Origin of the sequence: Rahnella aquatilis CIP 78.65 = ATCC 33071, assembly GCF_000241955.1 — a bacterium.
In the GTDB taxonomy this organism is placed as follows: domain Bacteria; phylum Pseudomonadota; class Gammaproteobacteria; order Enterobacterales; family Enterobacteriaceae; genus Rahnella; species Rahnella aquatilis.
In genome coordinates this window covers 346,029-403,699 of sequence record NC_016835.1, presented here as the reverse complement: position 1 = coordinate 403,699, position 57,671 = coordinate 346,029, and the positions used below count along the sequence as shown (strand labels likewise).

At 52.4% G+C, this 57,671-nt stretch carries 49 protein-coding genes and 1 pseudogene (2 of these 50 cut by a window edge); 27 read left to right on the top strand and 23 right to left on the bottom strand.

Annotated features, from left to right (window positions below; all coding sequences use genetic code 11):
* On the bottom strand, positions 1-609 hold the 5' portion of the coding sequence (gene phoC / locus RAHAQ2_RS23800; RefSeq protein ID WP_014341941.1) for an acid phosphatase PhoC. It extends 129 nt beyond the left edge of the window; 609 of the gene's 738 nt are visible here — the first part of the coding sequence; it begins with the start codon at positions 607-609; its stop codon lies beyond the left edge, outside the window.
* Between the two features lie 295 nt (positions 610-904).
* On the opposite strand from phoC, the gene RAHAQ2_RS23795 reads away from it, so the two are divergent.
* From RAHAQ2_RS23795 to treF, 7 genes are all read left to right on the top strand, one after another.
* A complete protein-coding gene (locus tag RAHAQ2_RS23795; protein WP_014341940.1) occupies positions 905-1,885 on the top strand; it encodes a VirK/YbjX family protein in 981 nt (326 codons plus the stop codon).
* Positions 1,886-2,273: 388 nt separating this feature from the next.
* The gene (locus RAHAQ2_RS23790) at positions 2,274-3,839 is read left to right on the top strand and encodes an MFS transporter (protein ID WP_014341939.1); all 1,566 of its coding nucleotides are present in this window, start codon (positions 2,274-2,276) and stop codon (positions 3,837-3,839) included.
* An 86-nt stretch (positions 3,840-3,925) separates the two neighbouring features.
* Positions 3,926-6,094, top strand: a complete 2,169-nt coding sequence (locus RAHAQ2_RS23785) for a right-handed parallel beta-helix repeat-containing protein (protein ID WP_014341938.1) — start codon at positions 3,926-3,928, stop codon at positions 6,092-6,094.
* 68 nt (positions 6,095-6,162) lie between these two features.
* Entirely contained in the window at positions 6,163-6,843 is a 681-nt protein-coding gene (locus RAHAQ2_RS23780; protein WP_014341937.1) for an oligogalacturonate-specific porin KdgM family protein, read from the top strand.
* 212 nt (positions 6,844-7,055) lie between these two features.
* Positions 7,056-7,850 (top strand): trehalose-phosphatase, encoded by a 795-nt coding sequence (otsB, locus tag RAHAQ2_RS23775; RefSeq protein ID WP_014341936.1) that lies wholly within the window; start codon positions 7,056-7,058, stop codon positions 7,848-7,850.
* Complete coding sequence (gene otsA, locus RAHAQ2_RS23770) at positions 7,847-9,253, top strand: alpha,alpha-trehalose-phosphate synthase (RefSeq protein ID WP_014341935.1); 1,407 nt, start codon at positions 7,847-7,849, stop codon at positions 9,251-9,253. Before otsB ends, otsA begins: the two co-directional genes overlap by 4 nt.
* 64 nt (positions 9,254-9,317) lie before the next feature.
* On the top strand, positions 9,318-10,952 hold the full coding sequence (treF, locus tag RAHAQ2_RS23765) for an alpha,alpha-trehalase TreF (protein WP_086935311.1): 1,635 nt from the start codon (positions 9,318-9,320) through the stop codon (positions 10,950-10,952).
* Here treF and RAHAQ2_RS23760 read toward each other — a convergent pair.
* On the bottom strand, positions 10,943-11,833 hold the full coding sequence (locus RAHAQ2_RS23760) for a LysR substrate-binding domain-containing protein (RefSeq protein WP_014341933.1): 891 nt from the start codon (positions 11,831-11,833) through the stop codon (positions 10,943-10,945). The two genes, treF and RAHAQ2_RS23760, sit on opposite strands and share 10 nt — an antisense overlap.
* A 107-nt stretch (positions 11,834-11,940) precedes the next feature.
* Here RAHAQ2_RS23760 and RAHAQ2_RS23755 point away from each other — a divergent pair, with 107 nt between their 5' ends.
* Both RAHAQ2_RS23755 and RAHAQ2_RS23750 read left to right on the top strand, forming a co-directional pair.
* Positions 11,941-12,666, top strand: coding sequence for a sulfite exporter TauE/SafE family protein (locus tag RAHAQ2_RS23755; RefSeq protein ID WP_014341932.1), 726 nt, complete (start codon positions 11,941-11,943; stop codon positions 12,664-12,666).
* Between the two features lie 3 nt (positions 12,667-12,669).
* On the top strand, positions 12,670-13,068 hold the full coding sequence (locus RAHAQ2_RS23750) for a YybH family protein (protein WP_014341931.1): 399 nt from the start codon (positions 12,670-12,672) through the stop codon (positions 13,066-13,068).
* 12 nt (positions 13,069-13,080) lie between these two features.
* On the opposite strand, the gene RAHAQ2_RS23745 is transcribed toward RAHAQ2_RS23750, so the two are convergent.
* Both RAHAQ2_RS23745 and RAHAQ2_RS26075 read right to left on the bottom strand, forming a co-directional pair.
* The gene (locus RAHAQ2_RS23745; protein WP_014341930.1) at positions 13,081-13,770 is read right to left on the bottom strand and encodes a B3/B4 domain-containing protein; all 690 of its coding nucleotides are present in this window, start codon (positions 13,768-13,770) and stop codon (positions 13,081-13,083) included.
* A 60-nt stretch (positions 13,771-13,830) separates the two neighbouring features.
* Positions 13,831-13,961: pseudogene (locus RAHAQ2_RS26075) on the bottom strand (acyltransferase); the annotation flags it as partial.
* 132 nt (positions 13,962-14,093) lie between these two features.
* Here RAHAQ2_RS26075 and RAHAQ2_RS23735 point away from each other — a divergent pair.
* A complete protein-coding gene (locus tag RAHAQ2_RS23735; protein WP_014341929.1) occupies positions 14,094-14,480 on the top strand; it encodes a YebG family protein in 387 nt (128 codons plus the stop codon).
* A gap of 56 nt (positions 14,481-14,536) precedes the next feature.
* Here RAHAQ2_RS23735 and RAHAQ2_RS23730 read toward each other — a convergent pair whose 3' ends face one another.
* Together RAHAQ2_RS23730 and RAHAQ2_RS23725 are read right to left on the bottom strand one after the other, a co-directional pair.
* Positions 14,537-15,175 carry a helix-turn-helix domain-containing protein gene (locus RAHAQ2_RS23730; RefSeq protein WP_231572434.1) on the bottom strand — a complete coding sequence of 213 codons (639 nt, stop codon included), beginning with the start codon at positions 15,173-15,175 and terminating at the stop codon, positions 14,537-14,539.
* Positions 15,176-15,414: 239 nt separating this feature from the next.
* Positions 15,415-15,750 (bottom strand): hypothetical protein, encoded by a 336-nt coding sequence (locus tag RAHAQ2_RS23725; RefSeq protein WP_014341927.1) that lies wholly within the window; start codon positions 15,748-15,750, stop codon positions 15,415-15,417.
* A gap of 253 nt (positions 15,751-16,003) precedes the next feature.
* On the opposite strand from RAHAQ2_RS23725, the gene RAHAQ2_RS23720 reads away from it, so the two are divergent.
* Entirely contained in the window at positions 16,004-16,591 is a 588-nt protein-coding gene (locus tag RAHAQ2_RS23720) for a GNAT family protein (RefSeq protein ID WP_014341926.1), read from the top strand.
* A 67-nt stretch (positions 16,592-16,658) separates the two neighbouring features.
* Here the strand turns inward: RAHAQ2_RS23720 and RAHAQ2_RS23715 are convergent, their stop codons facing one another.
* Positions 16,659-17,990 carry a glycoside hydrolase family 10-like protein gene (locus RAHAQ2_RS23715; RefSeq protein WP_420802832.1) on the bottom strand — a complete coding sequence of 444 codons (1,332 nt, stop codon included), beginning with the start codon at positions 17,988-17,990 and terminating at the stop codon, positions 16,659-16,661.
* 324 nt (positions 17,991-18,314) lie between these two features.
* Here RAHAQ2_RS23715 and RAHAQ2_RS23710 point away from each other — a divergent pair, with 324 nt between their 5' ends.
* From RAHAQ2_RS23710 to arsC, 3 genes are read left to right on the top strand one after another with little or no spacing between them, the layout of a single operon-like run.
* Positions 18,315-18,635 carry a metalloregulator ArsR/SmtB family transcription factor gene (locus RAHAQ2_RS23710; protein WP_014341923.1) on the top strand — a complete coding sequence of 107 codons (321 nt, stop codon included), beginning with the start codon at positions 18,315-18,317 and terminating at the stop codon, positions 18,633-18,635.
* A gap of 44 nt (positions 18,636-18,679) precedes the next feature.
* Positions 18,680-19,969: an arsenic transporter gene (locus RAHAQ2_RS23705; RefSeq protein ID WP_014341922.1), complete on the top strand. Its 1,290-nt coding sequence runs from the start codon at positions 18,680-18,682 to the stop codon at positions 19,967-19,969.
* Between the two features lie 51 nt (positions 19,970-20,020).
* Positions 20,021-20,452, top strand: a complete 432-nt coding sequence (gene arsC / locus RAHAQ2_RS23700) for a glutaredoxin-dependent arsenate reductase (protein ID WP_014341921.1) — start codon at positions 20,021-20,023, stop codon at positions 20,450-20,452.
* Positions 20,453-20,521: 69 nt separating this feature from the next.
* Here the strand turns inward: arsC and RAHAQ2_RS23695 are convergent, their stop codons facing one another.
* The 3 genes from RAHAQ2_RS23695 to RAHAQ2_RS23685 form a co-directional block, all read right to left on the bottom strand.
* On the bottom strand, positions 20,522-22,075 hold the full coding sequence (locus RAHAQ2_RS23695; RefSeq protein ID WP_014341920.1) for a peptide MFS transporter: 1,554 nt from the start codon (positions 22,073-22,075) through the stop codon (positions 20,522-20,524).
* A 264-nt stretch (positions 22,076-22,339) separates the two neighbouring features.
* On the bottom strand, positions 22,340-23,437 hold the full coding sequence (locus RAHAQ2_RS23690; protein WP_037040932.1) for an ABC transporter substrate-binding protein: 1,098 nt from the start codon (positions 23,435-23,437) through the stop codon (positions 22,340-22,342).
* 46 nt (positions 23,438-23,483) lie between these two features.
* Positions 23,484-25,613 carry a TonB-dependent siderophore receptor gene (locus RAHAQ2_RS23685; protein ID WP_037040930.1) on the bottom strand — a complete coding sequence of 710 codons (2,130 nt, stop codon included), beginning with the start codon at positions 25,611-25,613 and terminating at the stop codon, positions 23,484-23,486.
* A 341-nt stretch (positions 25,614-25,954) separates the two neighbouring features.
* Between RAHAQ2_RS23685 and RAHAQ2_RS23680 the strand changes: the two genes are divergently transcribed.
* Entirely contained in the window at positions 25,955-26,866 is a 912-nt protein-coding gene (locus RAHAQ2_RS23680; protein ID WP_014341917.1) for a MurR/RpiR family transcriptional regulator, read from the top strand.
* Between the two features lie 71 nt (positions 26,867-26,937).
* Here the strand turns inward: RAHAQ2_RS23680 and RAHAQ2_RS26070 are convergent, their stop codons facing one another.
* The 5 genes from RAHAQ2_RS26070 to RAHAQ2_RS23655 form a co-directional block, all read right to left on the bottom strand.
* Entirely contained in the window at positions 26,938-27,303 is a 366-nt protein-coding gene (locus tag RAHAQ2_RS26070) for a hypothetical protein (protein WP_238532102.1), read from the bottom strand.
* Positions 27,304-27,426: 123 nt separating this feature from the next.
* Positions 27,427-28,731, bottom strand: coding sequence for a PQQ-dependent sugar dehydrogenase (locus tag RAHAQ2_RS23670; protein ID WP_014341915.1), 1,305 nt, complete (start codon positions 28,729-28,731; stop codon positions 27,427-27,429).
* 12 nt (positions 28,732-28,743) lie between these two features.
* Positions 28,744-29,169, bottom strand: a complete 426-nt coding sequence (locus RAHAQ2_RS23665) for a DUF2231 domain-containing protein (protein ID WP_014341914.1) — start codon at positions 29,167-29,169, stop codon at positions 28,744-28,746.
* Positions 29,170-29,383: 214 nt separating this feature from the next.
* Positions 29,384-30,289: an SDR family oxidoreductase gene (locus tag RAHAQ2_RS23660; RefSeq protein ID WP_014341913.1), complete on the bottom strand. Its 906-nt coding sequence runs from the start codon at positions 30,287-30,289 to the stop codon at positions 29,384-29,386.
* A gap of 105 nt (positions 30,290-30,394) precedes the next feature.
* Positions 30,395-32,803 (bottom strand): membrane-bound PQQ-dependent dehydrogenase, glucose/quinate/shikimate family, encoded by a 2,409-nt coding sequence (locus RAHAQ2_RS23655; protein ID WP_014341912.1) that lies wholly within the window; start codon positions 32,801-32,803, stop codon positions 30,395-30,397.
* A 366-nt stretch (positions 32,804-33,169) separates the two neighbouring features.
* Here RAHAQ2_RS23655 and RAHAQ2_RS23650 point away from each other — a divergent pair, with 366 nt between their 5' ends.
* The 3 genes from RAHAQ2_RS23650 (at position 33,170) to dcuR (ending at position 36,063) form a co-directional block, all read left to right on the top strand.
* Positions 33,170-33,487: an RcnB family protein gene (locus RAHAQ2_RS23650; protein WP_013578291.1), complete on the top strand. Its 318-nt coding sequence runs from the start codon at positions 33,170-33,172 to the stop codon at positions 33,485-33,487.
* Positions 33,488-33,727: 240 nt separating this feature from the next.
* On the top strand, positions 33,728-35,347 hold the full coding sequence (locus RAHAQ2_RS23645) for a sensor histidine kinase (protein ID WP_014341911.1): 1,620 nt from the start codon (positions 33,728-33,730) through the stop codon (positions 35,345-35,347).
* Entirely contained in the window at positions 35,344-36,063 is a 720-nt protein-coding gene (dcuR, locus tag RAHAQ2_RS23640; protein WP_014341910.1) for a two-component system response regulator DcuR, read from the top strand. Before RAHAQ2_RS23645 ends, dcuR begins: the two co-directional genes overlap by 4 nt.
* Positions 36,064-36,073: 10 nt before the next feature.
* Here dcuR and RAHAQ2_RS23635 read toward each other — a convergent pair whose 3' ends face one another.
* Positions 36,074-37,036 (bottom strand): FAD:protein FMN transferase, encoded by a 963-nt coding sequence (locus tag RAHAQ2_RS23635; RefSeq protein ID WP_014341909.1) that lies wholly within the window; start codon positions 37,034-37,036, stop codon positions 36,074-36,076.
* 24 nt (positions 37,037-37,060) lie between these two features.
* Complete coding sequence (locus RAHAQ2_RS23630; protein WP_014341908.1) at positions 37,061-39,838, bottom strand: flavocytochrome c; 2,778 nt, start codon at positions 39,836-39,838, stop codon at positions 37,061-37,063.
* A 738-nt stretch (positions 39,839-40,576) separates the two neighbouring features.
* Between RAHAQ2_RS23630 and RAHAQ2_RS23625 the strand changes: the two genes are divergently transcribed.
* Complete coding sequence (locus RAHAQ2_RS23625; protein WP_037040907.1) at positions 40,577-42,088, top strand: anion permease; 1,512 nt, start codon at positions 40,577-40,579, stop codon at positions 42,086-42,088.
* A 190-nt stretch (positions 42,089-42,278) separates the two neighbouring features.
* Positions 42,279-43,925, top strand: coding sequence for a class I fumarate hydratase FumA (gene fumA / locus RAHAQ2_RS23620; RefSeq protein WP_014341906.1), 1,647 nt, complete (start codon positions 42,279-42,281; stop codon positions 43,923-43,925).
* Between the two features lie 163 nt (positions 43,926-44,088).
* Here fumA and RAHAQ2_RS23615 read toward each other — a convergent pair whose 3' ends face one another.
* Positions 44,089-44,862 (bottom strand): DUF3750 domain-containing protein, encoded by a 774-nt coding sequence (locus RAHAQ2_RS23615; RefSeq protein WP_014341905.1) that lies wholly within the window; start codon positions 44,860-44,862, stop codon positions 44,089-44,091.
* Positions 44,863-45,197: 335 nt separating this feature from the next.
* Between RAHAQ2_RS23615 and RAHAQ2_RS23610 the strand changes: the two genes are divergently transcribed.
* The 7 genes from RAHAQ2_RS23610 to mtr all read left to right on the top strand — a co-directional run bounded on the left by RAHAQ2_RS23610 (position 45,198) and on the right by mtr (position 53,972).
* The gene (locus RAHAQ2_RS23610; protein ID WP_014341904.1) at positions 45,198-45,875 is read left to right on the top strand and encodes an SDR family oxidoreductase; all 678 of its coding nucleotides are present in this window, start codon (positions 45,198-45,200) and stop codon (positions 45,873-45,875) included.
* 87 nt (positions 45,876-45,962) lie between these two features.
* Positions 45,963-46,565, top strand: a complete 603-nt coding sequence (locus RAHAQ2_RS23605; protein ID WP_014341903.1) for a TetR/AcrR family transcriptional regulator — start codon at positions 45,963-45,965, stop codon at positions 46,563-46,565.
* 74 nt (positions 46,566-46,639) lie between these two features.
* On the top strand, positions 46,640-47,563 hold the full coding sequence (locus RAHAQ2_RS23600) for an alpha/beta fold hydrolase (RefSeq protein WP_014341902.1): 924 nt from the start codon (positions 46,640-46,642) through the stop codon (positions 47,561-47,563).
* Positions 47,564-47,700: 137 nt separating this feature from the next.
* A complete protein-coding gene (locus RAHAQ2_RS23595) occupies positions 47,701-48,939 on the top strand; it encodes an MFS transporter (RefSeq protein WP_014341901.1) in 1,239 nt (412 codons plus the stop codon).
* Between the two features lie 288 nt (positions 48,940-49,227).
* Positions 49,228-50,961 carry an ABC-F family ATP-binding cassette domain-containing protein gene (locus RAHAQ2_RS23590; RefSeq protein WP_014341900.1) on the top strand — a complete coding sequence of 578 codons (1,734 nt, stop codon included), beginning with the start codon at positions 49,228-49,230 and terminating at the stop codon, positions 50,959-50,961.
* Positions 50,962-51,031: 70 nt separating this feature from the next.
* Complete coding sequence (locus RAHAQ2_RS23585) at positions 51,032-51,766, top strand: pirin family protein (RefSeq protein WP_014341899.1); 735 nt, start codon at positions 51,032-51,034, stop codon at positions 51,764-51,766.
* 961 nt (positions 51,767-52,727) lie between these two features.
* Positions 52,728-53,972 carry a tryptophan permease gene (mtr, locus tag RAHAQ2_RS23580; protein WP_014341897.1) on the top strand — a complete coding sequence of 415 codons (1,245 nt, stop codon included), beginning with the start codon at positions 52,728-52,730 and terminating at the stop codon, positions 53,970-53,972.
* 179 nt (positions 53,973-54,151) lie between these two features.
* Here mtr and RAHAQ2_RS23575 read toward each other — a convergent pair whose 3' ends face one another.
* The 5 genes from RAHAQ2_RS23575 to RAHAQ2_RS23555 all read right to left on the bottom strand — a co-directional run.
* Positions 54,152-54,331, bottom strand: a complete 180-nt coding sequence (locus RAHAQ2_RS23575; protein ID WP_014341896.1) for a hypothetical protein — start codon at positions 54,329-54,331, stop codon at positions 54,152-54,154.
* A 139-nt stretch (positions 54,332-54,470) separates the two neighbouring features.
* Positions 54,471-55,325 carry a metal ABC transporter permease gene (locus RAHAQ2_RS23570; protein ID WP_014341895.1) on the bottom strand — a complete coding sequence of 285 codons (855 nt, stop codon included), beginning with the start codon at positions 55,323-55,325 and terminating at the stop codon, positions 54,471-54,473.
* Positions 55,322-56,176, bottom strand: coding sequence for a metal ABC transporter permease (locus RAHAQ2_RS23565; RefSeq protein ID WP_014341894.1), 855 nt, complete (start codon positions 56,174-56,176; stop codon positions 55,322-55,324). The genes RAHAQ2_RS23570 and RAHAQ2_RS23565 overlap by 4 nt, the downstream gene beginning before the upstream one ends.
* Positions 56,173-56,952, bottom strand: a complete 780-nt coding sequence (locus RAHAQ2_RS23560) for an ATP-binding cassette domain-containing protein (RefSeq protein ID WP_014341893.1) — start codon at positions 56,950-56,952, stop codon at positions 56,173-56,175. The genes RAHAQ2_RS23565 and RAHAQ2_RS23560 overlap by 4 nt, the downstream gene beginning before the upstream one ends.
* On the bottom strand, positions 56,949-57,671 hold the 3' portion of the coding sequence (locus tag RAHAQ2_RS23555) for a metal ABC transporter substrate-binding protein (RefSeq protein ID WP_014341892.1). The gene runs 219 nt beyond the window's last position; only the last 723 of its 942 coding nucleotides appear in the window; its start codon lies off the right edge, out of view; the stop codon is at positions 56,949-56,951. The genes RAHAQ2_RS23560 and RAHAQ2_RS23555 overlap by 4 nt, the downstream gene beginning before the upstream one ends.

The following is a 57,671-nucleotide window of genomic DNA, read 5'->3' as shown; positions in this document are numbered from 1 at the left end:
GTAGCCGCAAATCACCCGGCTCTGGCCTAAATCGAAACCGCGTTGCAGGATTTGGTCCTGGCGCTGCGGGTTAATTTCGGTGAGCACCAGCGCGGTGGCCCAGCCAATTGAGGTGTGACCGGAGGGATACGAACCGTTTTTCGACAGCTTATCCTGCTCGGTGGTGTTACAGGTCGGCACACCGTAGAAGGCAAACGGACGAATGCGCATATACTTTTCTTTGGCGGAGCGTGTCGCCAGATCACCCGCATCTTCAATCATATTGGTCAGCAGTTTATGCAGTTCCGGGCTGTCTTTGGCGGTGATTGGCGAACCGAAGGCACCCGAGAAGGCGTTCGCCACGCCACCGGCACTCAGGTTGGCATCTTCTGCCGCCAGTTTTCCACGTTCAGTGGAACGCAATAAACGCCCCTGTTCATACATGGCCTGATCGTTCAGAAAAGCGATACTGCCTACCGCTGGCGGTGGAGGAAGCAGCGCCAGGCTGTTAATCGCCTGATCGTTTTTCAGGTAGTAAAGATCGGGTTTGGTGGTCGCATCGTTACCGGTCAGGGCAAACGCGTTGACAGAAAAAAGGCTGGCGAGGCAAAAAGTAGTAATAATTTTCATCAAAGTTTCCTTACAACTGCTGAATGATCATCACGAATTCATTTTCGTAACATTTCCCAACATTTCTAAGTTAACCAAATTCTGCGTAATTACGTTCGTATGATGTACTAAAACGAGAAACTCATCACGCATATCAATAGATATCAGACAGTGAGACGCTTTCAGTCAGCCAGAATAAACGGCAGCTAAACAGCCTGCACTTATTCAGATAACCTCGCTTCTCTTTAAAACAACGTTGTAAAGAGGTTTAAAAATCAGGTGATACCGTGATTATTTCTGGCAGCGGAAACAGATCATGGAACATATCCCTCTCAATGAAACCGAGTCCCTCAGCGAAGCATATCCCGTTGAACAAACCACAAAAAAAACCAGCGGATTCAGCCTGTTTGTCGATCTTCTGAGCGGAGCGTGCGTACCGGACAATCTGTGGCGCGACCGGATGTTCCGGGTCAAATATGCCGTTCGCACCTTACTGCATCCGCTCGATACCCTGAAAGTGCTGAATAAGATGGCGGCGGAAACCCTCTGGCAGGAAGCTTTCCAGGTGCAGACCAAACTACCGAGTAAAATTCACAAGCCGTATCTGTATCTCGGTCTGCATTCAGCCGGACGAGCTGACGCACTGGTTGATCACTACGCCTTCGTCAAAAGCCTGGAAAACGCCCGCCTGCGCAATACCTTTCTGAGCGCGACCGGCAATACCATCACCCGGTTCACCGGCAAAGACGGTGAAGCCTTCCGGGTGGAGCTCGGTTCCATCGGCAAATCTGAGCGCGAAGGCGAAGCCAACATGTTCCTTTATATGGAGGACACGCTGCTTGCGGCACTGACGTTTAGCATTGTGCAGCGCCCGGAAGGGAGGACACTGATTATCGGCGGATTCCAGGGCGCGCACCGTTCAACGGCACATGAAGTGATTAAACAGGCGACTAAATCCTGTTACGGCTTGTTCCCGAAACGTCTGCTGCTGGAAAGCCTGCAACGTGTCGCTGCCGGAACCGGCGTGCAGCGCATTCTTGCCGTCAGCGATACCGGTCACGTATTCCGCAGCCTGCGTTACCGTCACCGCAAGAAGAACGTGTTTGTCGCCAGTTATAACGAATTCTGGGATTCCATCAGTGCCACGCCCGCATCTTCAGCCTTATATCACGTTCCACTGGAACTGCCGCGCAAACCGATGGAAGAGATTGCCAGCAAGAAACGTTCTGAATACCGCAAGCGTTATACCTTGCTTGATGAATTGCATGAGAGCACAGCGTCTTTACTGAACGCCTGACCTCAGACCGACCCGTAAATCACCCGCTGCATCAAGGGCCAGGGAACGGCCTTTTGTTCAGTACTCCCCGACGCTTATGCCTGACCCTCAACGAAAATTCTGTTGCGTAAGCCGAATTTCAGCAACGGTTAAGTGCCGGTTTCGTAAAGTAATAGTCAGATAATCATTCAATTTAAAACTAATATGCTTCGAAGCATCTCGCCAATTGTGTGTTTTTGATGGCGAGGAATGTTACACGTATCGCAAAATCTTATCGCCAGCCGTCCCCTGCTGTTTTAAATGTGATGTTATTCACATCTATTCATTCATCCCACCTATATAAAACGTCATCTCTATAAAAACGAAACATCGGTTCATTTTATAAAAAATCTCTCTGGGCGGATAATGTATGAACGCAGAAAAACCTATTTTATTTAAACATCAGCTAGCATATGGCGGCGGAAATCTGTTGGGCAGCGGCGCACTGGCGATCGCCGGGATCTGGCTGCTGTACTTCTATACGACCTTTTGCGGCCTGACGCTGTTACAGGCGTCGGCGATCTTCTCCGTCGCCAGCATCATCGACGCCATCAGTAACCCGCTGATGGGCTATCTCTCGGATAACTTTGGTAAAACGCGACTCGGTAAACGTTTTGGTCGCCGCCGCTTCTTCATTTTGCTGGGCGTGCCGCTGATGATGTTCTACCCGCTGCTGTGGGTTGAAGGCTTCGGATTCTGGTATTACCTGTCTACTTACGTCATGTTCGAGCTGATTTATACCTCGGTCATGGTGCCGTATGAAACGCTTGCAACGGAAATGACCACCGATTTCTCCGCCCGTTCAAAACTGACCGGCTATAAGGCGATTTTCGGTAAAGTGGCTAACTTCCTCGCCGCGTTCATTCCCGGCCAGTTCATTCTGATCTACGGCAAAGACTCCGCGCAGCCGTTCTTCTTCACCGCACTGACCTATGGCGTGATCCTGTTTATCGCCATCGGCATGCTGTATCTCTCTTCCTGGGAACGCCCGGTAGAAGAGACCACGCCGGTCGATGAGAAGAAAATGACGCTTGGCAAAACCATGCTGACGCTGGTGCGCGACATGAAATCGACATTCCACCTGCGCGTGTTCCGTAAGCATCTGGGCATGTATCTGTGTGGGTTCGGAGCAGAATGGCTGTTTGCTTCCGTCTTCACCTATTTCATCATTTTCGTGCTGCAATATGACCCGACGATGGTTGCCGGTCTGAGCAGTCTGAACTCACTGCTGCAACTGTTCTCTACGGCGATCTTTATCGGTATCTGCGTCAAACACGGGTTCAGCAAGCCGTACATTCTGGCGCTGGGCATCGTGATTTTCTCGGTCATTTGCTACAGCCTGCTGCACGTCCTGCATCTGCCGCAGCAATACGCCACTGCGGCCATGCTGACTATCACAGTTATCTTCGGTATCGGTACCGGCGGTGTGTATTACATCCCGTGGACGGTTTACACCTTCCTGGCGGATATCGATGAAGCCTTTACCGGTCGTCGCCGCGAGGGGATTTACGCCGGTGCGATGACCTTCTCCGGCAAACTGATGCGCTCGGTGATTGTTTTCGTGATGGGTGCCATTCTGAGCTTCTACGGCTTCCAGTCCAAATCTCACACCCAGCCTGAAAGTGCGGTGATGGCGATTGCGCTGGTGTTCTGCATCGGTGTTATTGCACTGGCGCTGATGGCTATCGTATTCAGTAATCAGATGAAACTGAACCGCAAAACCCACCTTGTGGTGCTGGGCGAAGTGGCACGTATCAAAGCGGGCGGCCAGATAAGCGAGGTACAACCGGAAGTGCGTGCGGTGATGGAAGAACTGATTGGTTACCCGTATGAACAATGCTGGGGCAACAGTGTCGTTTGTCGCAAAATTTTCGATACCCCTGCGGTTGTGGTTACCGAGCCGAAACCGATGGTGAGCACCACGCAGCAACCCTGACACCTGATTTCTCTGTGTATTTTCCATTTTCCGACTGGCCGGGGCACCGGCCAGCGACCCCTCACGTTTTTAGGATAAGAACGATTATGTGGGCATCAAAATTTGTGATTACCGCGCTCACCCTCGGGATAAGCGCACAATGCCTGGCGGTTACCTTGCCTGATAGCGGCAAACTGGTCTGGCACAGCATGACTTTTGGCCAGTCAACCGACGTCAATTTCGCCACCAACGTTCTGCCTGAGAAAATCGGCATGAACGAAACCTTGCTGGCAGGGGGCAAAGCTGTTCCGGCGACAGGCACCGTGCTCAGTACCCCGTTCACACTTGAAAGCCGTGGCGGCAAAATCGGTAACAGCCACGACGGCTTAACCTTTTTTTATACCCGCTTACCGGCAGACGTGAATTTCCAGCTTGAAGCAGAGATCACGCTCAATCAGTTCGGGCCAGAAAATGGCGCGAAACCGGCCGGGCAGGAAGGGGCCGGATTACTGGTACGCGATATTCTGGGCAATCCGCGTGAGCCGGTGACTAAACCGGGCATTGAGGAGTTACCGGCCGCATCAAATATGGTAATGAACAGCATCATGGCCATCGGTGATAAACCGCCGGTACTGGCGCTGATTGCCCGGCAGGGCGTACAGCAACCCTGGGGAAATACCGGCATCGGCATAGTGCGTGAAAGCTATCATCCGCTGAGTACGCCGGCGCGTTTTTCGCTGCGACTGACCCGCACGGACACGGGTTTTACCGTCGCCTATGCGCCACAGGGCAGCGATCAGTGGGTAAGCAAATCCGTGCAGCATGCGGACAGCGTGACCCAACTGGACAAAACCGGGTATTACGTCGGTTTCTTCGCCTCGCGCAATGCCAAAATGACGGTTGAACACGCCAGGCTGACACTCAGCGAAGCGCATGTTCAGCCCTCCGCACCTTATGTGACACCGTCACTTAATGCGCGCATTGAGGTGATGTCATCGCCGGTCATTGCCCGCCGCGACAGCGTGTTCCAGTTACGGACTAACGGCGACGGAAAGGTGCAGATTGATCAGAATGGCAAACCGCTGTTGTCGCAAATAACGGTACGCGGCGGTGAAGTGGTCGCGGTTCCGTTTCATGCGGAACAACCGGTGACGGCGCTGAAAATAACCTACACACCGGCGGACGGTAAACCGGTAATGCAGGAATTCCAGGTGAATATGGCACTGGTCAGCAATCCTGACCACTTGTATGTTTCTCCGGCTGGCGCGGCAGGTAATGACGGCTCGGCTGAACACCCGCTGGATTTTGACAGTGCGGTTAATCTTTTAGCGCCGGGCGGTACGCTGTGGCTGGCAGAGGGCGATTACCCGGCAAGCCTGATCCCGGCAACCGCCAGCGGTACCGGCAAGAACCGGAAAACACTGCGTGCGCAGGGCGACAACGTGGTGTTTAACGGCCTGACACTCAATGCCAGCTACTGGAATATTCAGGGGATTACCGTCACACAAAAAAGTTTTCATGTTGCAGGAAGCTATAACCATATCGACCGCGTTAAGGCGCATCACGCCGACGATACCGGGATCTGGGTGGCGTCGCCGGACGGCATCGGGCGGGCATTATGGGCCAGCCACAATCTCATCAGCAATTCTGAATCCTGGGGGAATCAGGATCCGGGGCGCAAAAACGCCGACGGATTTGCCGTCAAAATGCGCGTGGGTGAGGGTAACCGGCTGGTGAACTGTTATTCCCACGACAACATTGACGACGGTTTTGACCTGTTCAACAAAATCGAAGACGGCCCGAACGGCAGTGTCACCCTTGAGAACAGCCTGTCGGTAAACAATGGCAGCAACGGTTTCAAACTGGGCGGCGAAGGATTACCGGTCGGCCATGTGGTGCGCCACAACGTCGCGGTCGGCAACGGCATGGACGGCTTTACCGACAACTTCAACCCGGGCGCGCTGGTTATCGAAGACAACCGCGCTGTCGATAACAAACGCTTCAACTTCCTGTTCCGCCCATCGCCTTACACCACGGCCGACAAGCAGGGCACGTTCAGGGACAACATTTCGCTGCGCACCACGGCAGGGAAGTATGACGATGCCGTCACCGGCAATGTGGATAACAGTAATTATTTTTACACTGACCACAAAACGGTGAATAACAGGCATCAGGAAATTAAACCGGGAGATTATATTTCTCTGCGATTACCGGATCCGATAACCCGTCTTTCTGACGGTGGATTTAATTACGCTGACTTTTTGAAAAACAAATAAAGCAGCGTCATTAACAGTAAGCCTTTAACTTAAAATTATACTACTCAATATCTCTGGGATTGATAAAAATGAAAAATAGCAGACTGATGATCTGCGGTTTACTGCTGGCCAGCGCCAGCAGTCAGGCCGTCACAATTGACCTTCGCCACGAATGGCTCGATGACAGTAAGCAACATAAAGACAGGGCGCTGGTCTCGCACCGCTTTGCCAACGGGTTCGGTTTCTCGCTGGAGGCCAAATGGAAATCCGGTGGTGATAATGAGAATAAACCCTTTAATAATCTGGTAGATAATGGTACAGAAAGCACCATCAGCTATCAGGTTAAAGTGACGCCAGAAGTGTTCGTCCAGCCGGGATTCACGCTGGAGTCCAGTTCTGACAGCAGTATCTATAAACCCTTTTTAACGGCGGGATATACTTTTGACAGCGGCATTTATTTCAACGCCCGTTATCGTTATGAATATACCCGTTATACCAAAGAAAATACCGAAGACCGTAAAACCAATCGCGGCGAAATATGGCTGGGTTATAAAATGGCTGACTGGCGGTTTGAATATAACTACATTTATAAACACAGCGATCAGATCCTGTATGACAACGACAAATGGGATTATGAGCAGAATTTAAAGGTCGCGTATAATATTAATAAACAATGGACACCTTATGCCGAGATTGGTGATGTTTCTGTCAGGAAAACCACCGACGAAAGGCAAACCCGTTTACGTTTAGGGATCCAATATAATTTCTGATGTTATCACATTACGGTGTGACGTCTGTCAGCCGGTCAGCGAATGCTGTCCGGCTATTTTCCTGCGGGAATGACCACCTGCCAGGGTCTGGATTATTCTGATAATCGCTGCAAGGCTCTCATTCAGGGTTATATTTACCTATTGATAATTCATTCAAGAGGTTTTCAACGCAATGATGCGTTGAGTTGTAACTGATTAAAAGGAGAGTCATTTTGACCGCAGAAATTCAGGAAAATACGACTGAGACACCGCTTCTCCCTGTATTGGATAGTCGCCAATACGCCTTCTTTTTCGATGTCGATGGCACACTTGCTGAAATCCGATCTGAACCCGATGCCGTCACGATCCCCGCTGAAGTTCGTGATCACCTGCAAACGCTGTTTGCGGCCTCTTCCGGTGCGCTGGCGCTGGTTTCGGGACGTCCGGTGGAACAGCTCGATCAGCTGGTCAGTCCGCTGGAACTCCCTGCGGCAGGCGTACACGGGGCAGAAATGCGCGACGGCAGCGGCACCCTGCACCGCGTAACCTTACCCGCTAATGTGGCACAAGAAGTGCAACAGACCCTTGAAGCAGGCATGGCCGCGTTGCCAGGAACTTTGCTCGAAACCAAAGGCATGGCTTTTGCCCTGCATTATCGTCAGGCGATGCTGCATCAGCAGCAGGTATTAGCGCTGGCGGAATCCGTGGTAGCAAAATTCCCTGAGCTGGTACTTCAGCCCGGTAAATGCGTTCTTGAGATCAAACCCCGTGGAAAAGACAAAGGCGCAGCGATTTATACATTTATGCAACAGACGCCATTTTCCGGACGCATTCCGGTATTCGTCGGGGATGACCTGACCGATGAAAAGGGGTTTGAAGTGGTTAACGCCATGCAGGGGATCTCGGTGAAAGTCGGCGAAGGTTCAAGTCTCGCGCAGTATCGCGTCAAAACCGTTCGCGACGTTTACCGTTGGATTGAGGCGTTACAACGTCACACATTAACATTTAAGAAGGAGTCCGAATTATGAGTCGCCTGGTTGTTGTTTCTAACCGAATTGCCATTCCTGACGGTTCCAAATCCGCTGGCGGACTGGCCGTGGGCATTCTGGATGCGCTGAAAAATACTTCAGGCCTCTGGTTTGGCTGGAATGGTGAGATAAGTGAAATATCGGGCGAAGAAGAGGATGACCTGAATCTGACTGAAGATGATGGCATTACTTACGCTTCGGTTCCGCTCAATCAAAATGATTACGATCTGTATTACTGTCAGTTTTCCAATGCCGTACTTTGGCCAGCCCTTCATTATCGTATCGATCTGGTGGATTTCCAGCGCGAAGCCTGGGACGGCTACTGCCGGGTCAATGATATGCTGGCGAAAAGATTGCAGCCGCTCATCAAAGCAGACGATATCTTGTGGATCCACGATTATCATTTACTGCCGTTTGCCGCTGCGCTGCGCAAACTCGGCGTCAAAAACCGCATTGGTTTCTTCCTGCATATTCCGTTCCCGACCCCGGAAATCTTCAATGCGGTGCCGACCCACGATGAATTACTCGAGATGATGTGTGAGTATGATTTGCTGGGCTTCCAGACCGAAGGTGACCGCCTGGCGTTTCTGGATAATCTTAAGGCGCTGACCGATATTAAAGATTGCGACGCGCATCAGCATCAGGCGTTTGGCAAAACCTTTGCCACCGGCGTATACCCGATCAGCATTGCGCCGGAAAGCATCCGGGAAATGGCCGAAGGCCCGCTGCCACCGAAAATGGCGGCGATGGAACGGGAAATTCGTGAATCGAAGAACATCATTTCCTGCGAACGTCTCGATTACACCAAAGGACTGCCGGAACGTTTTCTGGCGTTTGAGGCATTACTGGAAAAATTCCCGCAGCATCGCGGTAAAGTGCGTTATTCGCAAATCGCCCCGACATCACGCGGCGACGTGCAGGCCTATCAGGAACTCCGTCATCAGTTGGAAACCGAAGTGGGCCGCATCAACGGTAAATACGGTGGCATCAACCAGACGCCGCTGTTTTACCTCAACCAGCATTTCCAGCGCAGCCTGCTGATGAAATTATTCCGTCTGACGGATGTCGGGCTGGTCACGCCACTGCGTGATGGCATGAATCTGGTGGCGAAAGAGTATGTTGCCGCGCAGGATCCGCAAGATCCCGGCGTTCTTGTTTTGTCACAATTTGCCGGTGCGGCGAATGAACTTACGTCGGCGCTGATCGTCAACCCTTATGACCGTGATGACGTGGCGGCGGCGCTGGATAAAGCACTGACCATGCCGCTGGAAGAGCGGCTTGAGCGTTATAATGACATGATGGCGGTGTTGCGCAAAAATGACATTGCGAACTGGGGCGAAACCTATTTGCGCGATTTATACGCCGTTTCGCCACACGGTGAAAAACACCGCGCCGTCGTGTAAATTTTTATAAGCAAGAGGCTTGCAGCATATGCAAAATGCAAAATACCAGACGAACCAAAACGCAATGTTTGACAGCGAAAACGCTGATAGCGAAGAGACTCGTCTGACCGAGCTCGAGCCGATTGAACTGATCCTTGACCGGATGATGGATGCGGAACCGGAACCAGAGATGATCGAAGGTTTGCCGCCTTCGGATGCCTTAACGCCCGCTGACCGTTATCTGGAATTGTTTACCAGTGTGCAATCTTCAGGGCTTTTCGAGGACAGCAAAACCTTCCCCGACTGCCCGCCGAAGATGGATCCGCTGGACATTCTGTTGCGTTATCGCCGGATAAAAAAACATCCGGGCTTTGACCTGAAACGGTTTGTGGACGCGCATTTCTGGCTGCCTGAACACCGCGATGACGAATACGTGTCCGACCCCGGCGATTCGCTGAAAGAACACATCGATAAACTGTGGCCGGTGCTGACGCGCCAGCCGGAAGACCATGTGCCATGGTCATCACTGATGCCTTTGCCCCAGGCCTATGTGGTGCCGGGCGGGCGTTTCAGCGAGACCTATTACTGGGATTCTTACTTTTCGATGTTAGGGCTGGCGGAAAGTGGCCGTAATGATCTGTTGCGCACCATGGCAGATAATTTCGCCTGGATCATCGAGATGTACGGTCATATTCCGAACGGCAACCGCACGTATTACCTGAGCCGGTCGCAACCCCCGGTATTTGCGCTGATGGTCGAACTGTTTGAAGAAGACGGTGTACGCGGGGCGAGGCGCTATCTCGACCATCTGAAAATGGAATATGAGTTCTGGATGGATGGGGCAGAGTCTCTCGCGCCGAATCAGGCTTACCGTCATGCGGTTTGCCTGCCGGACGGCACGCTGCTTAACCGTTACTGGGATGACAGGGACACGCCGCGCGATGAGTCGTGGCGCGAAGATGTGGAAACCGCCAGGCAGTCCGGGCGGCCAGCCAACGAGGTTTATCGTGATTTACGCGCGGGGGCGGAATCCGGCTGGGATTATTCGTCGCGCTGGTTGCGTGACGGTCATCGTCTCGCCAGTATCCGTACCACGCAATTTATTCCGGTGGATCTGAACGCGTTTCTCCACAAGCTGGAAAGTGCCATCGCCAATATTTCCGGGCTTAAGGGAGATAAAATCACCGAAACGTTATTCCGCCGCAAAGCCGAAACGCGCCGCGAGGCCATCAACCGTTATCTGTGGGATGACAACGAAGGCTGTTTCCGCGATTACGACTGGCACCGTCAGCAAATGGCACTGTTTTCCGCCGCCAGCGTGGTGCCGCTGTATGTCGGGCTGGCCAGCCATTATCAGGCTGAACGCCTGTCGGAGGTCGTGCGCGCACGCTTGCTTACGCCGGGCGGCATCATGGCGACGGAATATGAAACCGGTGAACAGTGGGATAAACCTAACGGCTGGGCACCGCTGCAATGGATGGCGATTCAGGGCTTTAAGCAATACGGCAATGATGTGCTGGGCGATGAAATTGCCCGTAACTGGCTGAAAACGGTGAATCAGTATTATCAGCAACACCATAAACTGATCGAAAAATACCACATATCCGGTGGCACCCCGCGCGAAGGGGGCGGCGGGGAATATCCGCTGCAGGATGGCTTCGGCTGGACCAATGGCGTCGTGCGGCGACTTATTGGCTTATACGGTGAGAATTACGACTGATCACCGCATTCTCCCTGTGCCACCAGCCAGCGTTCAAACGCCTGGTGGAGCAGGGTTTTCTGCACGCCTGCTGGCGTCAGGGCATGGTAATGGCAGGGCGCGACAGTAATCTGCGGAAACAACAGCACCAGATTCCCGCGACGGATTTCTGCCGACAGCGTTCTGACCGGCCCCAGCCCGACGCCGATCCCTTCCAGCATGGCATGCAATGAAACGTGAAAATGGTCATAACGGCGCAAACCGCTGACCGGCGTTTTCTCCAGCCCTGCCGCCGCCAGCCACATATTCCAATGCCCTGGCCGGGTAAGGGTTTCAATGCGCGGACATTTCAGCACGTCCTCCGGTGTCTTCAGTTGAAAACGTCCGAGCAGCGCCGGCGAAGCCATCAGGCAATGGGTATCGGCCAGAAAAGGGATCGCGGAATATTCCGTGGCACCGGTTTCACGACGGATCAGCAAATCGTAATGCCCCACAATGTGTAACTGCTCGGTATTGGCCGTAGAGATTTGCAGATTAGCCTCAGGAAATTGCGTATAAAAATCATCAAGGCGGGGCAGCAGCCATTTCAGGCTCATGGTGGTGGGCACGCTGACGTTGAATACATTATTACGCCCGCCATTACCGTAACGCAGGGCGATATCCGACAGCGTATCAAACGCGCTGCCCAGCTCGCGCGCCAGCTTCAGCGCATAAGGTGTCGGTACCCGCCGCTGGCCTTCCTTACTGAATAAATTCACTCCAAACCATTTCTCCACCACCTGAATATGGCGGCTGACCGCGCCGTGCGTGATGCATAACTCCTGCGCTGCGGCGGTAAAACTGCCCGCATGACAGGCGACAAGAAAGGCGCGGAGGGCCGTTATCGGGGGAAGGGCATGCATGGTTGTTCCTTTTTAATCACGATTATGTGACTTTTTATCACGGGTTACGCCATTTTCTAAACGCTATCATCGCCCGCATTCTCTTTCAGAAAAGGATAGGTAACGTGATGTATGTGGTGATTGGCCTGACGGGCATACTGGCCGGAGTTATCAGCGGCATTGTCGGCACCGGGAGTTCCATCATGTTATTGCCGGCGCTGACGTATACTTTCGGCCCGAAAACCGCCATTCCGGTGATGGCGATTTCGGCCATTGTCGGCAACATCTCCCGCGTGATCCTCTGGCGCAAAGACATCAACATTCGGGCGTTCTTGCTGTATGCCGTGCCTGGCATTCCCGCAGCGATTCTCGGTGCCAATACCTTATGGGAGATGCCTGCCAGACTGTCGAATATATGTATCGGTACGTTCTTCTTTCTGCTCATCCCTTTACGACATTATGCCCGTTGCAGGGCTTTTACCCTCAGCAGTATGCAACTGGCACTGGCGGGCGCGCTGACAGGGTTTCTGACCGGTGTGGTATTTTCAACCGGCCCGCTGACCATCCCGGTTTTCGCCGGCTTCGGGCTGGTGAAAGGCGCGTTGCTTTCCACCGAAGCCGCTGCATCGTTCGCGATTTATTTCGCCAAAGCCTCAACGTTCAGCGCGATTGGTGCGATGCCGTGGCCGGTATTGTTTAGCGGCTTGCTGGTGGGTAGTACGCTGGCGGCAGGGATGCTTATTGGCAAAAAATTTGTTATTAAGATGTCAGAGACATACTTTAACCGCCTGATCGACATCCTGTTATTTCTGGCGGGGATCTCATTATTCTGGAATTCAGCAAAAGGAGATTAACGCATGAGTACCCACCCGATCCGCCAGGTTATCGAAGCCTGTGACAAGGCCATATCAGTCAGAGATTTTGACGCACTGATGGCGCATTATGCCGAAGATGCTGCGCTGGTGATTAAACCGGGCATGATTGCCCGAGGCAAAACCGATATCCGTAAAGCCTTTGTCGCAATCTCAGATTATTTTCAGGATCAGCTGGTGGTAGAACAGGGTGAAATGCAGGTGATTGAAGGAGCGGACGATGCGCTGGTGATCATGGAAACGGTGCTGCATTTCCCCGACGGACAGGGCGGCAAGGTGACCACGACCCGCCGCGCCACCTATGTTTTCCGCCATGAACCGGACGGTCGCTGGCTGTGTACCATCGATAATTCTTACGGCACATCGCTGCTGGATAAAGAATAAGACTCCGGCAGATCAGGGCAGCGTGATGAGTTTTACATCGGTTTGAACGCCCGGCATCATCTGCTCAAGCCCGTGAATTAACATATCTCCGGCGTCGTGCAATGCCTGCAACGGCATGGCTGGCAGGCTTTCGAGAATGAACCACATATTTTGCGCGTCGCTGTCGAGGCGGGTTCTGATGCCCTGACGCCAGTTCCAGCGCCGGCAGGTTACGCCTGCGTCATCTCGCCAGATCACTTCACCGGCGTCAGGTGACTCCATCACCGGTTCTCCTGCTTTGAGTGTGTCAAACGGCTCGCTGCCTGTGGCGAAGGTCAGCAGCGGGTGTCCAATGTAGGCTGAAATATTTTCCCCGCCGACCGGAATGGCGTATTGAATACTCACCGCATTATAGAGATCCACTACCGGATCGATGGCAGGCATGGTGCCGTCTTTGAGTACGCGTTTTCTGAGAGCATCTGCAGAGCAGGGAGTGCGTTTAGGTTTTGCGCCAAAGGCTTTAAACACTTCACCCCAGGCGCTCAGATGTTCATCTGTCCAGGAAAAATCATTCTCAAGCACAAAACGACAGGCATTTTGCAAAGTTTCCTGCGCGAGCGCAGGATTGATTATCGGCGCTGCCTGCGCCGATATACTTAATACGCGAAAGCCAGGGGCGATACGGGCAAGCGTCGGATCGAGTGACGGGTTAACGACGATCATGGAACAGTCCTGTAGTAAAGGTCAGGCATTGACTATGCCATCCGTCAGCCCGAAACGGAATTATCCTTTTTTCATACCCGGTAATTCCTCAGAAAAACGTGCCGTAATCGCATCCGTTCATGACCCTGATATTCCGTCAGAATATGATATAAATCTGGCCTGCGACCTGCCTTCCAGCGTCTGCCCGTACTTTCACCCACGCTATATTGGCCAGGGTATTATGCCGGGCCTTTGATGCGCCGCACTATAAAAAGCAGGCCGGATGATGTATCCTGCACTGATTACTGGTATGCTGTATATAATTACAGTATAAGGAGCGAATCATGGCTGTTGAAACAAAATTTGTTGTCGTCAGAAAAGGTGAAGAGAAAATGACATTTGCCAATAAGAAAGAAGCAGACGCTTACGACAAGATGCTCGACATGGCAGATGCTTTTACTGAATGGCTGTTACAAAGCAATATCGACATGGATGAAACTCTCGCGGAAAACATTGCGCTTCACCTCGCCGAACAGAAAGACACCGTCCAGCATATTTTGCGTACCAGCAAATTGCCGGAAGCAGAGTCAGCGCCGCAACCCGCCGCTGAAACATCAACACAAGCCGCAGACGTCGCAGAAAACGTGGTTATTGAAGAAACGGTTGCTGAAGAGATCGTTGCTGAAAAACCTGCCGCCGCTAAGAAAGTACGTACGGTAAAAGCCGCGTAACTGACAGAACAGCGTGCGTAACTGCACGCTTTCTTTCCCGCCCTTTGCTCCCATGCTCAGTATTTCAGCGGCAAACGGATCACTTCTTTCAGAATACCGTTATCCAGCCTCAGATATCCCCCCAGTTTTAGTTGTGAAAGCACTTTCATGATCGTGCTGCGCGAAAGGTGTGTCTTGAGCTGAATATAGTGGGCAGCGGGAATATTTTCGCGTATTTCCGGCGGTTCGTTCATGAGTTCCATAAGCTGATGGCGCAGAATTTCATAGGATGTTGGTGCCGTCAGCAGGGTGCTTTTGACATAGAGTTTGTTGGTCATCCTGAGAAGATGTTTGGTCAGAGCCTCCCACAGATCCAGGCGTTCAATCAAAGCATGCATTTCTGCCACAGTGGCACGGGCAATTTCTCCCTCATCCTGTGCCTGAATAAACATTTTGGCGTCTGCGGGAACCGCGCCGCCAATCCCGATAATCCCCGGTACAGAAATAACACCGATCAATACCGGTTCGTCGTTATGAAAGGTTTTAAACCAGCCTTTGCGAATGAAATAACAATGAAATTCCCCGTTCTCATACAGATAGAAGCGCGAGCCTGCGGGGACAGTACGGAACTGGAGATAGGGAATGAGCTCTGCCAATAGCTCAGCGGTAGCCCGACTGAGGTCTTTGCCCTTATCACTTTCGGTAACCATCGTCATTGACCTCTTCAGACAGCAACAGCAGGGAATTACCTTAAATTTAGCAGAGTTCCCTGTCCGGTGAATGCGGCCTTAAGAAACCATGTAGTGCATGATCATCTTTCTCCCGCCATGCAAAAGGACACGCAATGGATAAGTCGCAGGCGCTGGTGCGCAATTAAAAGCGTTTCCCATTAACAGCATGACCTTTCACAAGAATGCGGGAACCGATCCCGCATTCTTGTATCCCCGCACGATTTTTACCCTTCCTGATATCGCTTATGCAAGGTGTCCTGACATTGTTGTTGCGTCTTCACTTTCTCGCGGTCGGCTTTGCTGAGCGAAGTCCATGTCTGAATCACCTTATCGGCTTCATCCTCATCAAATTCTGTCTTATTGATCGACGACGGAGACTGTGATTGTGTCGAAACATCTTTGATCTGCTCACGGAAATACGCCGCAGTGCCATCAGGTTTATTGAGCGCGGAACTGCAGAGAATATTGATATAGGTCGCGGGGGTATGTTGCGCAGTAGTGTCTTCGGCGACAGCAGGGCCCGCGATCATCAGGGTAAGTAACAATGCAATACGTCTCATAGCGTCTCCTTATGTTGAACACCTTTTAAGGGTAGAAGAGTACAGAACGCGAAAGCATTTCACGCGGGGCAGAATAGTCTGAAATCAAAAAAGTGCCGCCTGCGTTTTCAGACGGCGCCTTTCTTTCTCAGTCCGTGCGCAGATAAAAAGTACATATATAATTAAGTATCCCTCCAATACTCTTTGCTTATAATTACATCCGTTTGCCGCAAATTTAATTAACTCAACGTTTATTTAAAGGAATAAAAAGTCTATGCGCTTTATAGAGAAAAATCCTCAGGGCAGAAAACCATTAACTCTCAGCCTGGACGAAGAAAAAGAAACGCCCCCAGAATATGAAAGGCATGCGATGAATTTTTCGCTATTCACGGACAATCATGAAAATGTTGCTGCGGGGCGGTGCAGTGTACAGAGTGAATCCGGAAGTAGCGATTATTTATATATCTCGGCGATATATGTTGAAGGAAATACCAACACGCCTACGAAATCTAATCCCAACAGATTTATCGGACTGGGGCAAATTTTGTTATTTTCCGCCATAAGATACGGGCTGGAACTGAATATCGAAAACGCTTCATTATTGCCGGTAGACGATAGCCAGGGATTCTATTTAAAAATGGGTTTTCACCCGAATATCGCCGGCTCAGTGAACAGGATGGATACCACCGGGGTTTCGCTCAGTTCGGGTAGCGGAAAATTAAATGCGCAGTGGGTCAATCGTTTCGCCCATGCTTCCTTCCTGAACCGGCATTTTCGTGGCTCCAACTGGACAGGTAATATTCGTAATATTCACTTAAATCTGCGACAAAAAGTTATGAATAACTGGACTATCATCGCGTGATCAGAGTAATACACCGTGTTTTCTGAAGAAACATTCTGCAGGCAACCAGCTAATAAACACCGTTATTTCAGCTTCCCCAGCGGCTTTTCAGGTAACGGACCGCGTCCTGCGTCTGCGGCTGGTTGAGGTAGTTTTCGCGGAATAAAATCGTACCGTTAATTTGTGACACGGATTCATTCATATCGAGCTGTTTTTTCAGCTCCGGCACGCCGCCGCTTACCGTCCAGTCCGGTTCATTTTTTGACGGTTCGCCCACTTTATACAACGCCACACCAATGTAGAGGCGCGTATGTGTGGGCTTGACCACATTTGCCCACCAGTTTGCCAGTACGTCATAACGCGCTGCCTTGCGGGAGAATGGCCAGTACAGTTGCGGCGCAATGTAATCGAGCAAACCCTGTTGCACCCACAGGCGGGTATCCGCATAGGCTTCATCATAAGCCGCTGCACCGGAGGTTTGTGAACCCGCCGGATCATGTGACACATTGCGCCAGACACCCGCCGGACTGACGCCAAATTCCACACCCGGTTTCAGCTGTTTTATGGTGCGCGAAACCTGCTCAATCAGTTGCTGGGTATTGTGACGCCGCCAGTCGGCTTTTGAGGCATAACCCTGACCGTATTTGCGGAACGTCAGGCTGTCATCCAGCGCGGAACCCGGTGATTCTGAATAAAAATAGTCATCAAACTGCACACCATCGACCGGATAACGCGCCACCACTTCCGCCACGATGCTGGTTATCCAGTCGCGCGCTTCAGGAATACCGGGGTCAACCACGAAACGATCGCCGGAGGTTCGGATCCAGTCACGGTGCAGCACGAACACGCTGGCCGGATGCAGCGGCAATGTCTGATTCAGTTCTGCCACTGTCGAAGATTTGGTATTCACCGACACGCGGTAAGGGTTAAACCAGGCGTGCACCTTCATGCCGCGTTTGTGCGCTTCATCGAGCATAAACTGCAGCGGATCATAGCCCGGATCCTGACCAATCTTGCCCGTAAGCATATCTGACCACGGCAAAATTTTTGATGGCCAGAATGCTGTGCCGTCAGGTTTCACCTGGAAGAACACCGTATTGATGCCCAGACTTTTAAGCTTGTCCAGTTTGGCCGTCAGTGCCTGTTGCTGCTGGCTGATGCGTAAAGACGTACTGCCGGTATTTACCGAATTAACCGGCGGCCAGTCGAGGCGGGAAACCGTGGCCAGCCAGACGCCGCGCACGGGTTCATGGCTCAGCACCGGTTGACCGGGAAGAGGGTGCTTCGTCACTGGCGGCAGCGGCGTCACCAGTGATTTTGGCGGTGTCGAGGAACAGCTTGCCAGCAACAACGCAAACGCCACAATGGCAGCAGGATATTTAACGGCAGTGATACACGAAAAATGACGGGAAGAAGCGATGATAAACTCCGGTGATGTCTGGTCGTCGCGCGAAAAGAAACATTCTCTTATTATTGAAATTAAAGTCAATCGCTCAGGCAATGGCGAAACCTTCCCCCCGGCGACTCAGTGTCAGGTGAGGCAGGATAAAGGACAGATACTCAGTGAGTGCGGGGTTTATTATCGCATTTAACATAATCATGATTATGCGCACCAAATTCTGTTCCTGGCGGTTCAAGTACGGGTAGCTGAATCATAAAAAATGCTCCTTTCTGAAAACGGTGCTTTAAAAGCCATCATATGTGAATTAACATATGTTTTGTCAATCCATTATCGGGATTCCCTATGCTACAGCCTGTCCAGCTTTTTAAACTGCTTGCTGACGAAACGCGCGCAACGATTGTGATGCTCCTCAGGGAATCAGGAGAGCTTTGCGTCTGCGATATCTGTGCCGCAACAGCGGAATCTCAGCCTAAAATCTCCCGTCACCTTGCACTGTTACGCGAAGCCGGGCTGGTCACAGACCGCCGGGAAGGTAAATGGGTGCATTACCGCCTCTCACCACAAATGCCTGCGTGGTCAGCGACCATCATCGATTCGGCATGGAACTGTGACCGCGAAAACATACGCCACAAACTGAACAATAAGTCACCGGTTTCGTGTTAAACCAATAAACACATTCACTATAACAAATATGAACGGAGTCGCTCATGTGGCTGGCAGGTACTATTTTTTTGCTCACCCTGATTCTGGTTATCTGGCAGCCCCGCGGGCTGGGCATTGGCTGGGGCGCCATGCTGGGCGCAGGTCTGGCATTACTGACAGGCGTCGTTCACCCAAGTGATATTCCTGTTGTCTGGCAAATAGTCTGGAATGCAACGGCCACTTTTATTGCCGTTATCATTATCAGCCTGCTGCTGGATGAATCGGGTTTCTTCGAGTGGGCGGCACTGCATGTTGCACGCTGGGGAAACGGACGCGGGCGTCTGTTATTTACCTGGATTATTTTGCTGGGCGCAATGGTCGCTGCGCTGTTCGCCAATGACGGTGCCGCACTGATTCTGACGCCGATTGTCATGGCGATGCTGCTGGCTCTGGGTTTCAGTCGCGGCGCGACATTAGCCTTTGTCATGGCCGCCGGTTTTATCGCGGATGTTGCCAGCCTGCCGCTGATCGTCTCAAATCTGGTGAATATCGTTTCGGCTGATTTCTTTAATCTGGGATTCACGGAATATGCAGCCGTCATGGGGCCGGTTAATCTGGCGGCCATTGCGACAACACTGGTCATGCTGCACCTGTTTTTCCGCCAAGACATTCCCCCGGTTTACGATATTTCTCTGTTAAAACGGCCTGAAGAGGCGATCCGCGATGCCGGCACCTTCAAAGCTGGCTGGCTGGTTCTGATCCTTCTGCTGGCAGGTTTCTTTGGTCTTGAACCCCTCGGCGTACCGGTCAGCCTGGTTGCCGCCATCGGCGCACTGATTCTTTACGTTATCGCCAGGAAAGGTCACGCCATTAATACCGGTAAAGTGCTGCGCGGAGCACCGTGGCAAATCGTTATCTTCTCGCTGGGTATGTATCTGGTGGTTTATGGTTTACGTAATGCGGGGCTGACGCACACCCTTTCTGCCCTGCTGAATCAGCTGGCAGAGCAGGGTTTATGGGCCTCTACGCTGGGGACCGGGTTCCTCACCGCCTTCCTCTCTTCCATCATGAACAATATGCCGACCGTTCTGATCGGCGCGTTGTCGATTGAGGGCAGCTCAGCCACGGGCGTCATCAGGGAGGCGATGATTTATGCCAACGTGATCGGCAGCGATCTGGGGCCCAAAATCACCCCGATTGGCAGCCTGGCAACACTGTTATGGTTGCATGTGTTGTCACAGAAGAATATGACGATTACCTGGGGATATTACTTCCGTGTGGGCATTGTCATGACCCTTCCGGTGCTGTTTGTCACGCTGGCAGCTTTAGCACTGCGGTTGTCTGTCGTGCTGTAACGGATGTTTAATGCATAACCTCATGCTGAGGTTGAAAAAGAGATCACCCTGATGAGCAACATCACTATTTATCACAACCCGGCCTGTGGCACATCGCGCAATACCCTTGAGCTGATCCGCAACAGCGGCGCTGAGCCTGCAATAATTTTGTATCTTGAAACACCACCGGCGCGTGAGGAACTGGTAACACTGATTGCGGATATGGGCATTACTGTGCGGGCGTTGTTACGCAAAAATGTCGGGCCGTATGAGCAATTAAAACTGGCAGACAATCATTTCAGCGACGATCAGCTGATCGACTTTATGTTGCAGTACCCGATCCTGATCAACCGGCCGGTGGTCGTTACGCCGCTGGGCACCCGTTTATGCCGCCCTTCTGAGGAGGTATTAGCGATCTTGCCTGATGAGCAACGTGGCGCGTTCACCAAGGAAGACGGTGAAGCGGTTATTGATGAAAGCGGCAAACGCATAACGAAAATCTAAAAAATAAGGCCGGTCATCAGACCGGCCTTAAGGATGCTTAGCGGTATTCGAAAAACACCTTACCGGCCATCAGGCATGCGTCACCGGTTTTTGCTCTGTCTTAGACTGGGCGTTTTCCAGCATTCTGCGCACCGGAATGATAAGGACAAACAGCACCGCAGCGCAGATCAGCAACGCAATGGAGCATCGCGCGAAGAGGTCAGGCAACATATCCAGTTGATCGGCTTTTACATGTCCGCCAATCAAACCGGCTGCCAGATTCCCCAGTGCGCTGGCACAGAACCACAGGCCCATCATCTGACCGCGCATTCTTTCCGGTGCCAGCAGCGTCATCGTCGCCAGACCAATCGGGCTCAGGCACAACTCGCCGAGCGTCAGCATCAGAATGCTTCCTACCAGCCATAATGGCGATACGCCTGCCCCGCCGCTGTTCAGCACGTTCTGGGCTGCCATCATCATGATCCCGAAACCTGCCGCTGCACACAAAATGCCGATGATGAACTTGGTGATGCTGCTCGGGCGCACATTTTTACGCGCCAGTAACGGCCATGCCCAGCTAAATACCGGTGCCAGCAGGATGATAAACAGCGCATTGATGGACTGGAACCAGACGGCAGGGATTTCGAAATCGCCGATCATGCGGTTGGTGTAATCGTTAGCAAACAGGTTGAACGAGGTCGGTTTCTGCTCAAATGCAGACCAGAAAAAGGCCGCCGAAACCAGCAGAATAAAGCACACCAGCAGCCGGGCGCGCTCTTTCCGGTTCAGTCCGGCAAACAGGAACAGATAGATAAAATAGAGCGCAACGGACGCCGCAATCACATACACCAGCACGCTGGCGACGGCAACCGGGTTAATGACGATCACGCCCTGCGAGATCAGCGCAACGATGACGGCGACCCCTGCGGCCAGCGCCAGCAGCCAGACACCCACACCATTTTTCTTCGCAACCGGACTGTTCCAGGTTGAATCCAGCCCCACTTCGCTGTCGTAACGTTTCATGGCCGGCACGGCGTACAGGCGGAAGATAATCAGCGCCACCAGCATACCGATGCCCCCGATACCAAAGCCCCAGTGCCAGCCATGCGTTTTTATCAGCCAGCCGGAAATCAGCGGCGCGATAAACGACCCCATGTTGATGCCCATATAAAACAGCGAGAAACCGCCATCGCGACGCGCGTCGCCTTTTTTATACAACGTGCCCACCATAACCGAGATGCACGTTTTGAACAGGCCGGAGCCGAGAACAATAAACATCAGGCCGATGAAGAACAGGCTGTCGCCCATGAAAGCGGAAAGCGCAATGGACAGGTGGCCGAGCGCGATGAGGATCGATCCGTACCAGACCGCCCTCTGCTGTCCGAGCCAGTTATCCGCCAGCCACCCACCCGGCAGCGCCGCCAGATACATACAACCAGCAAATATACCGACGATAGCTGATGCGTTTTCACGCGCAAGCCCCATGCCGCCGTCATAAACCGTCGCTGCCATAAACAGGATCAGTAAAGGACGGATGCCATAAAACGAGAACCGCTCCCACATTTCAGTGAAGAACAATGAGCCGAGCGGATAAGGATGGCCGAAAAAAGTCCGGCTTTCGTTTTTATTAACAGAGGAATGCATAAATTCTCCAGAGAAAGTCTGTCGTAATCGTTGTGAATACCCTTGCCCGGCGGCTGTCGTGCAGCCGCTCTTAAGCATTCAGCGTTTATGATTTAATTGCTGAATACCGGTATTGTCTGGCATTAACCGCAGAAGTTTTAGAGGAAAAGTCGACTAATGTCCACTTTTACAGATTTTATCGCGGCAAAAAACCGGACAGCGCAGGTCACTTTACGCAGTAAAAAAGCCCTCATGATGAAATATGCATCCGGTAAAACATCCCCTTCACGGACTGCCGTGGGCAAAATAGGTGCCGCTATAGGGGATTGGCAGGTAGTCGTGAAAGATCTGTTTCAATGTCTGCTCGGGTTCAATATCCGCAAACACGTCAGGATAAAGGGTTTTGGCCATAAACTCGGTCGCAGCAACATGCCACGGGCTGAGGTAAAAATTTTGCCATATCATCCCGGTGCGGCCGTTATGCAGGGCTTTCAGTTCACGCAAACCATTCTGCCTGGCTGTCAGTTCCTGCAAACTGTGTTGTGCCATTTCCAGTGTAATGGCGGGTCCCAGTTTCAAATCATTCTGATCCTCAGCAGAACCCGCACCCGTGGCGAAATACACTTCTGGTTGCGCCATGATAACCGTTTCTTCATTAAGCCGGCCAAAGACGCCCTGAACCGTTTTGCTGGCGATATTATCCCCTCCGGCAAAATTCAGCAGTTCACCCAGACTGCCTTTCACGGCGGTCACACAACATTCATTGCGACGTCCAAGATGTAACTGAAGCAGCACCGTCGGTTTGTGGCCGGAATAAGCGGCCAGACGATCATGGATAACCTGCATATGCGCATCATAAAAGTGATTAAAGGCCTGAGCCCGTGCAGTCTGGTTAAGTACTTCGCCCAGAATGTTCACACTGCGCGTGGTATTTTTCAGCAGATGCACACGAAGATCGACTTTCACTACCGGAATATGCGCAGCCTTGAGCATAGCGTTAAGACGCAAATCGGCATCGTCATAGCGCGCAAGGCTGGGCAGGATCACCAGATCCGGTTTCAGCGCCAGCACCTTTTCAGGATTCATGTCATTTGTTCCGCCCAACCCCAGCGACGGAATCGCCAGCATCTGCGGAAAACGCTGAGCAAAAATGTTCCAGGTCTGGCTGTCATACTTCTTCAGGTCGAGCGGCCAGCCGACAATCCGTTTCACCGGATCACCGGTTTCAAGAAGAGCCAGGGTATAAAGCATCCGGCTTTCGCCAAGCACGATACGTTGCGGATTATCGGGAATGTCCACATGATTACCGTCGATGTCGGTGACGGTGCGGGCCTGTACGCCGAAGCCCGTCAGTGTCAGCAACAACATAAACAGCATCGTCATCACGGCGCGTATACGCACCGGATGAGCGCCCGGCGTGAACCACAGATCAGAATTCAACACTTGCCTGCACCATAAGATTACGGGTTTCACCTTCGCGTACGCGCAGGTTACCGCCGCTGGACGTGTAATAATGTTTGTTAAACAGATTATTCAGGTTGAGTTTAAGCTGCGTCTTCTCCCCAAACAGACGGTTGTTCCATGCAACAAAGCTGTCAGCCACCGTATAATCAGGCAACGTGAAACTGTTCTCCGGATCTCCCGCACGGGTGCCCACATACCGCGCACCGCCGCCGATACGGAAATCTCCCGGCAGGCCGTTAATCACCAGATTATGACTCAGATAGAGCGCGCCCGAATGACGCGGTGCATTCTGCAGGCGGTTGCCGTTATTCGCAGCGTTTTCACCATCATCTACAATTTCGGCTTTGTCATAGCTGTAACTGGCACTGACTTCCCAGTCAGGCAGAATCTCACCATTTAACTCGAATTCCGCCCCGCTGGAGCGCGCTTTATCAATGGCGCGCGTTTCGCCGTTAATGCTCAGTGACATGTCACGCTCATCAATACGGTACAGCGCCACGCTGGCAAACATGCGTGGGGTCATCTGCCATTTACTGCCCACTTCCCAGGTGGTGCCCTGTTCAGGCTTTCCGACATTGCCGTCATCATCGACATCCGTGGACGGCGTAAAGGATTTGCTGACGCTGCTGTACAGAGAGACATCTGGTGTGACTTTATAAATCAGACCAGCCTGAGGTAAAAACTTATTCCCTTCTGAATCAAGCGTCTGAACGACCGGATCAAAGCCTTTTGACGCACGTTGCTCATAGTGCTGATAACGGCCACCCAGCACCGCAATCCAGTCTGACGTCAGTGAAATACTGTCTTTAGCGTAAACCGACCGGCTGTGGATCCGGTTCAGGTTATTGCCATTAGCCGTATTCTCAGTCGTGCTGTTGGCCACCGGGGAGAGAATGTCATATTGCGGATCAAAATAGTTAAAGCTGCTGTTGGCTTTTCCCTGGTATTGATGTGCACGATACGTCTGGTTCATCTCATAGTCTGTACCCAGCACAAGATCATGATTCATGCCCAGAATGTCCTGCGAACCCAGCAGATCCCAGGAAACGTATTTGGTCTTATGGTTAAAACCGCGGTTGGCATCCGCCCTGCGCGTCACGGCACCGGTGGTGGTGTTCACCGCCGTCACCCTGACCTCGTCATTATTGTAGCGGCGCTGGTTCCAGCCAACCGTCAGCCGGGTGCTCCAGTCATCACTGAACTGCCAGTCATAATGCGCGTTCAGCGTTTTATTATGACCCCAGGCCCGGTTTGACTTGTCATCCAGCCGGTTTTTATAACCGATATCGATCGCCTTACCGTTAATAAAAGCGGTGCCGCGATCGTAAGGAATATCGTAGCGGTAATCAGAATAGCTGATCAGGAAGCTGGCTTTTTCGCCGTACCATTGCAGCGACGGTGAAATTAATGTGTGTTTATCGCTGCCAAAATTACGCCAGTAATCCTGATCCTGTTTTTCCGCAATCATGCGCAAAGCAAAACCATTACCCAGCGGGCCGGTGACATCGACTGTCCCTGCTCCGCCGCCTTCACTGGCGTAACGTCCGCTGACTTTCGTGTGCCAGTCATATTGCGGTTTTTTACTGACCAGGTTGATGACCCCGCCGGGGTTTTGGATCCCATAGAGTAAGGAGGCAGAACCTTTCAGTACTTCAACACGTTCGGTGGTGGCATCAAAGTTGAGGCCCTGACTGCTGCGCACGCCGTCACGATAAATAGAACCATCAGAATTGGAACCAAAACCACGCCGGACAAATCCATCCTCCGTACCTGCGAGCGTATTCCCCTCACTGACACCGCTGACAAAACGCATCGCATCAGAAAGACTTGTGGCCTGATAGTCGTCCAGTTGTTGCCGGGTCACCACACTGACTGACTGTGCCTCGTTAAGGCGCGGGGTGGGTATTTTACTGGCGACAGAACTTGTGCCTGCGCTATACCCCCCATCGTCAGCCCCCTGGCCGGTGATGGTGAGCGTGTCGTTTTCCCCGGCTGAATGCCCTGAAACGGGTGTCAGCATTGCAACACCATAAATCGCAGCAAGAATGGCAGGATGGCTTTTTCTTTTAAAATCAAACAACTTGTTATTATTCATTTCAGTGAACCCGGTGTTGAAAATGACATCTATTCCCATAATGCAATTGATAATCATTCCAACATGCAAGCATGTAGTAGTAAATGATATGTTTCAGAATTTTGCTACATCAAAAAGCGTAATGCCTTATTTACCCGCCACGAAGAAATTGAATTAACTTTTTGTTTTTAAAACATTAATATAAAAAATACTGAATAGCATCAGCATAACCACGCTCATTCACATCAGAATGTGGATATTTTTACCCCCCCGAACCACTACATTGTTAATATGAGAAAACAGCGTGAATGTTCTGTGTTCACCGTTAAACCTTCAAAAATGAAAAGGATGGGAAGAATGACATGGCAACCACTCCGGTAAAAAAACGTATTGATGTGTTCGGTGAACGTTATCGTGCACGGGCGTCCACACTTTCCCCCGGGTTACAGGCCGTAGCGTCTTATATCCAGAACAATCGGGAATCGGTGCTGGAAGCCACCGCAATGGATATTGCAGCCGCGACAGACGTTTCCGATGCCACTGTAGTACGCGCCGTTCAGGCGCTCGGTTTTGCGGGTTTACGCGACATGAAACAAACGCTGGAAGCCTGGTTTGGTACCGCAGTTAACTCAGAAGAGAAGATGATCACCACGGTCAGCGAGCTGGCCAGCGATATCAATTCGGGTATCAGCTTCGTTCTCGACGGACATAAGCGTGCCTGTGATGCGCTGGCGGAGCCCGCAAACCGGCAGGCGATTTCTGAAGCTATCGCGCTGCTGATTAATGCACGCCAGGTGGCGGTGTTTGGCCTGAATGCTTCAGGCATTTTAGCGGACTACAGCACAAGGCTTTTTACCCGAATCGGCATTCCGGCGGTATCACTTAACCGCTCAGGCATTGCACTGGCAGAACAACTGATCAATCTGCAGCGCGGTGATGTCCTGATCATGATGGCGCAGAAGAGCGCACATCGTGAGGGCAGAACGGCAATACAGGAAGCAAAGCGTCTGAGTATCCCCCTCATTTTGCTGACCAACGCCAGTGACTCTTTTTTTGCGAAACAAGCTGACATTGTCATCAATGTTCCACGCGGTGGTGAGAATGGCAGAATGCCGCTCCATGGCACGGTACTGGTCTGTCTGGAAATGCTGATTTTATCCGTTGCCTCGGCCACCGCATCGCGGACGATGAAAACCATGAAGCGCATTCAGGATCTTAACCAGTCGCTGAAATCCGCGAATAAAATCAGAAAATTGCAGGACGGCGTGGCGTAACCGACCACCCGCTGTTTGTCGGTCTGATCGGGTTCAGCATGTGTATGTAAAGCAAAACGCACGCTGGCTACTCAGATATCGAAATTATACAATTTGCCAGGCCCGGCGGGGAAAGTGTCATAGGAGCCGCTGATATACATGCCCTCCCTGAAGATAACCACCTCATTCACGGGCACCGGGTGCTGACACTCGGCACAAACCAGAGAATGCACGATTTCTGCCAGGGGCGTGTTCACTGCGGCGACGAAACGATCTGACCCGCATTGCCCGCAAACAATTGTAATATCCGGCATGTGATGGGCTCTGCACAAAAATGAAAATGATTCCTTCAAATATAGCATAATTGGAATAATCTCATTGCTTATTCTTAAATTATTACCTAACAAAATATTTTCTTCAGGCAAAAAAAAGCCCGCATGCAGAGCGCGGGCAATCATACAAACACGAAGAATAAAAGCAGTGGTTATCTGTAGCGAGGTACAGATGCATTAATCATAGCCCGCTTTATCGCCTGCGCGAGCTGTCATCCGTTGCCATTTAAAAATAAGAATACTCCGTATTTATTCCGCCTTACTGACCCGCCAGATACTGTTACCGGCATCGTCGGCGATGAGTACCCCGCCCTGTTTATCCATCGCCAGTCCGACCGGCAAACCGCGAACCTGTTTCTGATCGTCAGTCAGGAATCCGGTCACCACCGGCTGCGGCAACCCGACCGGTTTACCGTTTTCAAATTTCACCCACATCACCTGATAACCGTTCAGCGGCTTGCGGTTCCAGCTACCGTGTTCACTGACAAACGCACCGCCGCGATATTGCGCCATATTATCGCCGGTATAGAACAGCAACCCGAGCGGGGCAACATGCGAACTGATGGCGTAATCCGGCTTGATGGCTTTTTCGACCAGGTCAGGACGCGGCGGTTTGACCCGCTCATCCACATGCTGCCCGAAATAACTGTAAGGCCAGCCATAGAAACCATGCTCCTGCACGGACGTCATGTAATCAGGCACCAGATCAGAGCCGATTTCGTCACGTTCATTAACCACGGCCCACAGTTTGCCGCTTTCCGGTTCCCATTGCAGGCCGGTCGGATTGCGCAATCCGCTGGCGAAAATCCGGCTGGCACCGGTTGCGGCATCCACTTCCAGAATAGCGGCACGCCGGTCTTCTGCACCGATACCGTTCTCGGTGATGTTGCTGTTGGAACCGACGCCGACATACAACTTACTGCCGTCCGGGCTCGCCAGCAGGGATTTAGTCCAGTGATGGTTGATCGGGCCGCCCGGCAGTTCGGTGACCACTTCACCTGGCGCGGTGATCTGCGTTTCACCTTCCTGATACGGGTATTTAATCAGGCTGTCTGCGCTGGCAACCCATAACCTATTGCCGGTCAGCTGAATACCGAACGGGGCATTCACGCCGGTAATAAATAGATGCTTCTCCCATTTACCGCCGGTATAGCGCAGCAGCGTAATGCTGTTGCCACCCTCGCCGCCTTTACCGGAGGATTTCTGCACCAGGCCCATAATTAACTGTTTCGGCCTGAAGATGGGCTTTTTCGCCGGACCGTTAGATTCCGCCACCAGCACATCGTTATTCGGCAACACATACACCTGACGCGGATGCTTAAGTCCATCAGCGATTTTTTCGATCTTCAGCCCGTCCGCCACTTTCGGCATTTCACCGGTTTTCCACGGTATACCTTCCGGCACTTTCATCGGCGGCATCAGAAAGTTTTGCGCTTTCGGCAGTTCAGGATCCGCGCCGGTTTGTTTGTTGGGATCGATTTGCGAACTGTCATCACAACTGCTCAGTAACGCGGCGAGTGTCAGTGCGAGTAACGCGCGTTGATAATTTTTCATCGTGTTATCTCCTTATACTGTGCGTGCGCGTAACGCGAGCTGGACATTCCCCAGCAACAGCAACACCACCACCAGCGTGGAAAGCATGACCCCCATCGGTACGACAGCATAAGCATCGCGGCTGTGAATAAAGGCATTGAAAATAGCCAGCAGCACCGCCAGCAGATTCAGCCAGAAATGGGTTTTTACCGGCGAACCGGCAGGCGTTTTTCCCCCGGTCCATACCTGCGCCAGATTGATCAGCCGGGGAATAATGGCAATGATCAGCCCGAACACAATCAGCCAACTGGCGGCATCGGTCCACATCGTGATGAAGGTCTTCATATAGAGAATGTCGAAGATCCAGGCGGCGACAAAAAAACCAAGAGGAACGGGATTTAACAGTTCGTACAGCGCCACTGCGACACCCCGGCGCGGTGAAATCGGGTGCGTTTGCATGTTCGTCTCCTTAACTTATCCATGACTGACCGCGTAAAAAAACACGATAACCCTCAGGCGTACCTGTAAAAGATTAGTAAAGATGACGGGTTATGACGAATTCATTAGCAACGTAATTATTTATGACGTGCCGATGTCGGCAAAAAACGCCGGATATCTGCCTGCATGAAAAAAGCCCGTCAATATGACGGGCTTTGGCGTTTCCGACCGGTAATCAGACCGTGCCGGTACCGCCATCAGAACACCAGACCTGCCCTGAGGCATAACTGTTTTCATTTGAGGCCAGCGTCACGTACAGCGGGGCGATTTCCGCTGGCTGTCCCGGACGTTTCAGCGGTGCCTGCTGACCAAAGGATTCGATTTTTTCCTGAGGCTGTCCGCCGGAAATTTGCAACGGCGTCCAGTACGGCCCCGGCGCAACACCGTTCACCCGAATTCCGTCCCCCGCCAGCTGTTTGGCCAGCCCTTTGGTGAAGGCCATGATCGAGGCCTTGGTGGAGGAGTAATCGAGCAAATTATCACTCGGTGAAAACGCCTGAACAGAAGTCGTATTAATGATCGCACCGCCTCGCGGAATGAATTCCAGCGCCGCTTTGGTTATCCAGAACATGGCGTACACGTTAGTTTTGAACGTGGCGTCGAAGGCTTCGGTGGTCAGATCCTTAATCGAATCACAGAACTGCTGACGACCGGCGTTATTGACGAGCAGATCCAGCCCGCCGAGTTTCTCTTCCGCTTCCTTCACCAGTTGCTGACAGAATTTCTCGTCGCGAATATCCCCCGGAATGGCAATCACTTTCCGCCCTTCGGCCCACAGCAGGTCGATCACTTCTTTGGCATCGGCCTCTTCGTCCGGCAGATAATTGATGGCGACCTGTGCACCTTCACGGGCGAAGGCAATCGCCACCGCACGGCCAATACCGGAGTCACCGCCGGTAATCAGCGCCTTACGGCCTTCCAGCCGGGCACTGCCTTTGTAGGTTTTCTCGCCGTGATCGGGTACCGGGTTCATTTTGCTGGCCAGCCCCGGGAATGGCTGTTTCTGATGCTCAAACGGCGGGGTCGGATACGCATCAACATGAGGTTCATTCAGGGATGTCGGGATTGTTTTGTTGTTCATAAACTCTCCTTATTTAAAAAAGAAGGGATCTTAAAAATAGACCATGCTGCGCCGCCTGTGGGCATCATCGGACGGTTCTGAATATCCTGCGTTTGAGTGCCAACCCTATCTGGCCGGTAATGCATACGCCACCAGCGCATCACCGGAGGTTGTGCCCAGCCCGCCGTGTCCGCCGGCGGCAATCACCACAAACTGGCGGCCATCATCGCCGGTATATGTCATCGGCGTCGCCTGCCCGCCCGCCGGAAGTCGCGCTCGCCAGAGTTCGTTACCCGTCGTTTCGTCGAATGCGCGGAAATAGTTGTCTGCCGTTGCGCCGGTGAAAATCAGGCCACTTTGGGTAATGATGTTACCGCCCATCATAAAAATCCCGGTCGGCAATGGCACGTTGGTATGCGTGCCAAAAATGTTCATATCCCGGGTCGTGCCTGCCGGTCTTTCCCAGGCGATTTTTCGGGCGGTCAGATCAACCGCAACCAGTTTTCCCCACGGCGGCGCATTACAGGGTGCCTGCAGAAAACTCAGCCACGGTTTGACGATCGCTGCCCACGGCGTGCCATATTGCGGGCCAACCGAAAACTCTTTGGGTTTTGGATAAGGCTGGTTGCTGCCCCATCCGGCCCATTTGTGCATCAGCCCTTCTTTGATCGCATCGGCTGACTTTTTCAGTTCCATCGTGAACGGGATGTAACTGGTATTGGCAATCAGCACATGGCGGATCGGATCCACCGACGCGCCGTACCAGTCCATCACGCCGTCAAAGGCCGGATAAGCAATGGATTTACCTTCCGCTGGCGGGGTGAACTGCCCCTGATAGCGGGCACTTTTGAACTGGATGCGGCAATACAACTGATCAATCGGTGTCGCGCCCCACGCGTCGGTTTCTTTCAGATCTGGCGGAGAGAGACTGGGCATGCCGACAGAATCCGGCTGCGTTGGCGACAGATGTTCGCCCGGCAAAGAGGGAGAGGTATTCACCGGTTTTTCGTTTACCTGCGCCAGCGGTTTGCCGGTACGCCGGTCGAGCAGGAAAAGCTGTCCCATTTTGGTGGTCTGCACCAGCGCAGGCACGGTTATCCCCTCCGGTGACGGCAAATCCACCAGTGTCGGTCCGATCGGCAAGTCAAAGTCCCAGACATCATGATGCACAGTCTGGAAGTGCCAGCGTTCCTCGCCGGTGTGAATATCCAGCGCGACGAGCGAACTCGAATATTTTTCGTCAAACGGACGGCGTCCGGCACCGTAATAATCCGGCGTCGCATTGCCGAGCGGAATATAAACCAGCCCCAGTTTCGGATCACCGGTATAGGTTCCCCAGCCGTTTGGCGTGCCCCGGGTATACACTTCACCCGGTTTGAGCGGCGCATTTTGCGGATCCCGGCCCATATCCCACGCCCATGCAAGCTGGCCGGTGTTCACATCGAAAGCCCGGACGACGCCGGAAGGTTCACCCGTAGACTGGTTGTCATAAATCCAGCCGCCCAGCACGATGCGGCCATCCATCACCATCGGCTGCGAGGTAATGAAGTGGAAGCCCGGCGGCACGTCGCCCATATGGTCGGTCAGGCTGACAAACCCGTTCTGACCAAAGGATGAACAGGGTTCGCCGGTCTGTGCATTCAGCGCCACCATCCGCGCCTCACTGGTGGTGGCGATGATTTTTTCCGGACACACTTTATCACCGGCTGACTGGCTGTATGCCACGCCGCGACATGCCAGATACTCATTGGCCGAGGTGTCAGATTTAGGATCGAATTTCCATCGCTGCGCGCCGGTGGTGGCGTTTAGCGCAATCACTTCGCGGTGCGGCGTACAGATAAACAGCGAGTTCCCGACTTTGACCGGTGTGACTTCGAAATTAAATTCCCGTCCGTCTTTATCCTCACCCTTTCTCATCACATCCCCGGTGTGAAATTCCCAGGCGGGTTTAAGCTGACTGACATTAGCGGGTGTAATCTGTGTCAGCGGCGAATAACGTTGTCCGGCTTCTGTCCTGCCGTAATAGCGCCAGTCGTTGCTTTCCGGCGACGTGGCCTGTACATCACCCGACTGCGCCGGAACAGGCTGACGATGGACAAAACGTGACCCTGTCACCTGCCAGCCGCTGTAAAAAATACCCACGATCGCTACCACATACACCAGCCCGGCGAACGTACCGGTGCGGTGATTGCCCCGCGTTGCCATCACCTGACGGGTGATCAACGGCAGGCTGCACCAGACGCCTAATAACGCCATCACAAACAAACGCGGCATCAGTTGCCAGCCATCCAGTCCGACTTCCCATACCGACCAGACGCAGCAAAGCAGAAATGTCAGCAGATAAAGCCAGATCCCGCTGGCATGGCGGCGCGCGATAAAAATGCCGCTGAGCAGATATCCGCTGCCAAAAAGCATATACCAGGGTGAGCCGCCGAGGGCCGCCAGCCAGACGCCCAGCACCAGATAAGCCAGCCCGATGACACCCGTGACAAGCCCGGTCATGAACGACCAGCTAAAAAACCGTTCATTGCGCATAGTGATTTCTTTTGCAGGAAAAGGTTATTAAAGGATATGTAGCATTAAACAGTTATGGCGACACCAGGCGAGGATAAAGCAGCAGGAAACCGTTAATCCTTTTATTTTCAAGGGAAAAGTGACAGCGATAATGTGTCTCAAAAGTTTACAGAACCGAGACATTGTTCAGTACAAAATCGGCGTGTTCAGATAAAACGACGCACGGTTTGCATTTCGACACAAAAAAATCTCCCAGCCTGCACTCACTTTCTCGTTATTATCCTGTCCTACAGAAAAAGCACAGGCTTCGGCTTTACTGCTCATACAACGGACTGGCGGCATATCACCGAGGCAGGCATTAAGTTGATGGTTTTAACGGGATAATCTATGCGTCATTCTAAAATTGTTATGTTATCAGCCCTGGTTGTTTCATCGTTGTTACCCCTGGCCAACACGGCGTTTGCCGCGTCAAACTCACACGAGATCAAATCGTTCTACGATGATTCCAAATTGTATTCCATCGGCGATCAGGTCCCTGCGCTGTACCGTACCAAGCCGTATGAGATCGTCGGCTGGCAGGAACGTCACCTGCCGGCACCGGATGCGGGCAGCCACTGGACTTATATCGGCGGCAGCTACGCACTGATCACTGACACCGACGGCAAGATCCTCAAAGCCGAAAACGGCGATATTTACTTCCAGTAATCTGCCATCAGGATGGCAAAGATCGGGCCTGAAGAAATTCAGGCTTTTTTTATTGGGATTCCCGCGCCGGAAATATCACTTTCGAAAGTAATAAAGAGCGGAAATATCAAGTAAATAAACATATCATTATGCGTGAACAGGGTAGGTTCACGCAGTGTTCAACGCCATATTGCCGGACGAACAACGCGAACTTTCAAAAATCATCAATGAGCATTTGGCTCTTTCTCTCCGGGGCTTCCCATGAGCGACTCGCAGCAACGCCATTCCGTGCGCAAGCACCCCATGAAACTCAGCACGTCAGTCAGCCTGATGATAAGCGCCGTGATCGCGTCCGTTTTGCTGGTTGTCCATATGCTCTATTTTGTGCAGGTGAGCGACACTACCCGTGATGGTGTCAAAGATAAGGCCCTGGCCGTCGCCAGAACCATGGCAGATTTGCCCGAAACAAAACGCGCCCTGCTGCTGCCCCCTGACAGTAATATTATTCAGCCCATCGCCAGCGCGGTGCAAAAACGCAATGACCTGCTGTTTATCGTGGTCACCAATATGGATGGCATCCGTTATTCGCATCCGAATCCGGATGTGATCAGTCATCATTTTATCGGTGATGACATTAATCCGGCGCTGCTCGGCAACGAAAATGTCTCCATCAACAAAGGTACGCTCGACAAAGCACTGCGCGTATTTACGCCGGTTTATGACGAACACCACAAACAAATTGGCGTGGTCGCCATCGGAATTTCGCTGGTCAAAGTCACTGAACAAATCAATAAAAGCCGCTGGAGCATTCTGTGGACGGTGCTCTTCGGCCTGATGGTCGGTGCGCTCGGCACTTACTGTCTGGTGAAATTGCTCAAGCGTATTTTGTTCGGACTGGAACCTTATGAAATTTCAACGCTGTTTGAGCAGCGTCAGGCGATGTTGCAGTCGATCAAAGAAGGAGTGATAGCCGTCGACGCTCAGGCGCACGTCACGCTGATCAACCAGACGGCGCGACAGACTTTCCGCGAAACCGCCATCGACGTGATGCCGGACGCGGATTCCCTGCCCCTTATCGCCAACCTTCGCGACGTACTGAATACCGGCGTGCCGCGCCGTGACGAAGAAATCAACTTCAAGGGACGTCTGCTGCTGAGCAACACCGTGCCGGTACGCAACAACGGCGTCATCATTGGTGCGATTTGTACGTTCAGGGATAAAACCGAAGTCAGCCAGTTAATGCAGCGTCTGAGCGGCATGGTAAACTATGCAGATTCGTTGCGTGAACGTTCGCATGAATTCATGAACAAACTGCATGTGATCCTCGGATTACTGCACATGAAAAGTTATGCTCAGCTTGAAGATTACATTCTTAAAACGGCCAATAACTATCAGGCGGAAATCGGTTCACTGCTGCTGAAAATAAAGTCTCCGGTGATTGCCGGTTTCCTGCTCAGCAAGATTAACCGCGCATCGGACACCCGGCATCGGTTAACGCTCAGCGATGACAGCCTGTTGCCGGATAATAATAATGAAGATCAGGTGGCGGCACTGATTACCGTGCTGGGCAATCTGATTGAAAATGCGCTGGATGCGCTTGGCGATCAGCCTGATGGTGAAGTCAGCGTCCTGCTGCATTATCAGAATGGCTCGCTGGCCTGCATCGTCAGTGATGACGGGCCGGGCATTCAGCCGGAAAATATTGACGCAATATTCGAAAAGGGTGTGTCGTCGAAAGGCGATCAGCGGGGCATGGGACTTTTTCTTGCTAAACAGCAAGTAGAAAGCCTCGGCGGTACGATTACGGTAGAATCGGAACCTGATGTTTACACTCAATTTTTTGTACAACTTCCCTGGGATGCCGAGAGGACAAGTTCTTGATCAATGTACTGATAGTTGATGATGATGCCATGGTGGCAGAGCTGAACCGATGTTATGTCGGCCAGATTGACGGCTTCGCGTGCTGCGGCACCGCGTCGACGCTGCAACAGGCGAAAGATCTGGTGTTGAATTCAGAACTGTCTATCGACCTGATTTTACTCGACGTCTATATGCAACAGGATAACGGGCTGGATTTACTGCCTGAACTGCGTAACGCCCGCCGGCCTGTCGACGTCATTGTCATTTCTTCCGCCGCAGATGCAGAAACCATCAAAAAATCGCTTAATTATGGTGTGGTGGATTATCTGATCAAACCGTTCCAGTTTTCCCGTTTCGAGGAAGCACTGACCGGCTGGCAGCAGAAGAAAACGCTGATGGATAATCAGCAGTATTACGAACAGTCTGACGTTGACCGGCTGATCCATGGCAGCAATCCTGCGGCGGCAGACAATAAAAAGCTGCCGAAAGGCTTAACGCTACAGACATTGCGCACATTGTGTCAGTGGATTGACGCCCATCCGACGATAGAATTCTCCACGGATGAACTGGCAACGTCGGTGAATATTTCGCGGGTATCCTGCCGTAAATATCTGATCTGGCTGGCGCAGATGAACATTTTGTTCACCAGCATTCATTACGGCGTCACCGGCCGGCCGGTATATCGTTACCGTCTGCAGGCAGATCATTATTCCTTGCTGAAACAGTACTGTCAGTAATAACAAGCGGTCAGTAAGCAACGATACGGTAACTGTCATCCAGCGGTGTGAAAGTAAACTGCCGCTGTGATGACAAAATAACCTGCCCGTCACGGGTGACGAAAATCGCCTCGATGTGTGGGGTTTTCGCCAGACACGCCAGGCTTTTCTTCACGCCCATCCCGTACAACAACGTCGTCCAGATATCCCCGTCTATAGAATCTTCAGAAATAATGGTCACGCTGAGCAGTTCGTTATCCAATGGATAACCGGTTTTCGGGTCGAGAATATGATGATAACAGTGGCCGTCCAGTTCGAAATAACGCTCGTAAACGCCGGACGTCACCACCGATTTGCCGATGACATTGATCACGCCAATCAGGGCTTCCGGGTCGGAAAATGGTTTTTTCAGCCCAATCGCCCACGCCCCTTCCGCACCGGAACCCAAAGTCTGGACGTTACCCCCCAGATTAATTAATGCGCTCTCAACCTGTTGTTCACGCAGGTAATCCCGCACGACATCGGCGATATACCCTTTAGCCATTGCGCCGAGGTCGATTTCCATTCCGGCTTGTTGCAGAAAGACTGAGCGGGTTTGTTCATCGAGGATCACATCCTGAGGATCGGTCAGCGCCAGCAGTGTCCGGAGATCGTGCGCAGCCGGGATGCTGTGACCGCTGAAACCGATTTTCCAGCGCTTCACCAGCGGGCCGATAGTGAAGTTGAAACTGCTGTCCGGCAGACAACTGATGGCTTTAGCGCGGCGGATTAACGCAAAAACGGGCGCGCTGACCGTGACAGGGTCACGTCCTGCGGCATGGTTAATCGCCATAATATCGGAGTGCGGACGGTTCACCGTGAAGATGTTTTCCTGCTGTTTGATCAGCCTGAAAACGCCAGACGCCAGACTCTCGTTATGTTCAAACAGCTTGAGAAGAATGGGCGAACCCATCAAAACAGCGGAATAAGCATAAACACGATCGTCTGGCGTCATTGTAATACCCTGCGTGATAAACGGTTACCGCATCGCGAATTTCGCGGCGTTTTGCCCTGCAAGAATACCGAAGATAATGATATCTGCAACGGCATTACCGCCGATACGGTTGCCGCCATGGATACCGCCGACCACTTCACCCGCCGCAAATGCGCCGCCGAGTACCTGTTGTTGTGCGTCAAGGACACAGGTATCGGTGTTGATGGTCACGCCGCCCATAGTGTGATGGACGCCCGGCGCGATACGGATGGCGTAGAACGGCCCCTGATTGATCGGGTGGCGCAGTGCTGTTTTGCGACCAAATTCCGCGTCGTCCTGTTTATCTACGGCGACGTTGTAGCTTTCCAGCGTTGCCAGGAAGGTATCTGAATTCATTTCCAGTTTCGCCGCCAGATCGCGTGGTGAACTGCCGCTGATGACAAACCCTTTCGCAATGTATTCGTCAGCCGCTTTGTTGTTCAGGCGCACCTGCTCGTCAAACACCACATAGGCGAATTTCTCCGGCAGCGCGATGATATTCGCGGACACTTTGTCGCGGGTTTCCATTTCATTGAAGAAGCGTTTGCCCGCCTGGCTGACCAGAATCGCACCGCCGCCACGAATAGCTTCTGAAATCAGATAAGAAGTGGTTTGTTCAACTGTCGGGTGGATCTGAATTTCACCCATATCCACCGTTCCTGCGCCGATATTTTGCAGGATGGCAATGCCGCTACCGGTCGCGCCTTTGTGGTTGGTGGTCACGAAACCGTCCAGCTCCGGACGATATTTCACCACCATTTCACGGTTAGCACTGAACCCACCGGTCGCGACGATCACACTTTTGGCATTAATCGTCAGCACGTCATTATCGTCATTGAGCAACTGAACGCCCTGTACCGCGCCGTTGCTGTAACGGATTTCAGTGACAGAGGTATCAAGCATCACGTCGATATTGCGTTTATTCAGATTTTTCACCAGCCCGCTGATCAGGAAGCCCCCCACTGCGCTGCGGTCCGCCGGACGGTGCGTGCGGTCGACGCTCATCCCGCCGGTGATGGTGATATCGCTCAGTTCAATGTGGTGATCGGCCAGCCATTCCACCGCCCGCGGTGCATGTTCGATGAACTCTTTCAGCAACACGGTGTTGTTTTTGAACTGGCCGCCTTTCAGGGTTTCCTGATAGAACAGATCTTTACTGTCTTCAATACCTTTCAGACGCTGATAACGTGTTTCTGCGGCGTTCATGCCCACCGAGGCTTTGATGGTGTTTCCGCCAATGGTCGACATTTTCTCAACGATCAGCACTTTCGCGCCTTCGTCACACGCCTGGATCGCCGCGGCCAGACCGGCACCGCCGCTGCCGACCACCACAACGTCATAGCTTTGTGGCGCATTCAGGCTGCCGCCTTCTTCCAGCAACTGCGCTTTACAGGATTTGGCGATGGCTTTCGACACGGCTTTTTTCACCGCTTCACTTTGCTCGGTCGCGCCGGTGACGGCATCAAAGTGCGGGCTGTTGGCGTCGAGAATACGGCTGCGGATGATGTCAAAACTGGTGGTGAATTCCACATCCAGATCCGCGCCCGCGTCCAGCGCGATATCGGCAATGCGATCGGTGTCCAGACTGACGTTCACCGCCAGCTCGTGCGCAGGATCTTGCACTTTTTCCCGGAACACACCGGCTTTGAATTTCTTCGAGCTCATGCTCATGTCGCGGATCATCGCGTCCACCAGCGAGAAACGCCACAGTGGTTCAGGGATGGTCAACGCTTCCCGTTGCGTGCTGTCGATGAACAGTTCGAGTTTATGATCGGCAGCGATGCGGTCGGTCCAGTCCGGATACGCGATGCACGCCTTACCGATGGCTACCATGTCGTAGCCATGTTCCAGCGCCAGTTCGGCGTCAGATTTGTTGACGATACCGCCCACGCCCATCACCGGTATTTTTGCCAGTGTGTCCGAGCGCATGGCGACATATTTGTCGATCAGTGGCGTCGGATCAGTGGTATCGACAATGGAAGGCCGTAACGAGTAGCCGAGGGAGAAATGCAGGTAATCGAGGCCGCGCGCCGCCAGTTGTTCCAGCAAATACAGAGTGTCGGCAAAACGGATCCCCGGTTCTTCCAGCTCTTCTGGTGAGAAACGATAGCCAATGATGAAAGAGGAATCGGCGTATTTCTTCGCCATCTCATGGGTGATATCCAGCACCGCCAGGGGGAAGCGGGCGCGGTTTTCACGGCTTCCCCCCCATTTATCGTCGCGCTGGTTGGAGTTCGGCGAGAAGAATTGCTGGATCAGGTAGGTGTTTGCCCCGTGAATTTCCACGCCGTCAAAACCGGCTTCTATCGCACGACGCACACCTTCACCAAATTTGGTGATCATGTCCTCAACTTCACCTGCCGTCAGTGCCACCGGTGTGGCAGCACCGTCACGCGGTGCCGCCAGCGCACTTGGCGCGACGGGTTGCTGGCCACCAATCAGTTTTGGCTCGCTCATGCGGCCGCCGTGATAAATCTGCAAAACGGCTTTTGAACCCTGAGATTTCACTGCGGCAGCGATTTTCGCCAGTCCGTCGATTTTGGCGTCGTTGTCGATACCGATAGCACCCGGGAAAGCCAGGCCTCGGTCATCAACAAAACAGCATTCAACAATCACCGTACCGATGCTGCCAGCACGGGCGCGGTAATATTCAACCAGTTCACGGGTGACGGTGCCGTCGTAAAAGCCGGTGCAGGTGGTCATGGGTGCCATCAGAATGCGGTTTTTCAACTCAGTACCATTGGGCAGAGTGAACGGACTTAATAGCAGGTCATTGGTGCTCATAATAATTACTCCAAACTTTAAGGTTTTAAATTCTGAATTCGTTATCGGCGCGCTATTTGAGATAAGCGCAATGGAGTATTGATTTATTATTCGTTGTTTTTATTTCAATGCCGACGTCATACTATTAATATAAGTTTATTTTTACTTTCAAAACTTATTACATTAGTTAATTAACTATTTATCTATTAACTTAATAGCCGTTATATTAAAATTATGTTAACTGATAAATTAAATAATCACATTAATGCAAACTACGTTATTAATAGTATTTAACTGATGAGACTATTATTACATCTGCCGGCGTTTCCCCGCTGGCAGATCACGGAACTCGCACGCTGGCAAGTGCGTCAGATCGCCCGCTGAGGAAGTGTCCGGCTGTGAATGACTCTCATTTGGCCTACTCCATTTTTGCTTGCTGCTTCCCCGAAAGATACTCCCGTCACAATTTGCCCTTTAATTAATCAGGCAAAGTCTGCACCACTGTTTTATCCGATTTAAAAAAGAATTCAGCACCGTATTTTGTTGATCAAGATCAACAGTTAAAAATAGGGAAAACGCATTATATAAACATTTCCTCCCTCTTACGGGGAATATGAAGTACCAGACAAAAATAACAATAACGAGGCAATTAACATGCCACTATTGAATAACTAAAAAAATTATTAAGTAACTAAAAAAACCAGACAACATCTTACCTATGCATCATCACAATATTCCTAACTACCTAAGATAAATATTATGAGCGAAATATCAAAAACTGCGGTGAAAGAACCAGCGAAAAAAGCCGAATCAGGCAAAAAAAATCGCTGGATCTTTATGGCACTTCCCGTGCTGGTGTCCGTGCTGTTGCTGCTGGTTCCGGTGCCTGCCGGGCTTGAACCACACGCATGGCATTTCTTCGCCATCTTCGTGGGGGTTATTATTGGTCTGATTTTCGAGCCATTACCGGGTGCCGTCATCGGCCTGACCGGCGTGGTGGTCATCGCCCTGTTCAGTCAATGGTTGCTTTTCAGCCCGGCTGAGCTGGCAGATCCTAAATTCAAAACCGCCGCACAGTCCTTCAAATGGGCAGTCAGTGGTTTTGGTAACTCCACAGTATGGTTAATCTTCGGCGCGTTCATGTTTGCCGCTGGCTACGATAAAACCCAGTTCGGCCGCCGTCTGGCGCTGATCCTGGTGAAATATCTTGGCCGCCGCAGCCTGACGCTCGGTTATGCCATCACCTTTGCTGACCTGTTACTGGCACCGTTCACACCTTCCAACACCGCGCGCAGCGGCGGCACGATCTACCCGATCATTGCCAACCTGCCGCCGTTGTACGGCTCAAAACCGAATGACCCGAGCGCGCGCAAAATCGGTTCTTACCTGATGTGGGTGGCGATCACCGCCGCCTGTATCACCAGTTCGATGTTCCTGTCTGCACTGGCACCTAATCTGCTGGCACTGGGCATCGTGAACAGTGTGACCGGTATTAACATTTCCTGGGGCACGTGGTTCATCGCCTTCCTGCCGGTTGGTCTGCTGCTTCTGCTGACCATGCCACTGCTGGCGTACTGGTTCTACCCGCCGGAAGTGAAAATCAATGACGAAGTGCCGCGCTGGGCCACCGCTGAGCTGGCAAAACTGGGCAGAATGTCCCGTCATGAGATTTTGTTGCTGGTGTTCGTCTGCTGCGCCCTGGCGATGTGGATTTTCGCTGCGAGCTTTATCGAACCGGCAATGGCCGCACTGCTTGTCGTGGTACTGATGCTGTGGACCGGCGTGCTGAACTGGAATGACATCACCAGCAACAAACCCGCCTGGAATACCTTCGCCTGGTTCGCCACGCTGGTCGCGCTGGCTGACGGCCTATCCCGCACCGGTTTTATCGCCTGGCTGGGCAAAGAAGGCGCGGCACTGATGGGGGGCATTTCGCCGGGGGCAGCAACCATCGCCCTGCTGCTGGCGTTCTATCTGCTGCATTACCTTTTCGCCAGCACCACGGCACATACCACTGCCCTGTTACCGGCCATGCTGACCATCGGTGCGGCAATCCCAGGCATCAACATGCAGGTATTCTGTTTGCTGATGGTGACGTCTCTGGGCGTCATGGGGATCATTACCCCGTACGGTACCGGCCCAAGCCCGATTTATTACGGTAGCGGTTATCTGCCAACCAAAGATTACTGGCGTCTCGGAACCATCTTTGGTGCCATCTTCCTGATTGCCTTACTGGTCATCGGTTATCCGTGGATGGTGATGATGTTCTGATTGTGGCGATATAATCACCCACAAAGCATTAACAGAGCATTTACTTAAAGAAAACATATAAACCCCGTTGCCAGCCTGTGTATTTGGCTGGCAACATACAGAACGAATATAAACGTCGCCCCGAACACCTCTGCTATACCGACTCAACAGTCCCACCCGTGGCGGCAAAAACGGAAAAAGTGAGAAAACAATGTCGAACAAACCGTTCTATTATCAGAATCCCTTCCCTGTTTCCAAAGATGACACCGAATATTATCTGCTGACCAAAGAGCATGTCTCCGTCAGCACCTTCGACGGCGAAGACGTGTTAAAAGTGGAACCGCAGGCGTTAACGCTTCTGGCTCAGCAGGCATTTCACGACGCGTCATTCATGCTGCGACCTGCGCATCAGCAACAAGTGGCTTCCATTCTTCATGACCCGGAATCCAGCGAAAACGACAAATATGTCGCGCTTCAATTCCTGAGAAACTCTGAAATCGCTGCCAAAGGTATTCTGCCGACCTGTCAGGACACCGGCACCGCGATCATCATGGGTAAAAAAGGTCAGCGCGTCTGGACCGGCGGCGGCGACGAAGCCAGCCTGTCTCAGGGCGTATACAACACCTTCATCGAGGATAACCTGCGCTATTCCCAGAACGCCGCGCTGGATATGTACAAAGAAGTGAACACCGGCACCAACCTGCCTGCACAAATCGACCTCTACAGTGTCGATGGTGATGAGTACAAATTCCTGTGCATCGCCAAAGGCGGCGGTTCGGCGAATAAAACCTATCTGTATCAGGAAACCAAAGCGCTGATCACCCCGGCTAAGCTGAAAGATTATCTGGTGGATAAAATGCGCACCCTGGGAACCGCAGCCTGCCCGCCGTACCACATTGCGTTTGTGATTGGCGGTACGTCTGCTGAAGCGACGCTGAAAACCGTAAAACTGGCCTCCACGCATTATTACGATGGTCTGCCAACGGAAGGTAACGAGCACGGTCAGGCATTCCGTGATGTGAATCTCGAACAGGAACTGCTGGCCGAAGCCAACAATCTTGGTCTCGGCGCGCAGTTCGGCGGCAAATACTTTGCCCACGATATCCGCGTAGTACGTCTGCCACGTCACGGTGCATCCTGTCCGGTCGGGATGGGCGTTTCCTGCTCCGCAGACCGTAATATCAAGGCCAAAATCAACCGTGACGGTATCTGGATCGAAAAACTGGAAGACAATCCGGGCCAGTACATTCCTGAAGCCCTGCGTGAGCAAGGCGAAGCCGGTGTGGTGAAAGTTGACCTGAACCGTCCGATGCCTGAAATCCTGGCGCAGCTTTCTGAATATCCGGTGTCTACCCGCCTGTCCCTGAGCGGTACGATTATCGTCGGTCGTGACATCGCACACGCCAAACTGAAAGAGCGTCTGGATAACGGCGAAGGTTTGCCGCAGTACATCAAAGATCACCCGATCTACTACGCGGGCCCGGCGAAAACCCCGGAAGGTTACGCCTCCGGCTCCCTCGGCCCAACCACCGCTGGCCGTATGGATTCTTACGTAGATCTTCTGCAATCCAACGGCGGCAGCATGATCATGCTGGCCAAAGGTAACCGCAGCCAGCAGGTGACCGACGCCTGCCATAAACACGGCGGTTTCTATCTCGGTAGCATCGGCGGCCCGGCAGCGGTTCTGGCGCAGCAAAGCATCAAGAGTCTGGAATGTGTGGAATATCCTGAATTAGGAATGGAAGCCATCTGGAAAATCGAAGTCGAAAACTTCCCGGCGTTCATCCTGGTCGATGACAAAGGCAACGATTTCTTCCAGCAAATCCACGCCAATACTTGCGCGAAGTGTGTGAAGTAATCGCCCCCTGAAAAAACAAAAGGCCTGCCAGAAGTGGCGGGCCTTTTTATGGGGAATGCTTCAGAGGAGGAACGACAAAGTCGTCTCAATACCGGGTTCCTGAAACCGGAATACCCATCTTATATACCTTCGTCGTTCTGATGCCTGTTATGCAATGATACCGTTAAAGCTCCGCTTTGCCCGGATTATCAAAGCCGACCCGTCCGACAAACGGCAACCGTAATGCCGGGTTCTTCACATCAATACCCAGATTCAGCCCAAGCACGTTGACTTCAACGCCCTCTTCCACGCCCAGCGTCACGCCCAGCAGTCCCAGCAGAGAAACCTGCACACCGCGCCCTGATGGCGGTAAACCGATCGGATTTGTAATTCCCCGGTAATCTTTGCCGATCGCATTGGAAGGAAGATCAAGCGCCAGATCCGGCACTTCACGCCCGATATGCGCGATAAACGTATTACTGTTTGGCCCCGGCCACGCATGATAAGTATGCGGATACGGATAGCTTTTGATCGCCGCCTCTATTTTTGGGATCATTATTTGCGCCTGCGCGCCACGGTGATCGACCAGTATCCGGGGCTGCGAGCCAAACCAATAACCATCGGGAATAGCATAATCACGGCGCACCACGTTGGTGCTGCCCCAGCTGATCACGTCATAACGGGTAAATGCTGTTTCACCTTCACGTTTGTAAATTATCCACGGATGAACCGCCACCAGCCCGCGCCAGCCATAAGTGGGCGCGGCATAAATCTGGATAATGGCGATGCTTTTCAGTCTGACAGGATCCGGCGCAATACCGGCTGAAGTCCGTCGTGCCGTTGACCAGCTCTGGCCTGCGGGTTCTGTCCGGGTTTGTGTTGCTCTGGCGTAGCTATATCCGAAAGACAGCAGTAAAACCAGAACAAACCCGAGACTTACCCACTTTATGGCGATCATGCTTTATTCACCTTTTTGCCGGTCCGTTTAAAAGAACAACAGTACTCACTCAGGGCATGACTGGCAACGCGAAAGTCTGCCGTAAGTGGCCGCCTGCAGCATGATCGGACTGATTCCGGTTATCCGACTCGCCCGTCAGTGATCTAATTCACGCACTGGCCCGGGCAATAAAGTGCCAGTCGAGCAGCACCTGATTGTGCGGCGGCCAAAATCAGACTCCAGCCCATTGTTGCAACCGCCTTGCTGGCTCATACTGCCCGCAACACTGAAGAGATTTCGCGCATTAAATGAAAACAATAAATTGACGTTAACGCTTTGATTATAAAAGGATGAATATGACTGACTCTAAGAAAGCATTGATCATCGGCGCATCACGCGGTATCGGTTTGGGTGTGGTGGATGTACTCGCAAAACGCGGCTGGCAGGTTACCGCCACAACGCGTGATGCCGTTCCGGCCAAAACCCCGGCGGCTGTTGAATGGGTAAAACTGGACATCAATAAATCCGAAGCGCGGGAGGCGGTGAAAGACGCACTTTCCGAAAGCCATTTTGATCTGATTTTTGTGAATGCAGGCGTGTTTGGTCCGGATCATCAGGATCTTCATCAGGCCAGCGATGAAGAAATTATTCAGTTGTTTTTGACTAACGCCATTTCCCCTGTCCGTTGCGCCGGTGAATTACTGCCTTTCCTGAACCACCGCACCGGCGTGCTGGCACTGATGACCTCTGAACTGTCGAGCCTCAATGAGAATGACGTGGCGACTTATCCGCTTTATTCCGCCAGTAAAGCTGCGCTGAATATGCTGACCCGCGGGTTGCTGGAACAGATTGAAAAACAAGAACTGACGCTGCTTTCCGTGCATCCGGGCTGGGTACAGACTGATATGGGCGGTGAAAATGCCACACTCACCGTGACCGAAAGCGCCACCGGCATTGTCGATCAGTTCGAAGCCTGGCGCGGCAAAGGTGGCCATCACTTTGTTGAATATTCCGGCCGTGAGCTGCGCTGGTAAATACGGTGTGAGCTGACAAAGGGCTTGATCCGTTTTTGTGTTAATGCCACCATTAGGAAATAGACGTTTCCTAATGGTGGTTTTTTTATGGCATCCTCTTCCCCGAAGGATCGTGGTCGTCCGCGTGAATTCGATACTGAACTTGCACTGGATAACGCCATGACGGTGTTTCGTGAAAAAGGCTTTCATGCGGCGTCCATCAGCGATCTCAGTCAGGCCATGAATCTCACCGCAGGCAGTATTTATAAAGCCTTCAGCGATAAACGTACTCTGTTTCTCAACGTATTTGAACGCTACACCTCGCTGCGAAATATCCAGTTACGCCAGCAAATCGAACGCGCCGCCACTGGCCGCGAACGCATTGCCGAAGTACTGCGCTTTTACCTGCGTTCTTCCCATGAAATTGAAGGCCGCCGCGGATGTCTGGTCGTCGGCAGCACCGTCGGGTTGCTCACGCTGGATGACGAACTCGCCGCGCTGGTGCGTCAGGCCATTATGCGCAACAAATCGTTCCTCGCCTCCCTTATTGAACAGGGCCAGCAGGACGGTTCTGTCGCGGCGGATATCGATGCGCAGGCCGCATCATCCCTGCTGTTATGGATCGTTTTAGGCATGCGTGTCGCCGGTAAAGTCGAAAACAATCAGGCCAGCGAAACCACGCTGAAACTGGCGCTTAAAATCCTCGATTAAAATTTTTTTCTCATTTAGGAAATAAACATTTCCTAAATAAAGGTTTGTAATCATTAACGTTACGGAGATTTGTTATGACTGATATCACCCCGTCCGCTGTAGTATCTGCTGCGCCTTTTGCTGTCGCTGATCTCACCCTTTCCGGTTTTACGCATCGCTACGCCACCGTCGACGGTGTGCGGTTGCATTATGTCAGCGGCGGAAACCCGCAAGGCAAAGTGTTGTTGCTGCTGGCTGGCTTCCCGCAAACCTGGTACGCGTGGCGCAATGTGATGAAAGCACTGGCAGAGGATTTCTGGCTGGTGGCACCGGACCTGCCCGGTCAGGGCGATTCGGACCGGCCGCAGACCGGTTACGACACACAAAGTCTGGCGCAGAAAATCCACGGGTTAATGCAGCTTCTCGGCCACAAGCGTTATTCACTGGCAGCGCATGATGTCGGCGCGTGGGTGGCATATCCTTACGCCGCGATGTATGGCGGGGAAGTGCAACGTCTCGCGCTGCTGGATGCGGGGATCCCCGGGATCACCTTACCGGACGCGCTGCCGGTCACACCGGACAAGTCGTGGAAAACCTGGCATTTTGCCTTCCACACGTTGCCTGATTTGCCTGAAGCGCTGATCGCCGGTAATGAACGCGTGTATCTCGACTGGTTTTTACGCCGCAAAACTGCCGCGCCGGATGCTTTTACTGACGACGATATCAGCGAGTATCTGCGGGTGTTTCTGAAAAGCGGCGGCCTGCGCGCCGGGCTGGCGTATTACCGGTCGGTCACAGAATCGGCTGAGCAAAACCGTGAACTGAACCGTCGCGGAAAACTGAAAATGCCGGTGCTGGCGGTCAGCGCCGATCAGGGGTCGATCCCGGATATGGCGATTCCCCTGCACGCTTTCGCTGAAAATGTTACCGGCATCATCATCCCTCACAGCGGTCATTTCATTCCCGACGAACAACCGGAAGCCTTAGCCCGTGAACTGCATAATTTCTTCACAATGTGAGATGAAGATTTGCTGAACTTTTTATGATAAATATGCAACTCGGATTGTTTGTTAATAATTTGCATACATAATAATTGCCGGGCTAACGAGTCTTCAAAAACCGCAGACACGGCATCTTTCATTTTCAGGGATTTGTCATGTCTGCTTCTGCCGGTCATTCGGACTCGCTGTTACAGCACCGCTCGTTTGTTGCTTTCTGGATTGCCCGTGCGGCATCCAGTTTCGGTTTCCAGATGCTTTCCATCGTGGTGAGCTGGCAGATTTATTCGATCACCGGTCGCGCATTTGATCTGGGGCTAATCGGACTGGTGCAGTTTGTCCCCTCCGTTGCGCTGGCGCTGGTGGCCGGTCACGTTGCCGATCAGTTTGACCGCCGCCGCGTGGTACTGCTCGGGCAAATCGCCGAATGGGTGGCGACGGGTGCGCTGGCTTATCTGACGCTGACGCATCACGTCAATGAAGTGATTGTGCTCGGCCTGATTTTCGTGATTTCGACCGCCAAAGCCATGGAAGCACCTTCCTTACAGTCAATGTTGCCCGCGCTGGTGCCCCCGAATTTGCTGGCCCGCGCAATGGCTGCCACCAGCGTTTCCGGTCAGGCTGCGTCGATGGTCGGCCCGGCGCTGGGCGGCTTTCTGTACGTCGCTGGCGCAGGTGTCGCTTACGCCGTGTGCGCCTGTCTTTATCTGTTGTCTATCGTGATGGTCAGCCGTTTACGCTATGAACAGGTCCCGCCGCGCCGTGTTCCGGCAACCTTCAAAACACTGTTCGCGGGCATTGGTTTTATCCGCGCCAGACCGGACGTGCTGGGGGTGATTTCGCTCGACCTGTTCGCCGTTTTACTCGGCGGCGCAACCGCCCTGCTGCCGATTTTCGCCCATGACATTCTGCATACCGGGCCGTGGGGTTTAGGTTTATTGCGCGGCGCACCGGCGGTCGGCGGGCTGATCGTCGGGTTCTGGCTGAGCCATCGCGCGCTCAACCGTAATGTCGGGAAAATTATGTTCGCCGCTGTCGCCGGTTTTGGCGCTGCCACACTGGTCTTCGCGTTTTCGACTTCGCTGTGGTTATCAATGTTCGCGCTGTTCGCTCTTGGCGGCTTCGACATGATCAGCATGGTGATCCGCGGTGCGCTGGTGCAGCTCGACACCCCAGACGACATGCGTGGCCGTGTCAGCGCCGTGAACTCTATCTTCATCAACACGTCGAATCAGCTCGGCGAATTTGAATCCGGTCTGCTGGCCGCCTGGGTCGGCGCGGTGCCTGCCGCCGCTATCGGCGGTGTCGGCACGCTGATCGTGGTCGGACTGTGGATGACCTGGTTCCCTGGCCTGCGGAAACGGCAGAAACTGGAAAATGAAACAGTTGAAGCCTGACATTCTTCAGGGGAATTTTCTCACTGGAACAATTCAAAATTCCCCAATATAATCAGTTCATTCATTCATCAATGTTATATAAGGAGGATTGCCATGCTGACCCGTGAAGTTTTTTTAATTTCACTCGTCCTTAGCGATCGTCACTGCTCAGGCATTTCCGGCACCGTGCCGCGATAACCTGCTTGAGCGAAGCTAACTGACAATCTGAGAACTTCCCTCCGGCTTACCGGTTATCGTCGGCTTTTATGACGACTGGCATTTCTATGCCTGAAAACCTGAGTAAGCATCATGACGACATTATTATCCGCACAATCTTTATCTTTCGATAACGCCTTCGGCCCGTTGCTGGCTGAGATTTCCTTCGGCCTGAAAAAAGGCGACCGCATTGGTCTCATCGGCCATAACGGCTGTGGCAAAAGTACCTTGCTGAAAATCCTCAGCGGCGAACTGGCGGCCTCTTCCGGCACCGTTACGCTGGCGAATCAGTGCCTGATGGCGCGTGTCGAACAGCATCTCCCCGTTGAACTCAATGATTGTACCCTGCTGGAATCGGTGCTCGGTTATCTGCCCGGCAGCCTTCATCAGCCGGAACCCTGGCAGGCGCAGGTGCTGCTTTCCAGCCTTGGTTTTGATGAGAATGCCTGGGAACTGACGGCGGGCACGCTCAGTGGCGGTCAGCATACCCGCCTGCTGCTGGCGCGGGCGCTGATACGCCAGCCGGATTTATTGCTGCTCGATGAGCCGAGCAATCATCTGGATCTGCCGACATTACTGTGGCTGGAGCGGTTTCTGAAAGACTGGGCGGGCAGCTTTGTACTGGTGTCCCATGACCGCAGTCTGCTGGACAGCGTAACCAACGCCACCTGGATCCTGCGCGATAAAACACTGCAATTTATCCGCCTGCCCTGCACGCAGGCGCGTCAGGCACTGAAGGAAAAGGACATTGCCGACGCACTGCGCCGCAAAGCCGAGCAAAAGGAAATTGACCGCGTGACGCTCAGCGCCAAACGGCTGGCCGTCTGGGGCAGCGTTTACGACAACGAAGGGCTGGCACGTAAAGCCAAGCAAATGGAAAAGCAGGTGGTGCGCATGAAGGAAGATCAAACTGACGTTACCGCAGGCAATCAGTGGAAGCTGCGCCTCAACGGTGAAGCGCTGGCGGCAGACCGCGTGCTGGCGCTGTCTGACTTACAGGTGCGACCGGCGGCTGACGCGCCCGTGCTGTTTACCCTCGATGAAATGCGGGTGAAAAGCGGCGACCGTATCGCGCTGGTCGGGCGTAACGGCTGCGGTAAATCATCCCTTCTGCACAGTTTATGGCAGGCGTTTATCTGTCCGGAAACAGCGACCTGTGGCGTGGTTTTCCACCCGCGGTTGCGAATGGGTTATTACGATCAGAACCAGCATCAGTTGCAGGATAACGATTCGCTTTCGGATGCCCTGGCACATTTCGCGCCGCTGACCGAAGAACAGCGGAAAATGGCGCTGATCGGTGCGGGATTTCCGTATATCCGCCATCAGCAAAAAGTGGGCACGCTCAGCGGTGGCGAGCGTTCACGGCTTTTATTTATCGGCCTGACGCTGGCAAACTACTCCCTTTTGTTGCTCGACGAGCCGACTAATCATCTGGATCTGGAAGGCAAAGAGGAACTGGCCGAAACGCTGAAAACCTTCAGCGGCGCGGTGCTGATGGTTTCCCATGACAGGACACTGATCGAGCAAAGCTGTAACCGTTTCTGGTTGATAGACCAGCAGCGTCTGGAAGAATGGCATTCACCTGCACCGGTATATGCGATTCTGGCGGGCGCGGTTCCTGTGACCAGCACGCCGGTCTCTGACGTTATGGCGCATAGCACGGCGATTCAGGACACGGAAGAAGAACGCCTGCTGGCGACACTGATGGAACTGGAAAACAAGCTGGAAGAGGATCTGGCAAGAAAGCCTAAGCATCAGAAACCGGCACTGCAACGCCAGTGGCAGCAAAAGATTGCTGAACTGAATGCGTTGCTGGATCTGCTTTAAAGACATATGTTAAGAAACAGTATTCTGATTTTTACTAACACAACGCGTTCCTGTTCCTGTCGGAGAAATTATGTTTAACGTTTTACGTGCTGAGCCTAAAACCACCTTCGAATACGGCCCGTTCCGTATCCGCCGCATGCGTCCTGGGAAAATTGTGCCAGACAGTAGCGACGATGCGTTCGGGCCGCTCAGTGTTATCGATCATGCCAACCTGGAACTGGGTACACTGGTAAAAATGCATGAGCATAATAACGATGAAATTTTCAGCTACCTGTGGCGCGGTTCGATGGTGCACGAAGATTCTGCTGGTCATCGTGCATCGCTCTCACCGAAAAAGCTGATGATGATGAATGCCGGAGAAAGCTTCTGGCATGAGGAATCCACACCGCTGGTGCCGGCCGAAATGTTGCAGATTTTCATTCGTCCGCGCAAAGCAGACCTCAAAGGGCGTGTGCAGTTTATGGAGCGTCCGGACGGCGTAAAGCAAAACGAATGGACGCTGCTGGCCGCGCCGGAAGGTATTGAATCCCCACTGGAAATTCGTCAGGCGGTGTATGTTTATGACATCCGCATGGATGAAAAAAGCACCACGGAAATTCCTGCGCACCCGGGATTTGCACAATGGTTGTATGTCATGGATGGTGAAATCAGCATTGCGGACGTCAGCCTGTCAAAAGGTGATGCGATCAGCGATGAGGAAAGTGCATTACCTGCCGCCTCGGCCAAAAGAGAGACCACCCTGGTGTGTTTTCTCGTTTGTCTGGGTGCGGAAGCCATTCTGGAAGGGACAATTAGCGGGAAGTAGAAAAACAGCGGAAAGTAATAAATTCTGACACTTAAAATGTAAAAGCCCCAGTCGTTAAACCGGGGCTTTTAAGGTACTATCAAATTAATATTTAACATTCATCAACTTAATTACATATTACAACTTCTAAAGACGTACATATTTTCACAGGATATATTTTGAAGCCAGGTAACGCTATCCTCCTATAATTTTGTGGAATAACATTGCTATCCTGTTAATTTCACTTATACCGGTTTTCAGTCGGGATAAATGAGTACATCACCCTCGCGATATATACTCTTTGATGCGTGACCTTACTCTCGTCGCGATATTCTCGATTTCAGACTTAACGTACCCAAATCGCGAACATAACTCTGACTAACAAGGCGTTACATCATCGCGTTTTCTTCCACATCATGCGATCGCACAGCTTTGCTGCATGGCCTTAAAGCATCATCTCACGGATTTTAAATTACAATCCGGTGTTGAATCACCCAAACTAAAATACTTCGTGACCTTTATCGCATCTCATTACTTGCAAGTTTATCAACCTGCTAAATGCACCGCGAAATAAAATTCTCATTCCATTTCTCTCTGGTGCTGAGTTCTAATCTACTCGCTATAAATCGTGTGTCAACCCTGTATTTACGAACAGTTTTTTTAATCGACGCCATATTAGAAAACATAATGAAATCTGTGACCTATACCAAAGATATTGATAAGACCATTAACCAAAAAGTCGAATAAAAATAATCCTGCGTACACATCTCCTGCTCCTTCCGCCCTGCTGATCGTAATATCGGCCACCTTTGTACCAGCAAACTAGTTCGACAGTATACATTTGTACTCAAATCCACTATATTGCTGCGCTCAGGACCCTGACCGCAGCATAAACGCGCGATTTCCGGTCACTTTTCATATCAAATCTTTTACAGCAATTCATTTAACGAATCGTGATAAAAGCCACGCGAGGATCCGCACTATGGCGACGCTTTCCGTGACCGCCCCGCAACATTCCGTATTGGGCGGCGCAATGATAATTAGTGGAACTATCATCGGTGCAGGGATGTTTTCTTTGCCGGTGGTGATGTCCGGGGCCTGGTTTTTCTGGTCAGTCGCCGCACTGATTTTTACCTGGTTCTGTATGCTGCACTCCGGCCTGATGATCCTCGAAGCGAATCTTAACTATCCTGTAGGTTCCAGCTTTAATACCGTCACCGGCGATTTGCTGGGAAAAAACTGGAACCGGCTGAATGGCATTACCATCGCGTTTGTGCTGTATATCCTGACTTACGCGTATATTTCTGCCAGTGGTTCGGTTATCCAGCATACGTTGCGCGAAATGTCAGTGAGCTTTTCACCCCGCCTTGGCGGCCTGCTGACCGCACTGGTGGTTGCGTTTATCGTCTGGCTCAGCACCCGTGCCGTGAGCCGCATGACCGCCATTGTGCTGGGTGCCAAAATCATCGCCTTTTTCCTGACGTTTGGCAGCCTGCTGTGGCACATCAAACCGGTGAATTTGCTTAACAGCGTGGAGCTGAACCCAAGCTATGCGCCGTATGTGCTGGCGACGCTGCCGTTTTGTCTGGCCTCGTTTGGCTATCACGGTAATGTACCGAGCCTGATGAAGTATTACGGTAAGAATCCGCATGTCATCAAAAAATGCCTGTTGCTGGGCACACTGATGGCGCTCGGGTTGTATGTCATCTGGATGCTGGGCACGATGGGTAACATTCCGCGTCCGGAATTTATTGGCATCGCCGAACGTGGTGGCAATATTGATGTGCTGGTGCAATCACTGAGTCAGATCCTCAACAGCGCGGGGCTGGATTTGCTGCTGACGATTTTCTCCAATTTCGCCGTGGCCTGTTCATTCCTGGGTGTGACGCTGGGATTATTCGACTATCTGGCGGATCTTTTCAAATTCGATGACAACCGTACCGGTCGTTTTAAAACCGCGCTGGTCACCTTTGTGCCGCCGATCGTTGGCGGTGTGATCTACCCGGATGGCTTTATTTACGCGATTGGTTTTGCCGGTCTCGCCGCCACGGTCTGGGCCGTCATTGTTCCGGCACTGATGGCGCTGGCATCACGCCAGCGGTTCGGCAGCCCGCTCTACCGCGTCTGGGGCGGCAATAAAATGATTGTGCTGGTGTTGCTGTTTGGCGTATTGAATGCAGTTGTGCACATTCTGTCGAGCGTGAGTTTACTGCCGGTGTATCGTTAATTTTTTACGTTCAGTTCAGATTCATCTGTTTCTTCCATCGGAAGCGCCGGTGAATCTGTAACGTCGGGTATGGCAAAGACAGAAGTACGACTGGAAGGGTTGCTGAGGGCAATGACATCACGCAGCCTGCTCTGCGCATAAGGCAAACAGACCGCGATCATAGAGAAGGTCGTTAACGATTAAGCTTTATTCACTGAAACGATTTCTTTGATGAAGGTGAAGTTCGAATCGCCGTGATCAGTTTTGACCGTCGGATAAATTCGTTCCCCTTTCTTCACAAAGCCCGTTACCTCATGGGTAGTGCCGTTCTTGACAGTAAAGCTATCGCCCACACTGATGGAACTTGCAACTTCGCTCATAACAATCCTTAACTCTTACTTCATTGAACTTCAATAAACCCGTTTGTTACGGGTCGATGGTAGGCTTTTATGCGGCAGGTAGCCAGCGGCGTCATCAGAATGTCTCAAAAAGGAAATGCGACGCCCTGCCGCGCCGGTACTATACATTCGGCGCGGCCTGATGCGGTTTGATCGTTTTGCGCAGTAAATTCGCCGTCAGCGCCAGCAGGAAAATAGCGGCCTGAACCAGCACAATAGTCGGACCGGTCGCGGCATCAATATAGAAGCTGATAAATGTACCTGAGACGGCGGCAAAAAGTGACGTTGTCACGGAAACCATCAGCATCTTCGGCAACGTCTTACACAGCAGAAACGCCGTAATGCCCGGCGTGATCAGCATCGCCACCACCAGCACCACACCGACGGCCTGCAACGCCGCGACGATGGTCAGCGCCAGCATACATAACAACGCATAATGATAAAAACGCACCGGCAGTCCGATAACTTTCGCCTGCACCGGATCAAAGCAAAACAGCATCAGGTCTTTAAATTTGAGGATAATCGCCAGCGTCACGACAGCGGCGATAATCAGAGTTTGCAGCATTTCACTGTCGGTCACACCTAACACGTTGCCAAACAAAATGTGGCTGAGATGCTGTTCGGTATTGACCCTGGAGAACAGCACCAGACCGGCAGCAAACATGCCGGAGAAGACAATCCCCATAACGGAATCTTCTTTTACCCGACAATGTTCTTTGATAAAGCCCGTAGCTACGGCGCAAAACAGACCGGAACCGAATGCGCCAATGACCAGCGGAATTCCGGCAAGATACGCCAGCACCACGCCCGGAAGCACCGCGTGGGAGATGGCATCCCCCATCAGCGACCAGCCTTTGAGCACCAGAAAACAGGAAAATATCGCACAAACAATACTGGTAGCGGCAGCGGTCAGCAGCGCGCGTTGCATAAAATCGAAGCTCAGTGGCTCCATCAGCACGTCAAACCAGGACATCATGCGCGGCTCCGGTTTTTAATACGCAAATGATTAACCAGCCAGCCGTGTTTCGGCGCGAACAGGAACGCCAGCAGGAAAACAGTAGTTTGCAGGCAGACAATCACCCCGCCGGTTGCGCCATCGAGGAAATAGCTCAGCCAGGCGCCCGCAGCACTGGTCACCGCACCGATGATCACAGAAATAATCAGCAGATGTGAGAAACGGTCCGACAGCAGATAGGCCGTTGCGCCGGGCGTAATGACCATGGCGATCACTAAAATCGCGCCGACAGTTTGTAACGCCGCTACGCTGCACGCGCTGAAAATGGTGAAGAAAATCACTTTCAGCCACAGCGGTGAAAGGCCGACCGAAACAGCATGCGCTTCGTCGAAAAACACCGCCAGCAGATCGCGCCAGATAACGCACAGCACCAGCAGTGAAACGCCGACAATAATCTGTACCTGCAAAATATCGGCGTCATCAATCCCTAAAATATTGCCGAACAGAATCGACTGCACGTTGACGGATGTCGGGTTAAGCGACACCAGTAACAGGCCGAGGGCAAAGAACGTGGAGAATACAAAACCGATAATTGCATCTTCCCGCAGCTTGGTGAAATGACGCAGCAGTGTCATGGAGAGCGCGGCCAGAATTCCGGTCCCGAACGCGCCGATGGCGTAGGGAAAGCCCAGCGCGTAAGCGCCCGCAACGCCAGGTACCACCGAATGCGATAACGCATCGCCCATCAGCGACCAGCCTTTGAGCATCAGATACGCCGATAAAAATGCACAGACCGCGCCAACTCCCGCACTCACCCAGATGGCTTTTACCATGTAATTGTACTGAAACGGCTCAAGCAGCAGTTCGGTCATACCACCCGCCTTACCGGTTCCTGGGGCATTAAATAACCGATGTTGCGCAGCGCGCCGCCGAAGGTACTTTCGAGATTCTGATGCGTAAAGGTGGTTTCCAGCGGACCGGAAGCTATTACCGTGCGGTTGATCAGCACCACACGGTCGCAGAAATCGGGCACGCTGGCGATGTTGTGCGTCGACACCAGAATCAGATGCCCTTCCTCGCGCAGTTGCCGCAACAATTCGATAATGGCGTTTTCAGTTTTGATATCCACCCCGGTAAACGGTTCATCAAGCAACATCACCCGCCCCTGTTGTGCCAGTGCCCGCGCGAGGAAAACGCGTTTTTTCTGACCGCCGGAAAGCTCGCCAATCTGGCGGTGGGCCAGTTCCGTCAGCCCGACACGCGCCAGCGCCGAAGCGACCTGTTTTTTATCTTCCTGTGAAGGAATACGCAGAAACGACATTTTGCCATAGCGCCCCATCATCACCACATCACGCACCAGCACCGGGAAATTCCAGTCCACTTCTTCGGATTGCGGCACATACGCGATCAGGTTTTGTTTCAGCGCTTTGGCCACATTGAGACCATCAAGCGTCACTCGCCCGTGCGTCGGGCGGATCATCCCCATGATGGTTTTAAACAGCGTGGATTTACCGCTGCCATTCACGCCCAGCAGCGCACAAATTGAGCCGCCTCGCAGCGTGAACGAGGCATTTTCAATCGCGGTATGCCCGTTGTTGTAGGTCACCGAAATATCATCAACATTGAGATCCAGCGCGGTGTCATTCATTGTCCGAATCCTTCTGCAATGGTACCCACCGTGACTTTCAGCAAATCAATGTAGGTTGGCACCGGCCCGTCAGCGGCAGACAGGGAATCGACATACAACAAGCCGCCATATTTCGCGCCCGTCTCTTTGCTGACCTGCTTCGCCGGTTTGTCCGAGATGGTGCTTTCGCTGAAGACCACCGGAATATTTTGCTGACGCACCAGATCAATGATTTTTTTCACCTGCTGCGGTGTGCCCTGCTCTTCAGCATTGATCGGCCACAGGTAGGCTTCTTTCAAACCATAATCTTTTGCCAGATAACTGAACGCGCCTTCGCTGGTCACCAGCCAGCGCTGACCGGCCGGAATTTTCGCCAGCCGTTCGCGCAGCGGTGCATCGAGCTGGCTGATTTTTTCGGCGTAACTTTTGGCGTTGCGGTCATAAACGGCAGCGTTTTCAGGGTCATATTTCACCAGTGCGGCGCGGATATTTTCGACGTAAACCAGCGCGTTTTTGGCAGACATCCAGGCATGAGGGTTCGGGTTGCCGACATACGGCCCTTCCTGAATCGGCAGCGGCGCAATGCCGTCCGTGACGGTCACCGAAGGCACATTTTTGATATTCGCGAAGAAGCGGCCAAACCAGCGTTCGAGATTAAAGCCGTTCCACAGAATCAGATCCGCAGACTGGGTTTTCACAATATCGCGTGGTGTTGGCTGATAATCATGGATTTCTGCGCC

Excerpts from the sequence above, each read along its gene's own strand:
- RAHAQ2_RS23795 (WP_014341940.1), top strand. The coding sequence starts at position 905 with ATGGAACATATCCCTCTCAATGAAACCGAGTCCCTCAGCGAAGCATAT.
- RAHAQ2_RS23790 (WP_014341939.1), top strand. The coding sequence starts at position 2,274 with ATGAACGCAGAAAAACCTATTTTATTTAAACATCAGCTAGCATATGGC.
- RAHAQ2_RS23785 (WP_014341938.1), top strand. The coding sequence starts at position 3,926 with ATGTGGGCATCAAAATTTGTGATTACCGCGCTCACCCTCGGGATAAGC.
- RAHAQ2_RS23780 (WP_014341937.1), top strand. The coding sequence starts at position 6,163 with ATGAAAAATAGCAGACTGATGATCTGCGGTTTACTGCTGGCCAGCGCC.
- otsA (WP_014341935.1), top strand. The coding sequence starts at position 7,847 with ATGAGTCGCCTGGTTGTTGTTTCTAACCGAATTGCCATTCCTGACGGT.
- treF (WP_086935311.1), top strand. The coding sequence starts at position 9,318 with ATGTTTGACAGCGAAAACGCTGATAGCGAAGAGACTCGTCTGACCGAG.
- RAHAQ2_RS23760 (WP_014341933.1), bottom strand. The coding sequence starts at position 11,833 with ATGCATGCCCTTCCCCCGATAACGGCCCTCCGCGCCTTTCTTGTCGCC.
- RAHAQ2_RS23755 (WP_014341932.1), top strand. The coding sequence starts at position 11,941 with ATGTATGTGGTGATTGGCCTGACGGGCATACTGGCCGGAGTTATCAGC.
- RAHAQ2_RS23750 (WP_014341931.1), top strand. The coding sequence starts at position 12,670 with ATGAGTACCCACCCGATCCGCCAGGTTATCGAAGCCTGTGACAAGGCC.
- RAHAQ2_RS23745 (WP_014341930.1), bottom strand. The coding sequence starts at position 13,770 with ATGATCGTCGTTAACCCGTCACTCGATCCGACGCTTGCCCGTATCGCC.
- RAHAQ2_RS23735 (WP_014341929.1), top strand. The coding sequence starts at position 14,094 with ATGGCTGTTGAAACAAAATTTGTTGTCGTCAGAAAAGGTGAAGAGAAA.
- RAHAQ2_RS23730 (WP_231572434.1), bottom strand. The coding sequence starts at position 15,175 with ATGACGATGGTTACCGAAAGTGATAAGGGCAAAGACCTCAGTCGGGCT.
- RAHAQ2_RS23725 (WP_014341927.1), bottom strand. The coding sequence starts at position 15,750 with ATGAGACGTATTGCATTGTTACTTACCCTGATGATCGCGGGCCCTGCT.
- RAHAQ2_RS23720 (WP_014341926.1), top strand. The coding sequence starts at position 16,004 with ATGCGCTTTATAGAGAAAAATCCTCAGGGCAGAAAACCATTAACTCTC.
- RAHAQ2_RS23710 (WP_014341923.1), top strand. The coding sequence starts at position 18,315 with ATGCTACAGCCTGTCCAGCTTTTTAAACTGCTTGCTGACGAAACGCGC.
- RAHAQ2_RS23705 (WP_014341922.1), top strand. The coding sequence starts at position 18,680 with ATGTGGCTGGCAGGTACTATTTTTTTGCTCACCCTGATTCTGGTTATC.
- arsC (WP_014341921.1), top strand. The coding sequence starts at position 20,021 with ATGAGCAACATCACTATTTATCACAACCCGGCCTGTGGCACATCGCGC.
- RAHAQ2_RS23695 (WP_014341920.1), bottom strand. The coding sequence starts at position 22,075 with ATGCATTCCTCTGTTAATAAAAACGAAAGCCGGACTTTTTTCGGCCAT.
- RAHAQ2_RS23690 (WP_037040932.1), bottom strand. The coding sequence starts at position 23,437 with ATGACGATGCTGTTTATGTTGTTGCTGACACTGACGGGCTTCGGCGTA.
- RAHAQ2_RS23685 (WP_037040930.1), bottom strand. The coding sequence starts at position 25,613 with ATGAATAATAACAAGTTGTTTGATTTTAAAAGAAAAAGCCATCCTGCC.
- RAHAQ2_RS23680 (WP_014341917.1), top strand. The coding sequence starts at position 25,955 with ATGGCAACCACTCCGGTAAAAAAACGTATTGATGTGTTCGGTGAACGT.
- RAHAQ2_RS26070 (WP_238532102.1), bottom strand. The coding sequence starts at position 27,303 with ATGATTGCCCGCGCTCTGCATGCGGGCTTTTTTTTGCCTGAAGAAAAT.
- RAHAQ2_RS23670 (WP_014341915.1), bottom strand. The coding sequence starts at position 28,731 with ATGAAAAATTATCAACGCGCGTTACTCGCACTGACACTCGCCGCGTTA.
- RAHAQ2_RS23665 (WP_014341914.1), bottom strand. The coding sequence starts at position 29,169 with ATGCAAACGCACCCGATTTCACCGCGCCGGGGTGTCGCAGTGGCGCTG.
- RAHAQ2_RS23660 (WP_014341913.1), bottom strand. The coding sequence starts at position 30,289 with ATGAACAACAAAACAATCCCGACATCCCTGAATGAACCTCATGTTGAT.
- RAHAQ2_RS23655 (WP_014341912.1), bottom strand. The coding sequence starts at position 32,803 with ATGCGCAATGAACGGTTTTTTAGCTGGTCGTTCATGACCGGGCTTGTC.
- RAHAQ2_RS23650 (WP_013578291.1), top strand. The coding sequence starts at position 33,170 with ATGCGTCATTCTAAAATTGTTATGTTATCAGCCCTGGTTGTTTCATCG.
- RAHAQ2_RS23645 (WP_014341911.1), top strand. The coding sequence starts at position 33,728 with ATGAGCGACTCGCAGCAACGCCATTCCGTGCGCAAGCACCCCATGAAA.
- RAHAQ2_RS23635 (WP_014341909.1), bottom strand. The coding sequence starts at position 37,036 with ATGACGCCAGACGATCGTGTTTATGCTTATTCCGCTGTTTTGATGGGT.
- RAHAQ2_RS23630 (WP_014341908.1), bottom strand. The coding sequence starts at position 39,838 with ATGAGCACCAATGACCTGCTATTAAGTCCGTTCACTCTGCCCAATGGT.
- RAHAQ2_RS23625 (WP_037040907.1), top strand. The coding sequence starts at position 40,577 with ATGAGCGAAATATCAAAAACTGCGGTGAAAGAACCAGCGAAAAAAGCC.
- fumA (WP_014341906.1), top strand. The coding sequence starts at position 42,279 with ATGTCGAACAAACCGTTCTATTATCAGAATCCCTTCCCTGTTTCCAAA.
- RAHAQ2_RS23615 (WP_014341905.1), bottom strand. The coding sequence starts at position 44,862 with ATGATCGCCATAAAGTGGGTAAGTCTCGGGTTTGTTCTGGTTTTACTG.
- RAHAQ2_RS23610 (WP_014341904.1), top strand. The coding sequence starts at position 45,198 with ATGACTGACTCTAAGAAAGCATTGATCATCGGCGCATCACGCGGTATC.
- RAHAQ2_RS23605 (WP_014341903.1), top strand. The coding sequence starts at position 45,963 with ATGGCATCCTCTTCCCCGAAGGATCGTGGTCGTCCGCGTGAATTCGAT.
- RAHAQ2_RS23600 (WP_014341902.1), top strand. The coding sequence starts at position 46,640 with ATGACTGATATCACCCCGTCCGCTGTAGTATCTGCTGCGCCTTTTGCT.
- RAHAQ2_RS23595 (WP_014341901.1), top strand. The coding sequence starts at position 47,701 with ATGTCTGCTTCTGCCGGTCATTCGGACTCGCTGTTACAGCACCGCTCG.
- RAHAQ2_RS23590 (WP_014341900.1), top strand. The coding sequence starts at position 49,228 with ATGACGACATTATTATCCGCACAATCTTTATCTTTCGATAACGCCTTC.
- RAHAQ2_RS23585 (WP_014341899.1), top strand. The coding sequence starts at position 51,032 with ATGTTTAACGTTTTACGTGCTGAGCCTAAAACCACCTTCGAATACGGC.
- mtr (WP_014341897.1), top strand. The coding sequence starts at position 52,728 with ATGGCGACGCTTTCCGTGACCGCCCCGCAACATTCCGTATTGGGCGGC.
- RAHAQ2_RS23575 (WP_014341896.1), bottom strand. The coding sequence starts at position 54,331 with ATGAGCGAAGTTGCAAGTTCCATCAGTGTGGGCGATAGCTTTACTGTC.
- RAHAQ2_RS23570 (WP_014341895.1), bottom strand. The coding sequence starts at position 55,325 with ATGATGTCCTGGTTTGACGTGCTGATGGAGCCACTGAGCTTCGATTTT.
- RAHAQ2_RS23565 (WP_014341894.1), bottom strand. The coding sequence starts at position 56,176 with ATGACCGAACTGCTGCTTGAGCCGTTTCAGTACAATTACATGGTAAAA.
- RAHAQ2_RS23560 (WP_014341893.1), bottom strand. The coding sequence starts at position 56,952 with ATGAATGACACCGCGCTGGATCTCAATGTTGATGATATTTCGGTGACC.